Source organism: Pseudoalteromonas sp. BSi20429, assembly GCF_000238895.1.
Taxonomy (GTDB): Bacteria; Pseudomonadota; Gammaproteobacteria; order Enterobacterales; family Alteromonadaceae; genus Pseudoalteromonas; species Pseudoalteromonas arctica.
The window spans coordinates 1-45,583 of sequence record NZ_BADV01000047.1 but is presented as its reverse complement, the minus strand read 5'-3'; the positions used below and the strand labels follow the sequence as shown (position 1 = coordinate 45,583).

At 39.4% G+C, this 45,583-nt stretch carries 36 protein-coding genes and 2 pseudogenes; 16 read left to right on the top strand and 22 right to left on the bottom strand.

Annotated features, from left to right (window positions below):
• The first annotated feature begins 114 nt into the window (after positions 1 to 114).
• Positions 115 to 2,697, top strand: a complete 2,583-nt coding sequence (locus P20429_RS09765; protein WP_007583358.1) for a TonB-dependent siderophore receptor — start codon at positions 115 to 117, stop codon at positions 2,695 to 2,697.
• Between the two features lie 81 nt (positions 2,698 to 2,778).
• Here P20429_RS09765 and P20429_RS09770 read toward each other — a convergent pair whose 3' ends face one another.
• From P20429_RS09770 to P20429_RS09780, 3 genes are all read right to left on the bottom strand, one after another.
• On the bottom strand, positions 2,779 to 3,780 hold the full coding sequence (locus P20429_RS09770) for a branched-chain amino acid aminotransferase (RefSeq protein ID WP_258172047.1): 1,002 nt from the start codon (positions 3,778 to 3,780) through the stop codon (positions 2,779 to 2,781).
• A gap of 200 nt (positions 3,781 to 3,980) precedes the next feature.
• The gene (locus tag P20429_RS09775; RefSeq protein ID WP_007583355.1) at positions 3,981 to 5,033 is read right to left on the bottom strand and encodes an acyl-CoA desaturase; all 1,053 of its coding nucleotides are present in this window, start codon (positions 5,031 to 5,033) and stop codon (positions 3,981 to 3,983) included.
• Positions 5,030 to 6,073: a flavin reductase family protein gene (locus tag P20429_RS09780; RefSeq protein ID WP_007583353.1), complete on the bottom strand. Its 1,044-nt coding sequence runs from the start codon at positions 6,071 to 6,073 to the stop codon at positions 5,030 to 5,032. The genes P20429_RS09775 and P20429_RS09780 overlap by 4 nt, the downstream gene beginning before the upstream one ends.
• A 274-nt stretch (positions 6,074 to 6,347) precedes the next feature.
• On the opposite strand from P20429_RS09780, the gene P20429_RS09785 reads away from it, so the two are divergent.
• The 6 genes and pseudogenes from P20429_RS09785 to P20429_RS19500 all read left to right on the top strand — a co-directional run bounded on the left by P20429_RS09785 (position 6,348) and on the right by P20429_RS19500 (position 10,145).
• Positions 6,348 to 7,523, top strand: a complete 1,176-nt coding sequence (locus P20429_RS09785) for a PQQ-dependent sugar dehydrogenase (RefSeq protein ID WP_007583348.1) — start codon at positions 6,348 to 6,350, stop codon at positions 7,521 to 7,523.
• Positions 7,524 to 7,699: 176 nt separating this feature from the next.
• Complete coding sequence (locus P20429_RS09790; protein ID WP_007583346.1) at positions 7,700 to 7,879, top strand: DUF6435 family protein; 180 nt, start codon at positions 7,700 to 7,702, stop codon at positions 7,877 to 7,879.
• Between the two features lie 453 nt (positions 7,880 to 8,332).
• A complete protein-coding gene (locus P20429_RS09795) occupies positions 8,333 to 8,926 on the top strand; it encodes a hypothetical protein (protein WP_007583344.1) in 594 nt (197 codons plus the stop codon).
• 29 nt (positions 8,927 to 8,955) lie between these two features.
• A complete protein-coding gene (locus P20429_RS19510; protein WP_033026777.1) occupies positions 8,956 to 9,225 on the top strand; it encodes a hypothetical protein in 270 nt (89 codons plus the stop codon).
• A 148-nt stretch (positions 9,226 to 9,373) separates the two neighbouring features.
• Positions 9,374 to 9,762: pseudogene (locus P20429_RS19505) on the top strand (DUF3465 domain-containing protein).
• 44 nt (positions 9,763 to 9,806) lie between these two features.
• Positions 9,807 to 10,145 (top strand): hypothetical protein, encoded by a 339-nt coding sequence (locus tag P20429_RS19500; RefSeq protein ID WP_033021693.1) that lies wholly within the window; start codon positions 9,807 to 9,809, stop codon positions 10,143 to 10,145.
• Between the two features lie 106 nt (positions 10,146 to 10,251).
• Here P20429_RS19500 and P20429_RS09800 read toward each other — a convergent pair whose 3' ends face one another.
• From P20429_RS09800 to P20429_RS09835, 8 genes are all read right to left on the bottom strand, one after another.
• Positions 10,252 to 10,695, bottom strand: a complete 444-nt coding sequence (locus P20429_RS09800; protein WP_007583341.1) for a GNAT family N-acetyltransferase — start codon at positions 10,693 to 10,695, stop codon at positions 10,252 to 10,254.
• Positions 10,696 to 10,747: 52 nt separating this feature from the next.
• Positions 10,748 to 11,341, bottom strand: a complete 594-nt coding sequence (locus P20429_RS09805; RefSeq protein WP_007583339.1) for a DUF2238 domain-containing protein — start codon at positions 11,339 to 11,341, stop codon at positions 10,748 to 10,750.
• Positions 11,342 to 11,402: 61 nt separating this feature from the next.
• Positions 11,403 to 12,194 carry an SDR family oxidoreductase gene (locus P20429_RS09810; protein ID WP_007583337.1) on the bottom strand — a complete coding sequence of 264 codons (792 nt, stop codon included), beginning with the start codon at positions 12,192 to 12,194 and terminating at the stop codon, positions 11,403 to 11,405.
• A 60-nt stretch (positions 12,195 to 12,254) separates the two neighbouring features.
• The gene (locus P20429_RS09815) at positions 12,255 to 12,758 is read right to left on the bottom strand and encodes a DUF962 domain-containing protein (RefSeq protein ID WP_007583335.1); all 504 of its coding nucleotides are present in this window, start codon (positions 12,756 to 12,758) and stop codon (positions 12,255 to 12,257) included.
• A gap of 83 nt (positions 12,759 to 12,841) precedes the next feature.
• Positions 12,842 to 13,249, bottom strand: a complete 408-nt coding sequence (locus P20429_RS09820) for a hypothetical protein (protein ID WP_007583333.1) — start codon at positions 13,247 to 13,249, stop codon at positions 12,842 to 12,844.
• A gap of 71 nt (positions 13,250 to 13,320) precedes the next feature.
• Positions 13,321 to 13,995: a Crp/Fnr family transcriptional regulator gene (locus P20429_RS09825; RefSeq protein WP_007583331.1), complete on the bottom strand. Its 675-nt coding sequence runs from the start codon at positions 13,993 to 13,995 to the stop codon at positions 13,321 to 13,323.
• 3 nt (positions 13,996 to 13,998) lie between these two features.
• Positions 13,999 to 14,670, bottom strand: a complete 672-nt coding sequence (locus tag P20429_RS09830; RefSeq protein ID WP_007583329.1) for a hypothetical protein — start codon at positions 14,668 to 14,670, stop codon at positions 13,999 to 14,001.
• A gap of 64 nt (positions 14,671 to 14,734) precedes the next feature.
• Positions 14,735 to 15,643 (bottom strand): MBL fold metallo-hydrolase, encoded by a 909-nt coding sequence (locus tag P20429_RS09835; RefSeq protein ID WP_007583327.1) that lies wholly within the window; start codon positions 15,641 to 15,643, stop codon positions 14,735 to 14,737.
• Between the two features lie 483 nt (positions 15,644 to 16,126).
• Between P20429_RS09835 and P20429_RS09840 the strand changes: the two genes are divergently transcribed.
• The 3 genes from P20429_RS09840 to P20429_RS09850 all read left to right on the top strand — a co-directional run bounded on the left by P20429_RS09840 (position 16,127) and on the right by P20429_RS09850 (position 22,226).
• Entirely contained in the window at positions 16,127 to 19,093 is a 2,967-nt protein-coding gene (locus tag P20429_RS09840; protein ID WP_007583325.1) for a TonB-dependent receptor, read from the top strand.
• 102 nt (positions 19,094 to 19,195) lie between these two features.
• The gene (locus tag P20429_RS09845) at positions 19,196 to 20,746 is read left to right on the top strand and encodes a tryptophan halogenase family protein (protein WP_007583323.1); all 1,551 of its coding nucleotides are present in this window, start codon (positions 19,196 to 19,198) and stop codon (positions 20,744 to 20,746) included.
• Positions 20,739 to 22,226 carry a tryptophan halogenase family protein gene (locus P20429_RS09850; RefSeq protein WP_007583321.1) on the top strand — a complete coding sequence of 496 codons (1,488 nt, stop codon included), beginning with the start codon at positions 20,739 to 20,741 and terminating at the stop codon, positions 22,224 to 22,226. The genes P20429_RS09845 and P20429_RS09850 overlap by 8 nt, the downstream gene beginning before the upstream one ends.
• A gap of 327 nt (positions 22,227 to 22,553) precedes the next feature.
• On the opposite strand, the gene P20429_RS09855 is transcribed toward P20429_RS09850, so the two are convergent.
• Positions 22,554 to 25,130 (bottom strand): exo 1,3/1,4-beta-D-glucan glucohydrolase, encoded by a 2,577-nt coding sequence (locus P20429_RS09855; protein WP_007583318.1) that lies wholly within the window; start codon positions 25,128 to 25,130, stop codon positions 22,554 to 22,556.
• A gap of 238 nt (positions 25,131 to 25,368) precedes the next feature.
• Here P20429_RS09855 and P20429_RS09860 point away from each other — a divergent pair, with 238 nt between their 5' ends.
• From P20429_RS09860 to P20429_RS09870, 3 genes are all read left to right on the top strand, one after another.
• On the top strand, positions 25,369 to 26,697 hold the full coding sequence (locus P20429_RS09860; protein ID WP_007583316.1) for a GH1 family beta-glucosidase: 1,329 nt from the start codon (positions 25,369 to 25,371) through the stop codon (positions 26,695 to 26,697).
• 32 nt (positions 26,698 to 26,729) lie between these two features.
• Positions 26,730 to 28,256: an MFS transporter gene (locus P20429_RS09865; protein ID WP_007583314.1), complete on the top strand. Its 1,527-nt coding sequence runs from the start codon at positions 26,730 to 26,732 to the stop codon at positions 28,254 to 28,256.
• A gap of 75 nt (positions 28,257 to 28,331) precedes the next feature.
• Entirely contained in the window at positions 28,332 to 29,333 is a 1,002-nt protein-coding gene (locus P20429_RS09870; RefSeq protein ID WP_007583313.1) for a LacI family DNA-binding transcriptional regulator, read from the top strand.
• 8 nt (positions 29,334 to 29,341) lie between these two features.
• Here the strand turns inward: P20429_RS09870 and P20429_RS09875 are convergent, their stop codons facing one another.
• Entirely contained in the window at positions 29,342 to 30,286 is a 945-nt protein-coding gene (locus P20429_RS09875) for a LysR family transcriptional regulator (protein ID WP_007583310.1), read from the bottom strand.
• 151 nt (positions 30,287 to 30,437) lie between these two features.
• On the opposite strand from P20429_RS09875, the gene P20429_RS09880 reads away from it, so the two are divergent.
• A complete protein-coding gene (locus P20429_RS09880) occupies positions 30,438 to 31,385 on the top strand; it encodes a sodium-dependent bicarbonate transport family permease (protein ID WP_007583307.1) in 948 nt (315 codons plus the stop codon).
• Between the two features lie 565 nt (positions 31,386 to 31,950).
• The gene (locus P20429_RS09885) at positions 31,951 to 33,120 is read left to right on the top strand and encodes an MFS transporter (protein WP_007583306.1); all 1,170 of its coding nucleotides are present in this window, start codon (positions 31,951 to 31,953) and stop codon (positions 33,118 to 33,120) included.
• Positions 33,121 to 33,231: 111 nt separating this feature from the next.
• Here P20429_RS09885 and P20429_RS09890 read toward each other — a convergent pair whose 3' ends face one another.
• From P20429_RS09890 to P20429_RS09920, 8 genes and pseudogenes are all read right to left on the bottom strand, one after another.
• The gene (locus P20429_RS09890; RefSeq protein ID WP_007583305.1) at positions 33,232 to 33,747 is read right to left on the bottom strand and encodes a M23 family metallopeptidase; all 516 of its coding nucleotides are present in this window, start codon (positions 33,745 to 33,747) and stop codon (positions 33,232 to 33,234) included.
• An 88-nt stretch (positions 33,748 to 33,835) separates the two neighbouring features.
• Entirely contained in the window at positions 33,836 to 34,105 is a 270-nt protein-coding gene (locus P20429_RS09895; RefSeq protein ID WP_007583304.1) for a YrhK family protein, read from the bottom strand.
• Positions 34,106 to 34,293: 188 nt separating this feature from the next.
• On the bottom strand, positions 34,294 to 35,634 hold the full coding sequence (locus P20429_RS09900; protein WP_007583303.1) for an SPFH domain-containing protein: 1,341 nt from the start codon (positions 35,632 to 35,634) through the stop codon (positions 34,294 to 34,296).
• Positions 35,627 to 35,965 (bottom strand): hypothetical protein, encoded by a 339-nt coding sequence (locus P20429_RS09905; RefSeq protein WP_007583302.1) that lies wholly within the window; start codon positions 35,963 to 35,965, stop codon positions 35,627 to 35,629. The genes P20429_RS09900 and P20429_RS09905 overlap by 8 nt, the downstream gene beginning before the upstream one ends.
• 235 nt (positions 35,966 to 36,200) lie before the next feature.
• Entirely contained in the window at positions 36,201 to 37,694 is a 1,494-nt protein-coding gene (locus P20429_RS09910; RefSeq protein WP_007583300.1) for a hypothetical protein, read from the bottom strand.
• Positions 37,695 to 38,283: 589 nt separating this feature from the next.
• Positions 38,284 to 41,375: pseudogene (locus P20429_RS19495) on the bottom strand (pilus assembly protein).
• Positions 41,376 to 41,931: 556 nt separating this feature from the next.
• On the bottom strand, positions 41,932 to 42,342 hold the full coding sequence (locus P20429_RS09915; RefSeq protein ID WP_007583295.1) for a hypothetical protein: 411 nt from the start codon (positions 42,340 to 42,342) through the stop codon (positions 41,932 to 41,934).
• A gap of 351 nt (positions 42,343 to 42,693) precedes the next feature.
• Positions 42,694 to 43,101, bottom strand: coding sequence for a hypothetical protein (locus P20429_RS09920; protein WP_007583292.1), 408 nt, complete (start codon positions 43,099 to 43,101; stop codon positions 42,694 to 42,696).
• 378 nt (positions 43,102 to 43,479) lie between these two features.
• Here P20429_RS09920 and P20429_RS09925 point away from each other — a divergent pair, with 378 nt between their 5' ends.
• The gene (locus P20429_RS09925; RefSeq protein ID WP_033026775.1) at positions 43,480 to 44,028 is read left to right on the top strand and encodes a hypothetical protein; all 549 of its coding nucleotides are present in this window, start codon (positions 43,480 to 43,482) and stop codon (positions 44,026 to 44,028) included.
• A 102-nt stretch (positions 44,029 to 44,130) separates the two neighbouring features.
• Here the strand turns inward: P20429_RS09925 and P20429_RS09930 are convergent, their stop codons facing one another.
• On the bottom strand, positions 44,131 to 45,381 hold the full coding sequence (locus P20429_RS09930) for a sodium:proton antiporter (RefSeq protein ID WP_007583286.1): 1,251 nt from the start codon (positions 45,379 to 45,381) through the stop codon (positions 44,131 to 44,133).
• Between the last annotated feature and the right edge of the window lie 202 nt (positions 45,382 to 45,583).

The window sequence follows — 45,583 nt, the reverse complement described above, 5'->3', positions numbered from 1 at the left end:
TTAACGCAGGTAACGGCACGTTTAGCCCCTAAAAATGATTAAGTATTATTGCGGGTTGGTATTAATCTTTTTGTACAAAAATAAAATAATTCAATGGGTATGGGGAAATACAGCATGAATAGAAAACCGTTATTTAAATTACAGCAATCGGTACCACAAATATTACTCGCAATGAGCGCGTCTGCTGCACTACTTGGTTCGCTCTGCGTAAATGCTGCAGAGCAAGACACTAAAGCAGAAGAAAACATCGAACAAATAAGCGTAATTGGCTCTCGCCGATTAGGCCGTACAGTAGAAGACAGCGCAGTACCCATCGATATAATTGGTGCAGATGCACTTAAAAATTCAGGCTTTACTGAAACGAATGCCCTACTTAGCAGTTTATTACCCAGCTTTAACTTCCCACAAGCATCACTTACTGATGGCAGCGACCATGTACGCCCCGCTCAGCTTCGTGGCTTAGCACCCGATCACACCTTAGTGCTTGTTAATGGCAAACGCCGCCACAGCAACGCATTACTTAACTTAAATGGCTCAACGGGTCGTGGTTCATCATCGGTTGACTTAAATGCGATACCTGCAAATGCTATTGCCCGTATTGAAGTATTACGCGATGGTGCAGCAGCGCAATATGGCTCTGACGCTATAGCTGGTGTTATTAATATTGTACTTAAAAGTGCCAGCAGTGGTGGTTCAGTTGCGGCTATATATGGTGCTAACGTAACCGAAATGGACGGTGTACCACAGCTAAAATCAGTTTCTGAAGGCAGTGATGGTAATTTAGCCTTTACCGAAGGGGGCGATCGCTCTTTAACCGATGGTCAAACATTAACGCTGCAAGGTAATATAGGGTTTGAGCTTGGTGATAATGGCTTTTTAAACATTTCAACAGAATACCGCGACCGCCATTCAACTAACCGCTCAGACTACGATAACCGTGAAAACTACGCACGCATAGATGACGGTTCAGTAGATGGCGCGCTTGACCCACGTGAACTTACCGTAAATCGGTATAACCATAACTTTGGTAATGGCGATGTTGAAGATTTTTCAATGTTTTATAACGCAGGTTACCAGTTAACAAACGAAGTCGATTTATATTCGTTTGGCTCTTACAGCAAACGTGAAGGCGAAGGCGGCGGGTTTTATCGCCGTGCAAGCGATAACCGTAATATAGAAGAAGTGTACCCTGATGGCTTTTTACCTGTTATTACCTCAGACATAGATGACTTTTCACTGGCACTTGGCGCTAAAGGTTTTGTAAGTGAATGGAATTACGATGTATCGGCCGTATATGGTCAAGATGCATTTGAGTTTGGTGTTATAAATAGCTTAAATACCTCATATGGCCCTACTAGCCAAACAAGCTTTGATGCAGGAACACTTACCTACGATCAACTTACTTTAAACGTTGATTTTAGCCGCGAGGTAGACGTCAGCTTTTTAGAAAGCTCGGTAAGTGTAGCTGTAGGTGCTGAGTATCGCCGCGAAGGATACCAAATCGATGCAGGCGAAGAAGCTTCATATGCACAAGGTACATTTGGCCCAGGAGGCGCAGTAACCGACCCAATTGATGGCCCATTTGGCGCAGCGGGCGCACAAGTATTCCCAGGGTTTACACCCGAATCTGAGGGCGACAATAGCCGCCACAACGTGAGCTTGTATATAGACCTTGAAACCTACCTAACCGACGATTGGAATTTAGCGGTTGCCGCCCGTTATGAAGATTACTCAGACTTTGGCGATACACTTAACGGTAAAATTGCAACTCGTTATTCATTAACTGAAGACCTAGCACTACGCGCCTCTGTATCTACTGGTTTTAGAGCACCTTCTTTGCAGCAGCAATACTTTACCTCAGTAGCCACTGTATTTGTTGATGGCGAACCAACCGAAACAGGTACCTTTGCACCAAGCAGCGATGTAGCAAAAGCACTGGGCTCACCGGGTCTTGATGCTGAAGAAGCAACAAACTACGGCGTTGGTTTTACATGGTCTACCGACTTTAATTTCAGCTTATCGGTTGATTACTACCAAATATTAATTGATGACCGCATTGTGTTATCAAACAACTTATCGGGCGATGCTATTGCCGATTTACTTCAAGGCACAGGCGCTAACCAAGGTCGTTTCTTCTTAAATGCAATTGACAGTAAAACGCGCGGTGTTGATGTTGTAGCTTCTTATAATGTAGCAACCGATGGTTACGGCGATTTAGCCTTTAACCTAGGTTACAACTACGGCAAAAATGAAGTAACAAATATCATCGACCCACCAGCAGAACTACAAGGCGCTGGGTTTGATCAAGACAACTTATTCTCTGGTAATGAGCTGCGTCGCTTTGAAGTAAGCACACCGCGTAATAAGTACAACTTAAGTGCAACGTGGACTAACGACGACATACGTACAACGCTTAGAACAACACGTTACGGTGAAACTCAAGACCCTTCAGATATCCCAGAACGTAACGAAGTGCTTAAGCCTAAATGGATAACCGACTTAGATGTCGCCTACTCGCTTAGTGAAAACGTATCGCTTAGCTTAGGTGCTAATAACATTTTTGATGTTTACCCAGATGCAACCCGTGAAAATGTTGACGATGTAACCACCTTCTCACGTTTATTTGCTTACTCTAGCTTCTCGCCGTACGGATTTAACGGACGCTACGTGTACGGTAAAATAGAAATGAAGTTCTAATAAGCACAGCTTAAAGTAACCAAACACACAAAAGCCACCGATTAGGTGGCTTTTTAATGCGAGTTGCTATTAAATCTATAATTAGATTTTAGTTAACCAGCCGTGCTTGTCTTCACTTTTACCCCATTGAATATCGTTCAATGCTTGGCGAAGGCGCGCAGTAGTTGGGCCTGGCTCGCCAGTACCTACTTTGTATTCTTTATCGTTATGAATAAATGTACCCACAGCAGTTAGTACAGCTGCAGTGCCCGAAAGCGCCGCTTCAGTACCTGGTTTAGCAGCACGCTCTAGTAGCTCAGTAACGCTAAAGTTACGCTCGCTTACCGTCATACCTAAATCTTTGGCTATGGTTAAAATACTATTACGCGTTACACCGTGTAAAAACGTGCTATCAAGCGCTTTAGTAATAATTTCGTTGCCATCAATAAGTATAAAGTTAGCAGCACCGGTTTCTTGTACGTCGCCACCTGGGCAAAATAAAATTTGATCTGCTTGATACTTAGTTCGTGCAGCACTAATAGGTGCTAGAGCACTGGCGTAGTTACCACCACTTTTTACCATACCCATGTGCGGAGCGCAGCGCATGCCATCTTCTTCAAGCAGTACGCGCAGTGCAGTTGCGCCACCGGCAAAGTAATCACCTACTGGCGATAGTAACGTGTATAAAAGTGAGCTCATTGATGGCGCTGCCGCTTTACCAATTGCAGCCTCAGTACCAATGTGCGTTGGGCGAATATACATAGAGCCCGGCGGTAATGGCGTTTCATCTGCGTATTCGCGCATAATATCGATAATCATCGTTTTTAGCATATCGCTGTCAAAACTCGGTAAGCTTAATAGCGCTGAGCTTTGTTGCATGCGTGCAATGTTTGCATCCATTCTAAAAAGATAAACAGAACCATCTTCATGGCGAAAGGCTTTTAAGCCTTCAAAACATGTACTTGAATAATGAAGAACGTGCGCACCAGCATGAAGTTCAAGTTTATCGGAAGGGACAATTGAGCTTTCGCTCCATTTATTATCAGAAAAACGAGCTTGAATCATCTGCGGCATAAACACGGTACCAAATACGGCCATTTTAATCTCTCTTGTGTGGTCTATTTCCCTCCATTGTATGACAATCACACGCTATTTAACCATAGCTAAAGTAAGGCTTTTTTAATTAACTATGAGAATTTTTTGCAAGTGCTGTTTACTAATCAACCGTATTGAGTGCAATAAACAAAAAAATCGGTCAGTGTAGTTACACAGACCGATTTTTTCATTCGTTAATTAAAACATGTTTATTTAAACGAATATTTAATAATACGTTTTAACACCGACGTATACTGTCTAAAAAAACCACCTGTATGATAATCAATACCGTGTTTTTTCAAAACGGCCTGTACTTGAGGTGCAACTTCTTGATAGCGCGAAGACGGCATATCAGGAAATAAATGATGCTCTATTTGGCAGCTCAAATGCCCTGTTAAAACATGAAACCAATGCGGTCCTTTAATATTAGACGAACCCAGTACTTGGCGGTAATACCACTGCCCTTGGGTTTCGTTTACGCAGTCTTCTTGTTTAAAAGTTTGCGTTTCTTCAGTAAAGTGACCACAAAATATTATGGTCGATGTCCATAAATTACGGATTAAGTTGGCTACTAAATTACCGGCCAATACCCATAAAAATAAAGGCCCTGCAAGTAACGGAAATATCGCATAATCTTTAATTAATTGGCGAGCGCCTTTACTAAAAAAGCGCTGCTTTAATGTTGAGTGTGAAACAAGCCCTTCGCGGTTTTCTTTCTTTTTACCAATAAAAACACGCTCTGCAGCCAACTCGTGATACGACACGCCCCACTGAAATAACACACTTAAATTAATATACGTAAAAAACTGCCATACATTTTTAAAACGCCACTTAAAATCATCGCTCAGGCGCAACAAGCCATAACCAAAGTCTCTGTCTTTACCAATAATATTAGTATACGTATGGTGCTCAAAGTTATGAACGCGGTGCCAACTTTGCCCGTCGCACGCTATGTCCCATTCATAATGCTGTGAGTTAAGTTGCTTGTCGTTCATCCAATCGTATTGACCATGCATTACATTGTGGCCAATTTCCATATTGTCTAAAATTTTAGCAAGTGCTAATAGCAGCACGCCTGCAACCCACAATAGTGGCTGAATAAAACCAAGCATAAGTAAAATTCGCCCGCTCCATTCACACACTCGCTGTTTGCGCACAACAGAGCGAATGTAGTCAGCATCTTGTTGGCCTACTTTGCCAAGGGTGTCCATTTTAATGGCATCTAGCTCGCTTGCGAGCATGTCATAGTTAATGTTTTTCATAATTGTAACTCCAAATCACTAACAGGTTGGCTTACGCAAAGTTGTATTAACTGCTCGCCGTTGTCACTCAATTCACCTGTTTTTAAATTACGTACCACGCCTGACTTTTTAATACATTGGCATTGATGACAAATACCAATACCGCAACCGCGTTTAACGGGTAGCTTTTTTTCTTCAAACTGAGGTAGTAAAACATCGTTGCCCGATACAACATGGGCACTGGCGTTAATTTTTACATTAAATTGGCTATCGTCGTTTAAGCTAGGTAGCGCTAAACCAAATGCTTCTTGGTAATAATTTAGCTTATGCGTTTTAGCAAAATCACTCACTGTTTGCATAAATGCTGCAGGACCACAGCAGTAAATGTCTGGGTTTTCCCACGGCTTAATATTGCTGGTTATATCGCTTGATTGCTCACGCGTTAATAATAAAAACGAAAAATGCTCAAATTGCGCTGCCAACTCACTTAGCTCATCAACACATTGATGCTCAGTGGCTTTTGCGTAATACACTAACGACACTTTTTGCGTAGTTTGGCTTAAGTAATCATCAAGCATAGCCAGCATAGGTGTTATACCCGACCCACCGGCAATAAAAGTGGCTGGCGTGTGTGTGTTTTTAAATACAAAGTCGCCGTTTGGCGCAGAAATATTGCACCATAAACCCGCTTTTAATGCGCTGCTTAGTAAGCCAGTAAAGCGCCCTTGCACATTTGTTTTGATTAGTAAGCGCACCAAACCTGTATTTTTAAATTGCTGAGCGCTTGAAGCCACGGTAAAAACGCGTGTTAATAATCGCCCATTAATTTCAAGCGTTAAGCTAATGTGCTGCCCTGGCGTATGTGCTGGCCATTGTTTGCTTGGCTTAAGTTGTACACTTAAAAAGCCACCATTAAGCACCGTCGTATTAACAACTTGCGCTCTAAACTGCCCTGCACGCCACGCAGGTTTAAACACCTGCATTATTGGCTCTATATAGCCTGCAAAACTTTGATGGTGTAAAAACCATTTTGAAAATTGGTTTAATACTTTAATTATCATCACTATTAATCTCTTGGGTCGTAAAATACTTAATTTTTGAACTTACACGTGTACGCTCAAACTTCAGCGCACAAGTGTACGCTGAAATTTTAAGTTTTCAACCCCAATAGAGTAATTATTCAATTTTTTATTAGCGCAATTTGCTAAAACAATTTCCTGTGAAGAGATAATTTTAAAATATATAAGTGTGTATTTTTCATTCAACTCAACACTTAACAAATTTATTTATGCCATGATAAGGTTATGTAAGATTGAATTAATTTTGGAAGCCATAATGATAAATTTAATGTCACATAACACACTCCCTAAACTAATAAGTGCAGGCTTAGCCGTTGCTATATTTGCTATTAATGCACCCGCGAATGCAAAAAGCGATTACGTAAAAGACTACAAAAAGCTAGATACTTTATCGCTTAGCGTTAACGCAATAACAGCGGCAGAAGGTGTGGTTATACCTTGGGCTATTGAGCCTTTAGCTAATGGTGATTTGCTAATATCTGAGCGCAGCGGAACGTTATTTTTATTACCTAAAAATACCACTACGTTAACTAAGGTTTCAGGGCTGCCCGACATTGACGCTAATGGCCAAGGTGGATTGCTTGATTTATCACTACACACCGATAGTAAGCAAAACCAATGGCTGTACTTTAGTTACTCAAGTAGTGAGGGCAAAGAAAGCGGAAGTAGCACCGCCTTAATGCGCGCTAAGCTAAGTAGCGATCATACGCAGTTGTCAGATCAGCAATTGCTATACAAAGGCGAGCATAATAGTACCAAAGGCCAGCACTACGGCAGCCGTATTGTGTTTGATGATAAAGGTTATGTTTATTTTTCAATTGGCGATCGCGGCTCGCGCGACATAAACCCGCAAGACCTCACCCGTGATGGCGGTAAAATTTATCGCTTACACGAAGATGGTAGTATCCCAAGCGACAATCCGTTTGTTAAACAAAAAGATGCAAAACATGCGGCATGGTCTTATGGGCACCGTAATCCACAAGGCATGTGGTTTGATAATCAAAACAATATTTTATGGTCTCACGAACACGGGCCACGCGGCGGCGATGAACTTAACACAATAAAAAAAGGCGCTAACTACGGATGGCCTTTAGTCAGTTATGGCGTTAACTACAGCGGCACCAAGTTTACCGACCTTAAAGAAAAAGACGGCATGCAATCGCCCGAATTACATTGGACTCCTTCTATTGCGCCATCCGATATGTTGTATGTAACGAGTGATAAATACCCAAAGCTTAAAGGTAAGCTATTACTAGCATCAATGAAATTTGCATTCATTAGCGCACTGGAACTCTCAAAGGGCAGTGTTGTTAAGCAATATAAAATACTCAATGGCATTGGCAGAGTACGTAGCTTAGCCCAAGGCAGTGATGGTTTTATTTATTTAGGTATTGATGGCCAAGGTATTAAACGCCTAGAGCCAGAAACATAAACACCAGCACTAGAACTAGAACTAGAACCAAAACTAGCACACAGTACGTTAATAATTACACCGTGTTTACTCTGCGCTTTAAAAGCGCAAAGTAAACATTTTCACCAACAAAGAACTATTAAGCCCATTAATGCGTACACTAACTACATATAATTTAATAAATTAAGAGAATACTAATGTTTTCATTTTTAAAGCCTGACCCAATAAAAAAACTGCGTAAAGAATACGACGTAAAACTAGAGCAAGGCATGCAGGCACAAAGAAAAGGCGACATTAAAAGCTTCGCCATGTTAAGTGCAGAAGCCGAAAAGATCTGGAGTGAAATAGAAATTCTAGAAGCTAAAAAAGCCAAATAAATAATATTTAAACGCGTCTACCCTGTTTCAAAAAAAGGAAGACGCGTTTAGTAAATAGCTCATAACCTCGTTTTTACAACTTCCACCATCCCTAAACCACCTTTTATAATATGCTCACACAAACAAGTGTGCTTAAAGCGGTTACTTACGTTATCGCTGGCGTTTTTTAGTGACTATTAAATGATTTAAAATCGGATTTGGTTTTCATTTTAAATACTTAATTGCTGCATTTATGTACCGTGCTGGCGTTTTTCCTCATAAGTCAAAAAATGAGGACGTCTTCCTCTTTTTTGCATATTATTAAAAGAACAGCCCGACTTAAAGTTTAATACTCGCAATGTGTTACAGGATTTGTTATTAATATTAAAAATAATTAAGAGGACATACTTTGCTCATAAAAAGAGGAAAGTATCCTCGATAAAGCTGTTATGTGTTCTTAGGACTGGAGTTTCCATGGGTAGTTATGAATTGGTGAAGCATGCAACGTCGTTGGCTAAATCTAAAAAATACGATGAGGCGATTCATGTCCTAAATGAACTATACAAAACTGATGAAGTGTCAGATGCAGACATTATTAAAGTTATTCCCTATTATCAAAAAGCAGGGCGTTATTCAGAATTAGAAAGTTACTGTGAAAAAACTTTAATTCCTTTGGTAAGTGTTATCAGTGAGCGTACTTTCCACCATAAATGCAAAGAAATCCAACATGCATTTTTAAGTTTAAGTATTTACAAAATGTATAATAAATTAGAGTTGTGCGCTAAACGTGAAAAACTAGATTCGGATAAATCTAAATTTTCTAGTAAAGCAGTTTCATATTATCAACTTTACGAAACTAGTTTGGCTAAAGGTGAAGAAATCGAATTGGAAATAGAGTTCTTAGAAGCTAAGGATATCTGGGGCCTGATTTTAATAAATGGCCTAACACCTTTAAGTGTAGGTTTTCACACCATATATCAAACACATAACAAGTTACTCAAACGGACGCTAAAAAGTTGGCTAGCGCTCGTGCCTCGCAATCTTAGCCAACAATTTCGCGCCGCTTAGTTAGGCGTTAGTGCTCAAAGGAGAATTGATTGTCTATCTATGTGAAAGATGAATCTGGCAATGAGCGATTGGCCCACTTGGCCAAAGAAGACTGGGAGTTACCATCCCAAATTGTCGAATTGGAAAAATGGCTAACTGAAAATGAAAGTGTAATTAGTCCAGGGGCATATACCGCTGATATAGGATTTGCTATGCGTAAGAATGCTTGCGGTGGTGGTGCCATACTTTCAGTTGAGGCCATGAGAATTATGTCAAAACTAGGCATCAAACTATATTTGTCTGAGTATCCAGATGATTAATACCCATAGCACTAACGAGTTTGTCCAGCCGACGTTTTGGTCTTCGCTCCTTTTTGTGCATGGCCTACGGCCATCTTTGCACAATTAACAAATTAGGATGACACCCATCCTAATTACCTTGAATCTGGCGTAGATTGACTTTATTTATTTGGAGTGGCTGTCTGATTTAAAAGGGTTTACTTTTCTACAGTGGTCAAATTTTGTAAATGCTACATCCCTGAATGAAGCATACAAAAATCACCAAAGTAACGTTCAAGTACAAGATTCTGGAATCGTTATTCGTATATTAAATGATGATAATCAAGGCTCACGTCATCAAAAATTTATTCTTAAATTAAGTACAGGTATTACTATTTTAATTGCACATAATATTGACCTTGCCCCAAGAATTAATTTGATTTCAAAGGGTGATACTGTTCAATTTTACGGTGAGTATGAGTGGAATAAAAAGGGGGCGTAGTACACTGGACTCATAAAGATCCAAATGGACATCACGTTGATGGTTGGTTAAAGCACAAAGGTAAAACGTACCAATAGCTTCATAACGGTCTCTTCAAGTAAAAGCGCAAGGAAAACGAAAAATGACAATGCAATGGATAGCGATTCTCGCGGCTTTAGGCTGGTGTTTATTACAAGTAATTATCTTGCTTATATCTTCACAATGTATTTTTTTAATGATCGAGTTTCGCTCTGATAATGAGCATAAACTGTATCAAAAACTTCTATCAAACTTTATTATATATCTGTTTTACTCCCTATTTATTTTACCATTCATCTCTCTAAGTCTGTTCATATATGGTGTTATTAACATTACAGAATGGTGTGAGCTTAAGCCTGGATTGTGGGTATTTGCTGCTTGGTGGTTGGCTCTATTTGTACTTTCTTTTTCTCTATCAATGAAGAAAAAATATCGTATTTAAAGGAGTATTAATACCTGCTGTCAGAAAGTTGATAACTTAAAAAATAGCTTACTAATTAGCTATATAATGAATCATCAATAATAATCCCCACTTTAGAATGTATTCTCTACTTAATATTACCATACACATTCTCAGGATTTATTTGCATTAGTAGTGCGGGGTTATCTATCGGTTTAAACCCGTATTGCGCATAAAGGCCATGCGCATCAGAAGTAGCTAATAAAAAGCGCCTGAGCCCTTGCAGCTCAGGGTGCTCTACTATCGTTTTAATGAGTAACTTACTTAGCCCATTTCCTTGCGAGTGCGGGGTAATAAATACATCGGCTAAATAGGCAAAGGTTGCTTTATCGGTCACTACCCTGGCAAAGCCAACTTGTTCGTTATGAGCGCTGTAAACACCAAAGCACATTGAGTTATCAATAGCCGATTGCATCACGCTTTTAGGAATGCCTTTGGCCCAATAGCTATTAGCAATAAAGTTATAAATAACGTTAAAGTTAAGTTTGCTTTTGTCTGTGCTAATTGAGTAATCACTAGTGTTTACTGTCATAAGTTAATAGTCTTTTTTACCAATGTTTTTATAAGCGTTTATATAACTTTTTCTATAAATAATCTTTAACGTTTTTTAGCTGTTTGTCGTGTACTTTTGAAAGCACTAACAATGAGCAAATAGCCCCAAATAACGCCAGTCCCATATCTGATTGGGTATCCCACACGTAACCTTGCGTGCCTAAAAATGCTTCTGCGTTTTCGCCGCTTAACACTGCAACCCACCATTCTATTAATTCGTAAAACGCGCTAAATGCTAAACATACCGAAATAACAAAGGTGATTAACCAGCCTCTACCATTTACTACTTTTTTGCGCAGTAAAATTTCGCGAGCTAGTAGTGCAGGTACAAACCCTTGAAAAAAGTGCCCTACTTTGTCGTAGTTATTACGCTCACTACCAAATAGGTTGTCGAAAAAAGGGACTTCGGCGTAGGTGTAATGCCCGCCAATCATCAGCACAATGCAATGCGCTAAAATAAATGTATATAAAATAGGAGTAAGTTTAAAGTGGCTATAGGTACTTGCTAGCAGCACTAAACCAATAATTGCGGGGATAACTTCAAGCAGCCATGTAAATTGATCTTTTGGGTTAATACCAGACCAAATTAATACAATAAAAAACAGGCTCAGCCATAAATACTTCATTTAGAATCCTTTTCTAAATTGATCAAATTTACGGCATTTTACGCCTTTGAAATAAACGACGCTACCTATAGTTTGTTTTTGCAGTAATGCGATTAAACAAAGTAGGAAAAAAGCGCTTAATTGTAGGCGCCCAACCACTTAAACCTTTGCCAATAATCACTTCGTCTTTTTTATTACTAATGGCACGAATCATTTTTGAAGCTGCTACGCTTACATCCATGCCATTTTCTATCGACTCTTCTGGTTTATTTTGCGCTATGCCTTGCTCGTTTAGTGAGTTATGCGCAATTGCTGTTTTAATAGAACCTGGGCAAATTGTTAAACAATAAATGTTATGTTGTGCTACTTCTGCACGTAGGCAATCCATAAAACCAACAACCGCATATTTAGAACCCGAATAACCTGTTCTAAATTTTGAACCAACTTTACCCGCCACACTACTAATAGACACAATTGAGCCACTGCGCCTTGCCACCATAGTAGGCAATACAGCTTTAGTAAGTGCAATTAAGCCAAAGTAATTAACCTCCATTAATTGGCGGTACACGTTAAAGTCGTTTTCTAAAAATAAACTGCGCTGCGATACGCCGCCGTTATTAATTAAAATATCAATTGCAGGAAGCTCGCTCATTTTTGCTGTTATTGTACTCAGTACATGCTCTGGCTGTGCTAAGTCCAGCGGCACAACTAAGTGCCCTTCGCCTTTAAGCGTTGCTTTTAAATCGTTTAGTTTATCTACATTGCGCGCCGATAAAATAACGCGCGCTCCAAGCTCGGAAAATTGTATAGCAAGCTCTTTACCAATACCTGATGATGCGCCGGTGATCCACACGGTTTTATTATTATATTGCATGCGTTATCTGCCCTTTTATTGTTATTTATTAGGTTTTATAAAGGTACTTAGTAAAATATTTTACGCCTTTGTAGGACCTGCTATTGCGTTTACTTCATCTTCTAATGTTTTGTAAAAACCCATTAAAAATAGTAGTTCAACAGTTACGTATAAAGGGCCAATAATTAAGCCAATTAGGTCATCTACAAACGCTGGTTTTTTACCTTCGTAATAGTGCCCAATAAACTGTAATACCCAGCCAAATACAAACACACCTACGCCAATACTCAACCAAGACCAAAACGCCATTGCCGCAATAGGCTGAGCACCAACAAGGAGTAAAGTGAATATCACGGCCATAATAAAGCCAAGCGAAAAGCTCAGCATAAAATAATAAACAACCGACGCTAATACAAAAAGTTGTGCGCCATCAATTACAAAGCTACCAAGGGGTATTTGAATACGCGCTAGTAAACACAACGCTGCAAATACAATGAGCGGAATACCAATAAAGTGCGTTAGTACATTACGCTTAGAACGATGATATAAACCATATTTACCAAGTTGCTGTTGAAGTGTTTTCATTGTTTTGCCTTTATTTTATATATAAAACTTACTTTAGCAAAAGTAAGCACAGCAACAATGTCAGGTATCCGACACTTTGTAAATTAAACAAATGCAGATATCATTTTACCCAGCTCATGCTCACCTTTCATATCCGTTCGCTCGCGCCCTTTTTGATACTCTTGCTCAAGCATTTTTTGAAGTTCCTCTATTTTATCAGCAATTGCGCTAGGGTCTGCGCCCTCACTTTGCTGTTCTTTAATGAGCTCTTCTATTGTCGCTTTTAGCTCGTCTATTTTGTTTTTGTTTACACCTAAGCGCTGATAAACCAACGCTTCTTGAGCACTTTCTAAAAACGTTGGTTCTTTAGGTGCTGAGGTAATGCCTTTAGTATCACTTGTTTTTACGTTAGGGAGGGTATTAGTTGCCGCAACTTCGCTTGAACCTGCCGCTTTATTTACTGTAGGAGAGTTATAATTACTATATTGATTTTTAAAGGTTATTGTAGTCATTAGCTCAAATCCATTGTTGCGTTACATTATCTGTAGCAATTTTGGTTCCAACTAAATAAAACAGTCTCTATTTAAGCTTGTGTAGCACGCGCCTGTAACTTTTGTTTATCTAAAACAGTTATGCGTTGATACCCCAAACTAATGGCTTGTAGGCTAACAAGCTGTTGCAGTATTTGATTAATAGTTTGGCGCGTTAGGTAGGTCATATCAGCAAGTTGCTGCTGAGATAAAACAAGCGGTGATAAGTGCTCTGTATGCTCGCTGAGCATTAAAAGTCGATTGCATACTTTTTGCTCAGCACTTAGTAATGCGTGATCTTCCATTGAGGTAAACATTAGGCGTAACTTTTGTGCCAGCAATAAACCAAACTCTTGCCAATATTGTGGCTGTTCGTTTAATAGCTGTTCAAGCTCGCGTTGGGGCACGTAAAAAAGCACAACATCAGTTTGTGCATATACATCATGAGTACGCAGGCCACCATCAAACAAGGTAACTTCGCCAAACCACAGTGATGAATCAATAAAGCTCAATACGGCTTCTTTGCCTTCGTTACTTACGCCACTAATACGCACCACGCCGCTAAGTACGGCATAAATTCCATCGTGCTTATCACCTCGCAAAAATAATGATTGCTGAGCTTTTAGCGAGAGCGTTTTGCCCTGCGTTAATAAAAAGCTTTTTAAATAAGCGCTACGGTTTTTAAACCAATGCCCTTGCTCTATTACGTTTTGCTGCTGTGGAGTCATTATTTACTGCATTTGCTTATTAAATGGCTGTTTTTCGATAACCAATTTTTTAGGGAAATTTAAATCGGTTGCTATAACAAAATCATCGTAAGGATCATTACCCGAAAACAGCTCAGTTATTAATGTATCGTTTTTATAAACATTAACGGTTACACCGCTGCCCATACCGCCTGAGTTAATAATATAATAATGATATTCGCCGTTACTAAAAAATAAAATACTCTCGCCAATACGCCCTACTTGCCTGTAGTAACTACCAAATGGTGCATCTGGTGTTGCTTCTTTTTCAAGCCCTATGTCATTAACTCTACCAAATCGATAACTAAGCGATGAGTCATCTTTTGCAACACAAATAGAAAGCACTTTATCGGTAGGTTCTAACTTGTAGGCTGTACTTTCATCTGGGTTACGCACAACTTTATGCATTTTTGCGTTAATGTAGGCTGCTTCATTACTTTTACAATGTGTTGCTAGCATACCGACCACTAAAGCGGGTTCGTTTGTTTGAGCTGCTGGAGGTGTGTTTACTTTGAGATCAGAGGGTAAGTTACTTGCATTACTATTTAGCTGAGGGCTATCTTGCATTGCCATGCTTTGGTCGTCACAACCAAACAGTGCAAACAAGAAGAAAGAATAAAAGCTCGCTAAAAATTTAATGCGCATAATAAAATCCATCTATGAGAGAGCCTTTAAAATAGCGATAAAACTAGCGACCCGCAACACTCTTATGCGCAATACTTTATAAGTTTATTTTTAAACCATCTTCTGCAAAAACTACGTTACTTTTTAGTGATTTAATTAACGATTTTTTAAACAACTGCTGATTTTTTAATGACCGATTCATAAAATGAGATAGAACCGCCGTTTTAGGTGCAGCCTCAATTAATACCTTAGTGATTTGACTTGGGGTAATGTGTAAATTTTTAGCCCCGCCCGATGCGTTTTCATCAATTGCGTTGTGCATAACCACTACATCGGCATTTTTAGCAAAGTCAGTAAATGTGCCTAACTTGTTGGTCATGTCGCCTGCAAACACAAGTTCACATCCTGCTATATTCACTTTCCACGCTAAAGCCGGAATAGGTCCATGGTTAACTGTCATTGCATTAACAGCCAAATCACTTTGTAGTGATTGTTTAAATTCATTTTGTTTTGTTGATGCAACAGAACGAATATCTAATTTGTAGTTTTCATTACCTTCTACGTAATCACTTAAGTATCTAAATGCGCCCTGCTTACCTAGTAACGCTTGTGCATATTCGTTAGTAGAAGCCATTACACGGTTGCCCTGGGGGCCAAATATCGCAAGTGTTTTATCGCGTGATGTAAAGTAACTGCCTTTTATAAAACTAGGTAAATCGCCAGCATGATCAGTGTGTAAATGGCTTAATAATATGGCATCAACATCACTAAATTTTGCACCTGCTTTATCAAACCCAATACTGGCACCAGAGCCTACGTCAACTAACACTCTGGCTTTATTTTCGTGCCATATAAGGTAACTTGTTGCTGCGCGACCATCGTCAAGCTCAGGGCCGCCCGAGCCTAAAATTTGCAAACTTACATCACTACATTGCTGCGCGCCAATACTACTAAAAGACGCTATAATTAAAGCGGTTGCAGCTAGTCCTTGTTTTACATTGCTCATAATTATTAATACCTATAAATAGTGTTTTCAGTTGAGTCTATGGCTGAGTGTAATAACTAATTTAAGTTTTGTCCTAGTTGAGTGACCAACGGCATACTTATTAATTTTAGCCCTTACTGAAAGCTGATTTAAACACCTTATAAAAGTGTTCAAATAACTAAATGAATCAATAATCGGTTTTCTTATAATAAAATGTTGTTACACAACTATTTAAAACGGCTTTTTATAACCACTTGTAATTTATAATTTAAATAAAATTAAATCTAAAAAACACACATTTTAAAAACAATTTAGTCCCATTTTATTAAAACAATAGTTGACCCTTTTTAAAATTTAAACTAGCATTTCTGGAAGCGCTTCCACAAAGCTCAGTTAAATGAATTTTTCTGGAAGCGCTTCCATACATTTGACAATGTTTATAATTACACAATAACAGCCCCATACAGCTGTTAATAATAATGATAAAAGTGCGAGGGAAACCGAATGTCCAACCATATTGTAAGAAAAACAAAGATAGCGACCAGCCTATCTCTGATTTTAGGCGCATCAATCTCTTTACCTGTATATGCACAAGAAGCAAATACAGATGTTGAAGTAATTCAAGTTACTGGTTTTAAAAGCAGTATTAAAGAGTCAACTCGGTTAAAACGCGACGCCGCAGGTGTTGTAGATGCAATATCAGCTGAAGATATTGGTAAATTTCCTGATACCAACTTAGCCGAGTCGCTACAGCGTATTACAGGTGTGTCGATTGATCGCTCAAATGGTGAAGGCTCTAAAGTAACTGTTCGTGGTTTTGGCCCCGACTACAATATGGTAACCCTAAACGGTCGTACTATGCCGGCAGCTTCATTGCCTTCAGGCGGTGGTACACCCAGCTCTCGTGCTTTTGACTTTGCAAACTTAGCGTCTGATAGCGTTAAGTCGGTTGAAGTATATAAAACAGGTAAAGCAAGTATTGCATCTGGTGGTATTGGCGCAACAATTAATATTAATACGGCTCGCCCACTCGACAATCCAGGCTTTGTTTCAAGCATTGGCGTAAAAGCATTACATGACTCAACAAACCGTGTTGGTGATGACATAACACCTGAGCTTTCGGGCTTAATTAGCTGGACCGACAGTGAAGCTAAATTTGGTGCCTCGTTAACTGCAAGCATGCAACAGCGCGATAGCTCATCAACAGGTGCGTTTGTAAATCAATGGAATACATCTGCTTTTGACGGCACAATCCCACAAGCTGCAGACGATATTGTTTTAACTAATGCACCCGCTGTTGGTCAGCTTTATTCAATGCCATCAGATTTGCGCTACACCATTGCCGACAGAGAACGTACTCGTACAAACGCCCAATTAACGCTGCAGTACAGCCCTATTGACGATTTAACAGCCACGCTTGATTACACATATTCTAAACAAGATTTGTTCGAAGCCCGTGCTGAGCAATCAATATGGATGGATAACTACAAAAGCGCGCTAACATTTGACGATAACACGGTAAAAACCCCTATTTACTACCGAGAAGAACGTCGCGATCAGCAAACACGCGATTTAGGTTTAGCGTTTCAAGAGCTAAACCAAGTTAATCAAAACGACTCTATTGGTTTAAACGTTGAATACTATTTCAATTCAGAATTGAGCTTTATGTTTGATGCGCACAATTCAAAAGCCACTAGCAAACCAGATGCACCTTACGGCAGCTGGGTAAATGCAGGCTTGGGCGCAAACGTAGTTAACGCACAAGAAGTTGATTTTAGCCGTGAACTTCCATCAATGAGTATCGATTTTGATGATTGCCGCCGAGACAACTTAAATTGTAATAACACATTAGATGCCTCTGATGTGGGTACGTCTATTTTAGATTCTAACTTTGCTCGCCAAGAGTCTGAAATAACAGAATTTAGAATCCATGGTAAATACGAAATTGAAAACGGTGCAATTGACTTTGGTATAGAGTCTCGCTCTATGGAAAGCCATTCACTGCAATCACTTACACGTAATACAATGGGTAACTGGGGGATAGAAAACCCAGGCGAACTACCTGATGGCTACCTAAACCCAACAAACTTTTTAGCTGAGTTTGACGACTACGATACATCGGGCTCGTTCAACCAAGGTTATACCGGCAGCGCATCGCAAATTGGTTACTGGGCAGGTGAAGAGTACGGCTTTAACTTTGCAGCCGATGGCGCATTTGCAACTAACCGCACCATTGAAGAAGACATAACCGCAGCGTTTGTGCAATTTACTTACAACGGCTACATTGGCGATATGCCATACAACATTGTTATTGGCGCACGCCAAGAGTCTACTGACATTACCTCAACGGCTAATATCGATTTACCTAACGCAGTAGCATGGGAAGGTAATAACGACTTTAATGTTCGCTTTGGCTCAGATAAAGAAGATTTCACGCTTAAATCTAGCTACGATCACTTTTTACCAAGCTTTGACTTTGACATAGAAGTAATCGAAAACGTAAAAGCGCGTTTTTCTTATAGCACTACAATTGCTCGCCCAACTTACGACAACTTAAGTTCAGCAGCGACTGTTGGTGTACCGGGTGCCCCTACTCTTTTAGCGGGTTCTTCACCGGCTACAGCGTCAACAGGCAACCCTGGTTTAGTGCCGCTTGAATCAGATAATATTGATGTATCGGCTGAGTGGTACTTTGCAGAAACAAGTTATGTGTCGGTAGGTTATTACACTAAAGACATCGAAAACTTTATTGGTTTAACACCAATGACGCAAAACTACTACGGATTACGCGATGCAACAGCGGGCCCTCGCGCTCAAGCTGCCATTGCTGAGCTAGAATCTCGCGGACTTGCTCTAACCGATTCAAACTTATTTCAAATGGTTGCCGCAACAGAAAACAACGTTGATTTTGACTCTATGACCTACGAAGAGTTTGAAGCCGCTTACGATGTAATTGCTAACAGCGACGACCCATTACTAGAATTTACAGCGCAAGTACCTACCAACAATAAAAATGCCACTATTGATGGTTTTGAAGTTGCCTTTCAGCACTTTTTTGGTGAAAGCGGTTTTGGTGTGCAAGCAAACTACACCACTGTTAACGGCGACATAGACTTTGATGTAAACGCTGACCCTACTACTACACAATTTGCATTGGTAGGTTTAAGCGATACAGCTAACTTTATAGCAATGTACGAAAACGATGATTTTCAAGCACGTATTGCTTACAACTGGCGTGATAAGTTTTTAAATAGCGCAGCTCGATACGTAAACGAGCCAGGCTTTACTGAAGAATATTATCAAATCGACTTTAATGTTGCGTACAACTACAGCGAGCAACTATCGTTTTTTGTTGAAGGCCTTAATATTACTGAACAAAACAGCCGCGAACATGGCCGTACGTCAGTTCAATTGTGGAACCTACAACAGCTAGGTGCACGTTACAATATTGGTATGCGTTACAACTTCTAAAGGTAATACAAAGTAAAGCCGTTAGTTTTTACTAGCGGCTTTTTTGTATTTAAAACAGTATTAATGCTAGTTTAAATGTTATCAACTTTAGGGTGTTAACTCATGACCAAACCAATAACAAAAATAGTCGTTTTAGGTGGTGGTACTGCCGGCTGGCTAAGCGCAGGCTTATTAGCCGCCGAACACCCGCACCTTAATGTAACGTTAGTTGAGTCGGCAAATGTGCCTATATTGGGTGTGGGCGAAGGCACGTGGCCGTCAATGCGCAACACCCTACAGCGCATTGGCATTAAAGAAAGTGATTTTATAACCCAGTGCGACGCGTCATTTAAGCAAGGTTCTAAATTTATAAATTGGCGAAACCTCAGCGAGGGAGAAAACTACTACCACCCTTTTATGAATCCACAAGGCTACGAGCACACTAATTTACACGCCAGTTGGCAACGTATTGCACCTAACCAAAAATTTGCCGACGTTGTTAATATGCAAAGCTTTGTATGCCAAGCAGCACTTGCACCAAAGCAATTACAAACACCTGAATATGCAGCAGTTACCAACTATGGCTATCATTTAGATGCGGGTAAATTTGCTGAATTTTTAAAAAATCACTGTGTTAAAAACCTAAACGTTACGCATATTACTGACGATGTAACCGAGGTTATTAACGACGAACATGGCTATATTGCTTCATTAAAAACAAATAATAATGGCGATATAACAGGTGATTTTTTTATAGATTGCTCAGGCTCTCGTGCTCGTTTAATTGGTGAGCATTTTAATAGTGAGTTTATAGCGCAAGATCATATTTTATTTAATAACAGCGCTGTTGCGGCGCAAATACCTAATGCACACACAGATCAACCAATTGCCTCTGCAACGCTATCTACAGCGCAAAGTAACGGTTGGATTTGGGATATAGCCCTGCCAACGCGCCGTGGTACAGGTTATGTATTTAGTAGTAAATATCAAAGTGATGAAAGCGCAACAAATACACTAAAAAGCTACATAGCCAAAAGCACCAGTGAGCAACAAGCTGAGCAACTTAACTACCGCGTATTAAAATTCAGCCCTGGTTACAGGCAAAAATTTTGGATTAAAAACTGTGTTGCCGTGGGTATGTCTGCTGGATTTTTAGAGCCGCTTGAAGCGTCAGCACTTGCCATGGTTGAGCTTTCAATTAGCATGATAAGCGAGCAACTCCCGCAAAACCGCACCCACATGAGCCAGCTTGAAACGCGTTTCAATGAACGTTTTAGCACTCGTTGGCAGCGCGTTATTGAGTTTTTAAAACTTCATTATGTGCTAAGCGAGCGCGACGACACTCCTTATTGGCAAGATATTAGTAATTTAAATACCGCGCCCGAGCGCCTGCAAAACTTACTTAAACTTTGGCAATTTCAGCCCCCTAGCCGCTTTGATTTTATTGAAAACGAAGAAGTGTTTTCATCAAGCAGTTATCAATACGTTTTATATGGCATGGGCTTTAATACACAAACAGTATCTGCACAAAATACATTTAACGACCCACGTGCTGGGGATTACTATTATCAGCAAAATCGCGAAAAAATAGCGCAGTGTTTAAATGGACTGCCAAGTAATCGCGCGCTTTTAAATCATCTTTTATCAAATAATGGGCAGCCACATAATGACTAAAACAAACGCTGTTAAAAACGTAGTAATTGCTGGAGGCGGCACTGCAGGTTGGATGGCCGCAGCGGCACTTGCTAAACTAGTTGGTAACAATATAAACATAACCCTTGTTGAATCTGACGATATTGGCACTGTAGGTGTTGGCGAAGCAACAATTCCGCCTATTCGGACATTTCATAAATTGCTGGGTATAAACGAGCAAGCATTTATGAAAGCCACTCAAGCAAGCTTTAAATTAGGTATTAGCTTTGAAAACTGGGGCGATGAAAACACGCATTATATTCACTCATTTGGCGCAACGGGCAAAGAATGCTGGGCGGGTGAATTTCATCACTTTTGGCTACAAGGTAAAACTTTAGGAATAAACAACCCATTTGGCGATTACTGCTACGAGTTGCAAGCGGCTAAAAGCGGTAAATTTGCGTTCAATCAGCAAAACCCCATTAACTATGCTTACCATATGGATGCCACACGTTACGCGCAGTTTTTACGTGAATTTTCAGAGCCATTAGGTGTAAAACGCATTGAAGGTAAAATACAAAAGGTAGTAAAAAACACTAAAACGGGCCATATAGAATCACTTACTTTAAATAATGGCGAGCACATAAACGGCGACTTTTTTATTGATTGCACCGGCTTTAGAGGCTTATTAATAGAGCAAGCATTGCATACTGGCTACGAAGACTGGTCGCATTTACTACCGTGTAACAGCGCCATTGCGGTGCAAACAAAATCAACCAGCGATACCGTATTGCCACTTACCCGCTCTATTGCCCATAAAAGCGGCTGGCAATGGCGTATACCGCTGCAAAACCGTGTAGGCAACGGATTAGTTTATTGCAGCCAATATATGGATGACGCACAAGCCAAAGCGCTATTATTAAATAACATTGAGGGCGAGGCGCTTACAGAGCCACGTATTATTAAATTTAAAACAGGGCGTCGCTTAAAAGGCTGGAACAAAAACTGCCTAGCGCTTGGCCTTGCTAGCGGTTTTGTAGAGCCACTTGAGTCCACCAGCATTCACTTAATTATGTCGGGTATTATTCGCTTTATGCGTTTATTTCCGTTTAATGGCATTACCAATCACGCCATTGACGAATACAACAAACAGCTTAAAAGCGAAATTGAAAATATTCGCGACTTTATTGTGCTGCACTACAAAGTAACTAATCGCGATGACAGTGAGTTTTGGCAACACTGTAGTGCGATGGAGGTGCCAAAAACACTTCAACATAAAATTGATTTGTTTAAGCAAACCGGCCGTGTATTTTTAGACGATGGCGACATTTTTAGAGTCGATTCGTGGGTGCAAGTTATGCTTGGTCAAGGCATTGAGCCTAATCAACATCACTTAATAGCCAGCATGATGAGCGACGAAGAACTCACCCGTTTTTTACACGGTATTAAGCAACAAATAGAGCAACGCGTAAGCCAATTACCGCCGCATCATGAGTTTTTAAAACAGTATTGCCCAGCATAAAAAAAGCCCTTACTAGGGCGTGTTGTTCTTTGGTGGTTGAATTTGCAGCAGCATATTTGGTTTTTAGGCAAGGCAGAGCCTATGTAGTGTGGTTATTCCCCATAAATAGGCGATAACGTAGCATAAATGCCAAACATGCGCTGCCCGTAGGGTTCTGCCTAGGGGCAATTTACTCTTTGTTGCTCGGTTTTTACTTAGCCCACTAGGTTACAAACCTCGCGCCGCGATTAAATTGCCCCTAGATTGAACAAATTTCAATCCACAAAGATCAACACGCCCTTAGGGCTTTGAGACAACACACAATAAACTTAACTTATAAGCACTCTACTACTCACACTTTATTTTTGCTGTTTCAGCGCCTTGTGGTTCAAAGCTAATATCTGCAACTGAAACGTTAAGCTCTCCTGCCGTTTTAATAATAAAAGGGCTGGTTACTCTGGCAAAATCAACGCCCTTTTTAGCAAAACATGTTAAATCTATACTCATGGTTTGCCATGTATTTAAATCAGCATTTTTAAGAACATTGCTAATATTAAGCTCGCCACCACAGCCTTGTTCGCATTTCATTGCAAGGTATGTCTGTGAGCTAGGTATTTGGTTTACTTTATAGCTAAATCTAAGGGCCGAATTTGCTTCAATGTAGGCAACTTTGTCTTCGGTAAAGTTGCTATTAATTTCGATGTAGCTGGCTGCAGTGCCATCAAAATTAAATTGCATCGCATCTTCTTGAATCGCTTTGTCTTCAGTGCGATAAGTAATGCCGCCGAGCTTTACACTGTTACTTGCTACTTGGTGCTGCTCGCTGTTTGAGTTTAAAAACAAACGCCACGGTGTTTTAAAGCTGCCATTAAATATAGATAGCGGCGCAAGGTTACTAATATCAACACCTGAGTCTTCATTTAGATTATTGCCAAGCGTACTTTCGTCTTTATACGTTAAGCCAAAGCCGTAGGGTAATAGTGGTGAGTAATCAGCATCACCCTTATTTACTGCGGTTTGTAGTGGCGATTTAGGCCACGAGAAAGACAACTTACCTTTAAAGTCGTATTGTACCTGCCCACTTGCATCCGCTAATAAAACATCTGCAATGCCTTGTCCTTCAGTGCCAGGAAGCCATGCTGCTACAAATGCATCTGACGCGTTTAGTTCGCTGTTAACCCACATTGGTCTGCCCGATATAAACACCGATACCACCGCAATACCTTGCTGCTTTAATGTTTTTAATATTTTAAGAGAACGTTTATTGTTACGTTCAAACTCAAGGTTGTCTTTATCGCCATGCCCCTCTGCGTATGGTTCTTCACCAAATACAACAATGGCTACATCGGGTTTGGTATTAAATTCACCCGTTGGGCTTAAAATAGCGTTACCGCCAGCAGCCTCTATTTGCGTTTTTAGCCCCGCATAAATAGACGTTGCTCCAGGGAAATCTGCATTTTGATTATTAGTTCCCTGCCACGTAATACTCCAACCGCCCGATTGCTTGCCTATGTTATCGGCCGCATCGCCTGCAATCAGTATATTGCTTGATGGGTTAAGCGGTAATAAATGATTGTTGTTTTTAAGCAGTACTAACGACTCTTGTACGGCTTGGCGGGCAATATCGCGATGTGCTGGCGCACCTATTAGTTCTAATTTACCTGAATATTTTCGATTTGCGGGGCTTGGTTTATCAAATAAACCCGCACGTAATTTAACGCGTATAATACGTGCCACGGCGTCATCTATTCTCGCCATTGTTATTGTGCCCGCTTTTACTTGTTTAATTGTATTTTCATAAAGTGGTTTCCAAGCACCCGTTGGTACCATAAAAATATCAAGCCCTGCATTAACAGCTTGCGGGCAGCTTTCATTTGTACAGCCGGCAACTTGTCCGTGTCCGTTCCAATCGCCTACAACAAAGCCATCAAAACCCATTTTTGTTTTTAGTACATCGGTAAGTAAATATTTATTGCCGTGATTTTTTTTACCATTCCAGCTATTAAACGATGCCATAACCGACTGACTACCTGCGGTTAAGCCTCCTATATAACCTTGTGCATGAATGTTATATAACGTCTCTTCGCTATCAATGTTGTCCCCTTGATCGTCGCCATCTACCGTGCCGCCATCGCCTAAAAAGTGCTTAACAGTGCTAATTACGCGTTTGTCACTTAAAAAGTCCTCATCGGCTCTGCCTTGCAATCCGTTTACAATTGCGGCTGAATATTCACGCACTATGCTTGAGTCTTCTGAGTAGCCTTCGTACGTTCGGCCCCATCGGTCGTCGCGCACAACCGCAACAGTCGGTGCAAATACCCAATCTATCCCTGTTGCCATTACTTCTATTGCCGTAGCCGCTGCAATTCGCTCAATTAATGCGGGGTTATTAGCAGCACCTAAACCAATATTGTGAGGGAATAACGTCGCCCCAATCACATTATTATGGCCATGTACTGCATCAGTGCCCCACATGGTTGGAATTTTACTGCCATCAATTGAGTCATCAACCGATGCCTGATACATGCTCTCAGCAAGTGTTATCCAATCTGCAGGCGTTGCATGTTTATTAGCATTCGGGAACGAGCCACCGCCATTTAAATACGAACCAAAACCATATTTGCGCATGTCTGCAGCAGTTATATCGCGAATTTCAGGTTGGATCATCTGCGCTACTTTTTGCTCAAGCGTCATTGTTTTTAAATACTGTGCAATCGTATTTTCAATTTCAGGCGTTTTCACTACCTTACTTTTAAGCGTTGGCCAAAGTGATAAATCACCTTGCTCATGCTCAGCCTTTTTGGCTAAGGCGCCTTGGCTATTATTAGCGTTAACCTCTTGTTTATTACACGCACTTAAAACGCATAATCCTCCTATTAAGATAGGGAGCATGCGTAACCTGTTAGTGTTTAAGCTTTTTTTCATTTTTATAGCCCTGTGTTGTGTCAGTGTGTTTTTGTGAAACGCCTATTTGTTATTTAAATTTAACTATTGACCTGCTTAACAATAGCCACTAACCTAAATATGGAAGCGCTTCCTTAAAGTTATTAAATACCATCCTTAGTGATTAATCAAATTAAATATGGAAGCGCTTCCACCAATGCAATTTATAAACTATAAATAAAAGCAAAATTTACTACAAAGAAGCAGAGGTTTTCTCTTAATGAAACAATTATCTTTACCTAGTGGCTCACCACTTTTAGCCAAAAATTTTACTTATGGTGTAGCTACGGCCTCATTTCAAATTGAAGGCGGCGCAGCTGATCGCTTGCCATGTATTTGGGATACCTTTTGCAGTAAAGAAGGCAAAATAGTCGATAATTCAAATGGCGACGTAGCCTGCGAGCACTACACTCGCTGGAAAGACGATATAAACCTAATTGAGTCATTAGGTGTAGACGCTTACAGACTTTCGATTTCGTGGCCGCGCGTAATGACTAAAAGCGGTCACTTAAACCCGACAGGCGTTAAGTTTTATACCGACATTTTAGATGAATTAAAACGCCGTAACATTAAAGCTTTTGTAACGCTATACCACTGGGATTTACCACAACATATTGAAGACGAAGGTGGCTGGCTAAACCGTAACACCGCTTACGAATTTGCCCATTACGCAGATTTAATTACCAAAGCATTTGGGGAACGTGTGCACTCTTACGCCACCTTAAACGAACCGTTTTGTAGCTCTTACTTAGGTTACGAAATTGGCGTACATGCGCCTGGCATTGTAGGTCGTGAATTTGGTCGTAAAGCCGCGCACCACTTATTACTGGGTCACGGTTTAGCTATGCAAGTACTTGCTAAAAATAGCCCAAATACGCTAAACGGTATTGTACTTAACTTTACGCCTTGTTACTCCGTTACCCAAAGTGAAGAAGATTTAAAAGCCACTGCATTTGCTGATGACTATATAAACCAATGGTACATGCAGCCTGTAATGCAAGGTAAATACCCTGATATTATTAAGCAATTACCAAAAGCTCACCGCCCAGATATTTTAGATGGCGACATGGAAATAATTGCTCAACCGCTGGATTATTTAGGGGTTAACTTTTATACCCGCATGCATTATCAAGCAAGCGAAACCGACTTTTACCATGAGCTGCCACATAAAGCGCCAATGACCGATATAGGCTGGGAAATTTACCCTAAAGCGCTTACAGAATTACTTGTATCGTTAAACGAAAAATACACCCTACCGCCTATTTATATTACCGAAAACGGCGCAGCCATGGCTGACGAATTTAAAGACGGTGAAGTAAAAGATATCGACCGTATTGAATATTACCACGAGCATTTAAATGCTCTACATAACGCAACCGAGCAAGGCGTAAAAGTAGATGGTTACTTTGCGTGGAGCCTAATGGATAACTTTGAATGGGCTGAAGGATATTTAAAACGTTTTGGAATAGTACACGTAGACTACAACACACAAAAACGAACTGTTAAAGCCAGCGGTAAAGCGTACAGTAAACTAATAACAAGCCGATAATTTATCGGCTTATAACAATAAGAACACACACTGTGAACAAACTCCCTTTATACGAAAAAGTCGGTTACGCCATGGGCGATGCCGGCGCTAACTTAGTATGGCGCGGTGCGCTTGCTTATTTAGCGGTGTTTTACACCGATACATTTGGCATATCGGCAGCCGCCGCTGCCATGTTGTTTTTGGTGGTAAGGCTATCTGATGGCGTAACCGATATTATTATGGGTATGATTGCCGACAGAACGCAGTCGCGCTTTGGTAAATTTCGCCCATGGATACTCTACTCGGCACCATTTTTAGGCTTGTTTATGGTGTTGTGTTTTACTACACCCGACTTTAGCACCACCAACAAACTTATTTATGCCTACGTAACTTATATAGGTTTAACGCTTGCTTACACCGTAAGTAACGTGCCCTACTCGGCACTTATGGGCGTAATGACACCAGACGATACAGAACGCACAAAGCTCTCTGGTTTTAGGTTTGCAGGTGCGTTTACTGGTGGCTTATTGGTTATGGGTTTTTTACCTGAGCTAGTAGCTTTTTTTGGTGGCGGCGACGATGCCAAAGGCTATCAGCTTACTATGTACTTATTTGCCAGCTTACTTATTATTTTAATGATTATAACGTTTGCGACCACCAAAGAGCGTGTAACACCGCACGCCTCAAATGAAGGCAATTTAAAATCAGAGTTATTTGATTTAACCAAAAGCCTGCCATTTATAATCCTACCTTTGCTTGCTACCACCCTGTTTTTTTATTACCGCGATTTATACAGCGGCGTATTTTTTGCCCTTGTTATGGCAGCAATGACATTCGTTATTAAAAAATTGCTCAATAAAGATAAGCAAAGCCTAACAGGATCACAGCGCGATATGGTTGATCTTCTGACCAACAAACCTTGGTTGGTATTACTCGGCATTGGTTTTTTAACCATGATGTTTAATGGCATAAAATATGGTGTAATTGCGTACTACTTTAAGTACCACGTAGCTAATGAACTCATGGCTGGGCAATACTTTATCGCTTTGCTGGTTGTATCTATATTAGGCGCACTTGCCACAGGTAAACTGGCCGAAATTATGGGTAAACGAAACCTATTTATTGCATCATTAATGCTAAGCGGCATACTCACTACTGCATTTTACTGGGTACCTAGTGATAACCTTATTGCTGTATTTACCTTTGGTTGCGCTGCTGAATTTTTTGCCGCGATGATGCCAACATTATTTTTTAGTATGCTTGGTGATTCAGCCGATTATTCAGAGTGGAAAAACAAACGCCGCGCTACAGGCCTTATTTATTCTGCGGGTACATTTGTGCAAAAAACCGGTGGTGGTTTTGCCGGTGCATTAGTATTAGTGGTACTTGCAGGCTACGGCTATAACGGTATGGATGAGCTAACAATTACGCAAGCCCTACCTGGTATGCAGTTACTTATGAGCTGGATACCTGCCGCATTTGCTTTTTTAGGCGCCGCATTGATGCTTATTTATCCGCTTACTTCAGCGATGACGCAAAAAATAACAGAAGACTTAGCAATTAGACGCAGTAATGTGTAAATTAACTTTTAATGACCCTTCGCGCTATATATTTTTATAAAGCGCGAGTAAAAACACATATAAGCTAGGACATCAATGGCGACAATTTATCAAGTATCAGAAATGGCAGGTGTGTCTTTATCAACTGTTTCAAGGGTGCTTAACGACAACGACTACGTAAGCAAAAAAACTAAAAAAAAGGTATTAGAAGCAATGAAAGAGCTAGGCTATCAGCCAAGTTCTATTGCTCGCTCTTTGGCGTCTAGCACTACAAACAGCGTCGGTATTTTAGTTTCTGAGTTGGATGGTCCGTTTTTTGGTCAAATGATGTCAGCCATTGAAGAGCATCTTCGTATTGCGGGTAAACACGTTATTATTACGCCTGGGCACAGTGACGAGAAAAAAGAAAAAAGCGGCTTTGAGTTTTTAATAGGCCGTAATTGCGACGCTATTATTGCCCACGTAGAAGCGGTATCAAACGAGTACCTAATTGAGTTAAGTAAAGGTAAAACCCCTATTTACCTAATGAGCCGCTACGTTAAAGAAATTGAAGAAAACTGCATTAGCCTCGACAACGTAATGGGCGGCTACTTAGCCACTAAAGCCATGATCAACAAAGGTCATAAAAACATTGCGTACATAGCAGGCCCGCAGTTTAAAGAAGACGCGTCAAATCGTTTAAAAGGTCACAAACAAGCCCTAGCAGAGTACAACCTAACCTTTGACGAAAACCTATTTTACATAGGCGACTTTAAAGAAACCGGCGGAAGCGACGGCTTAAGGCATTTTATTCAAAATAAAGCGCAAATAACCGCCCTTGTATGTGCCAATGACGAAATGGCATCGGGTGCTATGAAATATGCCCGCGAACACGGTTTTAACCTACCAAAAGATTTAGCCATTATTGGGTTCGATAACGTAATTTTTACCAATTACCTCTACCCAACGCTTACTACAATAGATAACCCAGTACCCGAAATGGGCCGAGCTGCGGCTAACTTAGTGCTTAAAGACATTTACAAAAAAAGCGGCATAACAGTAAAGCACGTGTTTCAGCCAAAGCTTATTTTAAGAGACTCAACACCGGATATTAATTAACTTTAAATCTAGTTTAAATTTAAGTTATGTAATTCATTACGCACCCACTGCGTATCTAAATATTGCTCTACGTGCTGCTGCGCAAACTTTAAAAAGTTACGTGCAGCATGCGATATGTGCCTGTCTGTTCGCATTACAAAATACCAATGACTCGCTAAATGAGTATCGGTTACGTTTAAAATTTTAAAACTAGTATCGTCTGTTGCAAGTACATGGCGTGATAAAACCGCAATGCCCATCCCCGATGCAACCGCGACGCGTATTGCTTCATTACTCGCCATTTGCACGCTATCGCTCAGAACTAACCCTCGGCTTTGTAACTCGCTTTCAAATAACATACGTGTTGCTGAGCCATTTTCTCGAAGTAAAAAGCGATACTGCATTAAATCAGTTAATTTAACGGCTTTTACGTGAGCTAACGGATGATTTAACGGCACTATAAATTCAAGTGGATTATGCAAAAAGCGCGCAGCTTGTGCGTGTTCAAGCGACGGCGGGTGGCTAAATACATAAATATCGTCCTCTCCTCGCTCAAACCTATCAAGCACCTCTGCCCTGTTACCAATCTCAAGCGGAAGCTCAACATGGGGATGTAAATTACTATAAGGGCCAAGCAGTTTTGGTAAAATATATTGCGCCGTATTAACCATGGCAATTTTACAACGGCCGCGCGAACCACCATTAAGCTCGGTTAAAAAATCTTGGTAGTCTTCAAAATGCCCAAACACCTGTTGGCATGTTTTAAATAGCTCAAGCCCTGCATCGGTCACGTGTAACTTTTGCTGTTGTATAAGGAGTAATGGCTCGCCTACGGCTTCTTGTAATCGCTTTATTTGTAGCGATACCGTTGGCTGCGTTAGGTGTAAGCGCCTTGCGGTTTCGCTTATTGAACCCGTTTTAACCACGCTCATAAATACTTCTAGCAACCTAAACGATATATGTCGTAAATCCATACCAACCTCATAATCTTTATCTAATAATAGCTACATAGCAAACGACCCATAGATAAATACCTATATGTAACGCGTATTTATTTTATTATTTACTATACAAAGTTTTATCTACAATAGCGCCACTTAATTTACCACCTAGTAAGGAAAGCCAGTGCCAGATATTGTTGTTATGTTTTTTATTTTAGGATTAGTAGCGGGTGTTTTACGCTCGGACTTGGCCATTCCAAAAGCCACCTACGACACATTAAGCTTATTGCTCATGTTAACCATCGGCTTAAAAGGCGGTATGGTGCTGCACGGTAATTTAAGCTGGCAACTACTGCCCGAAATGGGATCGGTAATGCTACTTGGCGCACTTATACCACTGATGCTTTACCCTATTTTAAAATACGTGATTAAACTCTCTGTTGCTAATAGCGCCAGTATTGCCGCACATTACGGCTCAGTGAGTGCAGGTACATTTGCTGTTGCACTCGCCTATGCCGAGTCAGCTAAGTTGGTAGTAGGCGCAGAAGTCACCCTGTATTTAGTGATGCTAGAACTTCCTGCAATCATTGTTGGTTTATTGCTTTACCGAAAGCTTGATAAAGAAAACAGCCAAAACAATGAGCTGTCGTTAAAGGCGCTTTGGCATGAAACTCTCACGAACAAAAGTGTGATTTTACTCGTTGGCGGCGTGGTTATCGGTATGATGTACGGCACGGTGCAAGGTAGCCAAGTAACGAGTCTTTTAACAAGTAGCTTTAAGGTTGTGTTGGCATTATTTTTACTAGAAATGGGTTTAGTAGCCGCGCAAACTCTTCGTCCTATCCCTTGGAAACATTGGAAACTAGCGGTATTTGCTATTGTCACCCCGCTATTTCTAGGCACGATTGGCACAGCAGTAGGCACACTTTTAAATTTAGAATTAGGCTCGGTAGTTATATTGGGCAGTTTAGTAGCCAGCGCCTCTTACATAGCCGCGCCCGCTGCTATAAAAGCGGCAATTCCTAAAGCCGATATTGGTCTTGCTATGCTGAGCTCTCTCGGTGTAACTTTTCCGTTTAATGTGATTGTTGGTATTGGTTTATATCACCACCTTGCACTAGTAATGCAATAAACAAATAAGTGCTAATTTTATCACTTTAAAAAACGGTTAAACCCTATTTTACATAGGGTTTAACATTAGGGCGTGTTGACCTTTCGTGATTGATTTTGCAGCAGACTGTCTGGTATTTAAGCAAGGCAGAGCCTATGTAGTGTGGTTATTCCCCATAAATAGGCGATAACGCAGCATAAATGCCAAACATGCGCTGCCCTTTGGGTTCTTTCTAGGGACGATTAACTCTTTGTTGCTCGGTTTTTACTTAGCCCACTAGTTTACAAACCTCGCGCCGCGATTAAATCGCCCCTAGATTGAACAAATTTCAATCCACAAAGATCAACACGCCCTAATAAATGCTCACAAATATAAAACAATATCTACATGAAAACACTACAATAGAAAGCATAATAGATCCGATAATTTACCAAAACGATCGTTTTAAAGTTTATTTATATTGTTTAATAAAATATCACTTTACTTATTTTTAATTTGGCTCTAAATTCGCGCAAATTTTATTATTAAAGTAACCTCTCAAACTTTAAAACAGTGGTTATTTACCTTGATGAGTCGATAAACACAAATGGCCGAATCAGCCGCCACAAGCACCTCTAATAACCCTTTAGCACCCGTTATCGGGCTGTCATTTTTTGCTATCGCATCCGGCTTTTTAATGAGCCTTATTCCGCTGTCGTTACCTGCATTTAAACTTGATGAAAATCTAGCGCCTTGGCTTGCGAGCATTTTTTACTTTGGCTTACTTATTGGCGCCACCACAATAGAGCGCATTGTGGTAAAAATAGGTCATCGCTTCGCCTTTATATTATTTTTAAGCTTATTAATAGCAAGCGTGCTTGCACAACTTGCACTGCCAAATACCGTTAACTGGTTAATTGCACGATTTGTAGCAGGTTTTGCTGTTGCCGGTGTGTTTGTCGTTGTTGAGTCTTGGTTATTAATGACCAACACAGCAAAGTCGCGTGCTAAACGTTTGGGCTTATACATGACCTCACTTTATGGGGGCAGCGCCGTAGGCCAGCTTGCTATAGGGCCGCTTGGCACCGAAGGTTCAACGCCTTATTTATTTGTAGCCTCGTTATTATTTTTAGCTATTTTAGCGCCTTTATTAATAACCAAAGGTCAGCCCGAAAAACAGCATCTTGAAAAACTACCACTAAAAGAAATAAAAACACTAAGCCACCCTGCAATGCTCGGATGCTTAGCATCGGGCTTATTACTCGGCCCTATTTACGGCTTAATGCCGGTTTATATTTCAGCGCAGACTGATCAAGCTCAGTACACAGGGACACTTATGGCGGTTATTATTTTAGGCGGCATGGTCGTGCAGCCGCTCGTAAGTTACTTATCTACTCGGCTTGAAAAAAGCTTATTGATGGGTATGTTTTGTTTAGTAGGCGCAGCCGGTGCTGTGGGTATATTACAAGCAAACACTTTAGCAGGATTAATAGTGAGCTACTTAATACTAGGCGCGTGCAGCTTTGCACTTTACCCGATTGCTATAACACTTGCGTGCGACTCACTGCCAATGGCTAAAATAGTCTCAGCAACTGAGGTTATGCTACTGAGTTACAGTATTGGTTCGGTATTTGGCCCTATGCTTGCTGCAAATTTATCTGATGCACCAAACGGTATTGTGTTTTATTTAGCAGGCTGTTTAATCACTACCTGTATTTATATGTTTATTAAAAGCATTAAAAATATTCGCGCGGGTAAAACCCCAGTTGCAGGCTAATTTTTAGCTTAAATACACTCTTACTTATTAACTAATTCTAGCTGTTAAACATCTTGATTTAACAGCTAAAACTATTATTTACACAAAGGTCATTTATAAATAATGAAGTAATTATTTAGCAGTGAATTTTTTATGTGGGCTCAAAAAAAACATCTTTTTCCACCCTTGGTTTTGCGTTGTAAAAAGCCACGGCATAGGCACTAACGATAAAATAGAATAATGCACATGAGGCTGTTTTCCTGCGGCATTTCCGGTATCGCCCAGTAAGCCAATTTGACTGTTTATGCTTACCACATCACCTGTACTTACCGAGTAGTCATTTAAATGTGCAAAATAATGCACGCGCCATTTAGGCCCAAGCACCGCAACCACTTTACCACCGCGAGTTAACTCACCTGCAAATATAACAACACCGCTTGTTGAGGCAACTACGGGAGTATTTTTTTTGCCAAAAATATCAATCCCTTTGTGCACACCCGACCTACCCCAAGGTTCATACCAAAATGTATTATGGTTCCAATCTTTACTTGTAGCACCTTGTACCGGAATCATTATTTTTTCGGGAATTAGTAAGCCTATAATTAATAAAGTAGCTATTCCAATTGCAATCCATTTAAGTGCTTTCAATTCTCTATCCTTGATATTTAAATAACTTATACTGAAAATTATTAGCCATAATAACTGAACTCATCATGAGTCGTATTTATGGTTTTATTTATGGAGTTTTATTTGAATGAAATACCCGACTAACATGCACTAAGCTGATCAACTTCAAAACAGGTTTTATAAGCAATTGAGCACTGCCCGCTATAAACAACCATGTGCCACTTTGCACTAATGCATCATTTAAAAAGAAGAAACTGCCAATTAAAAACCACACAGCAATCAAAAAATCGTTAAACGCTCCCAGCGCTTCATATCGTCGCTGAATGGTAATATGCTCTTGCCCTAAATCTAAAATAAACTGATTACTGTTCGAATCCATAACTGCTCACTATTTACCTTTTATTACCTAAATACATGTTTAATAAGCCACAAAGCTTACCTAAACAGTACAATAGCAAAATACGCACAATAAAAAAACGCTGACCAATGCTTATTGGCCAGCGTTTTTATTGTTTATATAATATTTAAAGGCTAAGCCTCAATATTGTTTATATATTTAGTAATTATTTATTTTTTATCTTTTTCTAAACGTTTCTTAAGGCTTAATGCAGCGTCAGCGGCTAATAAACGCATAAATTCAGAGCCATTACTTTGCTCGCCTTGGCCTGCGCCTATTACAATTTCAGGCACTAAACGACTATTACCTAAGCTTGTAAATAAAGCAGTTTGAATTTTAACTTCTGCTTTTAGCGTTTCATCAAATACATACTTAGGATCAAGTGCAGCAGACTTAGCTCTTAAACGAGCCTCAGCTAAAACGTCCATACCTAATGCTTCTAAGCGTTGTTGCTTTAAAATCTCTTCTTGCTCTTTTGCAAGCTCCGCTTTTACAGCCACTCGTTGCTGCGCAGAAATAATAGCATTTGCCTTAATTCGTTCAGCATCAATTTGCTCTTTAATTTTAAGCTTTTCAGATTCAGCACGTTGCTTAGCAATTGCTTGTTCACCTAAAGCCACTTCAGTACGTGCTTGTTGCTCAGCTTTTTTAAGGTTTTGACGCGCTAGCGCTTCATCAGCAGCAGCTTGCTTTTGGGCTTCAAGACGAGCATTTACTTTGCTTTCGTAGTCAATATCAATAATGCTGGCATCAACTACTGTAATACCGTAAGCGCCTAAAATAGGTGCGTTACGCAGTGTATTACCCTCATCATCCATTTTAATATTAATAGTGACGCGCTGCTGTTTACTTAAATTACCTAAATCGTCAGATTTATCGCGATCACCCGTACTAATAATTTGTTCAGTAACAAAAATACCGTTTGTTAATTGATCAGCAAAATCTTGGCTTAATTGACCATTACCACCAGAGTAATGCTGCTCTACCGACATCATACGCGCCGACGCTTTTACATTTTCAGTGGTTGCACGCATTAATAAATTAGATATTAATGTTTCTTGTGAACCAAACTCTTCGTGTATTTTAAGTAAACCACGTAAAGCACCCGATTCAGCTGCTGGTACATTGCCTGGTAATCTAAAACGAGAAACACCTCGTGCGCCACCCGTTGTAGTATCTAAAAATCGAATTGGTATTAGCGGTACAATTGCGCTTGCTGTTGCACCGGCATCGCCCGTAAAGTTAATCGAAATTACTTTTTTATAAGCCGATGTAGTACCAAACGCTTTTAAGTAAGGGCCGGCTTGATTTATTACGGTTAAGTTACCTGTAAAAGCTGATTGATGTACTAAACGCTCATCTGCTTCATTCCACGAAACAACTTGCGATGTAAGGGTTGCAATTACGGCTAATACAACAACAATTGATGAAACAACAATTACATTACGACGACCAAATCGACTCATAAATGAGTCACTTTTTACTGCTGGGACTGCTTTTTCGCTATCCATTTTTACTACTCTCCATGTTTAATTTCTTTTTAACAAAGTAAATAATTTCCTGTTCACTCAAGTGTGCACAAAAGCTACCAGAGCGATGTAACTCAACAAATATTGCAAGGATTTCTTCTTTACCTTTAGCTGTTTTATCTTGGTTTTCTTGTGTTTGATTTTTTTCTGTTAGTTGAGTGATTAAATCATCCACTATCGTGTCTTTATCAAACAGTACGTTGTATTCTTTGGATTTTCTTACCCGACTTTTATGTACGTTGCTGTAAATTACATAAAGCGCAACGCATAAAATAATAACAAGTAAACTTAACCCTATAATATAAAAAATCATAAGCTCTACTTAAATTAGTTTAAATACTTAATGAGCAATAACAATTGTAAGTATTACTTAACAAATGTTAACCCAGTAATTTTACAGTAAACCCAAGTAAAAAACAGATTAAAAATAGTGTTCATCAGGTATACAGTAAAAACCGCACGTAAAAGTAAGCTTTTCAAACAAAAAAATGCCAGTCAGTTATTTACTGACTGGCATTAAACTAATATTTATTAAAGTGCTTTTTACATTATTCGCATTGCACCCAATCAATACCATTTTCACCGCACTCATGCAGCATTGTTCCATCTTCTTGGCGAGTATCTCTAAACCATTTCCCTTCAATCGTTTTAATAATACGTACGTTGTCTGTGGTTTTATATTTACGCCAAAAGCTAGCATCAATAGATGTTTCGTCATCAAACTTATAAGGCATAGCAGCGAGTACAGTAACTAAATCTTGAGTTTCTAAATCAGCAGCTTTGTCTTTAACATTTACCCAATTAGATAATGTTTGAAAGTCAGCATTTTCCTCTCTAAAGGCAAAGTCAGTTTGGTAAAACGATCCTGACTCAGTATAGCTAATGCTAAAACCTCGCTCGAACGGTGTATCTAAATTAGCACTAACGCATTCATCTGCTGTTGGGAAGTTAACCGATGGGCTTGTATTATCAACGCCATAAAGCACATTGCTTTGCTCAAAACTAACGTTCTCAATGCTAGAGCATCGGTAAGTACGATCGGCGTTAATGTAAACATCGTCTCTAACTGTTAATTTTCCATTTAACGATTCTTCACCCCAAGGCGTATCTGTTGAATCCAATCGAGACAAAATAACGTCAATTTTGTCGAGTTCGTCTGTATTTTGAAGCTTTACTTGCTCATAAATAAGTTCAGCGCCTGCAAAAATAACTTTATCGCGGTACCATGCATTTTCAAATCCATACTCTGCATCTTTTGCTGTGTCCTGGTAAATCACTGCTCTTACTTCTTCTGCATCAGGATACTGAGCATCTAGCTCTTGCTTGAATTTATAGGCCGCTTTTAGTCCCTTAACAATTGCTTGTGCTCTGTCGTAAGCGTCGCTGTCGTTAGTAGCGATAAAATCTGAGTAAATTTGCTCTGTCGACAAATTATAATGCGCAACCAAGTTTTGCATTACATTTGTTATTTCGCTTTGAAGGTTTGCAAGTAGCTCAGTATTTTCTTTAAGTACATCACAACTTAAATTATTGTTACCACTTTTTTGTAATTGAAGGCTCAACTGCTCCCAAATAACGGTTGTCAAAGGTGATATATTTCGAATATCTTCATCAGTCAAAGCCTCAATTGAAGGTGGAAATGACATTCGATACGCTTGTGTTACCTCTCCTAAATCCTCGTCAATTGCGCCAACAGGTACATCAACATACATAGTTGAATACGGCACACACAGCGCCTGCTCTTCTGTAAAATTAAAACTATAATTACCCGATTCTTCAGAGACTACAGAAGGTTCTGTTTGCTCGTCAAAAGTACCATCGCCATCAATATCTAGCCATACTATTGCACCAGATACATAGCCATCAATAACCTTTCCAGTAAGAGAGATAGTGTTAACTTCTACGGGGTCTACTTTTATAGGGTCAGGCTTGGCTACAACTGGCTCTACAACGACCACTTTATCATCGCCACCGCCGCCACATCCAACAAGGCCTAGCGTAAACGCTAATGAAATAGCTAACTGACTTTTTTTAAAAAACATACAAAGACTTCCTTTTTTGCACTTTAATTATTATTAAAATCATATTGTTATAAATTAAATAAGTTACTTTAATACAAATAAGTAACACCAATCTGCTTATATATGGGCTCTATTTAACGTTAAGAAAATTACGCTAGAACGAGGCAAAAAATTTTGTATCTAGTGTTCTAAATAAAAATTTTAACGACGTTATAGTGCAATTTAATTTGTTAAATTACTCAAAGATTTATGCAGCTTGGTATAAATTTAAACAACAGAAATTTATTGAATTTTTATGGGGGGATGGCAACAAGTTAACATGCCCTGTACCTATATAGTGACACGCCATGTTAAATTTAGCTCTTACATTTGTTAATTAAATATAAATAAGACCAGCTATTGTTGACTAATATGGACTACAGGTACCTAAAATAAAGGGCTTGAGTGATAGGCAGCATTTTGTAAACGAATGTGTATCATACATGGGTTGGTTTAGAGCGCTTCGAAAACTTTAAACCAATTATATAAGCAAACCATCAGCATTTTTGATTCGTTCTTAAAATTAAAAAGCCACCTAATTAAGGTGGCTTATGTTTATAACATCGTGTTTTTAATGTGCCTGACTATCGTTTTCTTCACGTTTATAAATATACGTTTGTTGAGTTTTAAAGCCAAAACCAATTGGTTGAGCGCCATTTACTAGCTTAACTTTTCCACCTTCAACATTTAAATTTGGTCCAAGTATTTCAATAGCTTTTATCGGCTTATCAGAACCTTTAACCCCAGGGCCTATTAAATAAAACTGACTAACTTGCGTTACATCCGTTGCATCATCCCAATCGCACTTACCATCCGCATCATTATCTGCACACGACGGGCCTTCCCCAAAAAATAGTTTCGGTGTATCTGGTACATCATTACTTGTTGCAAATTTCACATCGTCATAAACCTTCGTTCCGTAATGCAAATGAAAGGCATAAAGCGAACCACCGCCACCCGTTAACGAACATTGGTTTTGAGTTGATGATGAAGATGCAGGCGTAAAGGAAGTAAAGTAAGCAACCCCACCAACGACTGTTGCTGCAGCAAGGGATTTTTCGCCCGTCCCTAATTCGTATCGCCACCCTTTAAATTCGGCTAACTTAACTTCAAGATTAACAAATTTATCAACGTCATCAAGTGCGTTACCAAATGGGTCTTCATTCATTTTCATTAAATCATCTGGCACTATTGGGGCTGGGAATTCAGTAAATATTTTTGTTAAGGTGTTTTCATCACGGATCATATACAGCTGATCTTGCTCATTAGTAGCAAGTGGGTTTGAGCGATTTCCGCTGCCTATCACAATTGCGTCGTACGGGGTGTCTAAACGAGTCGTGATCATTTCACCATCATAATTGGTCTTAGTAACTTTACTAAACAGCGTTCTAGCAACTAATGGTTTGTAAAAGAAACGTCTGTCTTGTGACGCTAATGTACTGCCAAGCTCCGCAAGCTTAAAATGAGTAATATCACTTTCATCGTCACTAGGAATATCTACACGCCAAATATTACCGCCAGTATCGGTTGCATAAATTCGGTCAATATACCCGTCGTAATCTGAATCAAGCGTAGTTACATCCGCTGCAATACTGTGCTCTCCGGTAAAACCATGTTCATCTGGAGTCAGCGCCCATAGCTTTTCGCCAGTTTTAGCATTAACAATGTAAATACCTAGCCCGGTTTCATCTGTTGTTCTAATCGCATTATCTTTGTTTGTATCGTAGCCTGCGCCAAATATCAGCAATGGATCCTCACCAAAGGCTTTAATGTAAGCAATTTGAGGTTTAGACCATGTTTGCGCTAAATATTTAAACTCTTCAGAACCACCAACAATTGGCTTATTCCATAATTTTTAGGTTTTTTTGGGTCACTTATATCCAGGCCGTAGTAATTTTTACCGCCTCTGCGCATGCCTGCAAATGCCCATACTTCATCATTATCACTTGCTCTAATAACACCATCGTTTAAACCTTCGCTGTTTGAGCCCTTATTATTAAAGAACACACTTATAGGCCCATCCATGCCATACACTTTAGTATTTGCTAGATTACTACGCAAAGCCGGAATGTTTTTTAATAAGGCAGCAGGTGTAAAAGCCCACTTTTCTTCAACAGTATCGCCTTTGTCTTCGAACATATGTAAAAAGCCGGCATTGGTACCAACAAGTATATGAATACTTCCATCGCCGTAATCTATAGATACCGGTTTTGAATGCAAAGGGTCGCCAAAAATATTGATTCGCTGATCTACTGATGAGTCATCACCATCTTCATTATCAACATCAACCCCTCGTGCCCAGTTAATATCATCTTCCTCTAAAGTTAACCCGATATTAGGAATCAAATCAGGGGCAAGATCGGTAACTGTACTTGTCGCTAAATTTAAAATGGTTTGTACTTTATCAAAAGTAAAATCAATAATACTGCCCGTTTTATCTATGTAGATTTTACGGCTATCAGGGTCTAAAGTTGATAAAAGTAAATTTACGCCACCCTGAGCTACTAAATTCCCATCTGCAGGCTTATTAGTTGGCAGCCAAAATGTTCGTGCTTTTTCATCAATTAACCCATTTTCATCAAGAGCTATTTTATCAGTTGAATCGACTATATTTGCACCAGACACTTTAAGCTTTTTTAAATTTCCGCTCCAACGTGCGCCTGTTTCAGGGTAAAACATCGCAAAGTAAATTGACTCTCGGCTACGTGTTTGGTCAACATTATTACTTGCTACCGTAGGAGATGAAAAACTATCGTTAACTTCGCGTATTTTCGATATTGTATTATTAAGCGCTTCAGAAAGTTCAGTCGATGTATCTGCATGTAAGTACTCGCCTCCTCCCAATAAAGCGGTTTTTTCTAATAACTTTTTACCATTTGTACTCATGCCACTACCAAAACCGATAGTAAAAACGCGTCCGGTATCAGCAACCTCTGGCGTGGTCTCGTACAAGTCAACTTCAACATCTCTTGTGCCATGTATTATCTGAGCTAAAGCGGCTAAATAACTATTACTTGTAGTACTAGGATATGAACCAAAAGTAGATTTGTATAAAGCTCTTATATCATCATTTCGGGTAATATCTTGTGTCGGATCACCATCAGTCATTAATATTAAGCTAATTGAGTTATCACAACGCTCATCTGCACCAACAGCCTGTTGAAAAGGAGAAACATAACGAGGTATATCACTACCACTTTGCTCTCTCTCAATCGTAGTATCGCGTTTGTCCGTATTTTGCCCATACCAAACCGTCTGCCCCGTCATATATAGGTAAGCTTCCCATAAGGTCTCAGTGATAGGTGTATTCCCGCTAGCTGGCAGCTTTTTTATTTGACCCAATATTTTATCATGTGAGGAGCCTAGGCCAGCCATCACATAACCACCATCATTGCCATTAAAACGCATTAAACCAAAATCAATCGAGCTGTTATCATTTACTAATTGGGTCATAGCGCTTATACCAGCATCGATTTTTCTGGGTCCCCCATTAGGCAACTTAGTCTTCATACTTCCTGAAGTATCAAACACAATAAGTACACGAGGGTTTTCATCGGTTTTAACATTATGGTTTACGTATAGCTCTATATCTTCGGCAAATACAGAAAGGCTAATACCCACCCCGAATAACAAGGCAGCTATTTTTTTTAGTTTGAATTGCATTTTTAAATCCCTTTATTTGCGCTTTTTATTTTTATTGCGCAAGTTAATAACTACTCTATTCCGTGTTTAATTATTAGTAATATGGAGGTGGGACTAAAAATTAAAACAAAGGTAATATCTAGCTATTTATCACAAAACAGTGATTAGCATCCACGTGTCGTCAATACTATAAAATATATATCATTTCGATTTTTAAATAAAAACAGACTAAAGTCAAAGACATTAGGTTTTATTGTCAATTAAAAACAACAACTTAAATAAAACAATCCCGTTTTACTGCACAGTTTAGTCACGTAAAAAATAATATTTTTACCTATGTTTCTATATTTATAGATCTATGTTTTAGGTAACAAGTACTTACCAATATAAATTAGTAACGTAAGGCTATAAAAATCACTCTTAAGAGTACTATTATTCAGTAAAGCTGTTTTATTAAAAGGAGTGTATTTAATAGGTAACTACGGTTATGCAAACATACAAAAAAGCCCATATTAGGTGCTACCTAATATGGGCTTTTATACTCTCGCTAAATTATAAGCGCTTTATGCAAGCATTCTTATAAAGATAACTCTTTTTTAGCGCGAGTTAAGTTATGCGTTACAAGTGAGTTTTTAGAAATTTGAACCGCTTCATATAAATCAGAAATACCCGCAGTGTCTTTTTGAGCCTTAATACGCGCTACACCACGGTTACTTAATGCAAACGATGTAAGCTCACGTACTTTTAAACGCGGACCATGGCTTTGCTTAAGCAATGCAATTGCTTGTGTACAAATAGCTTCTGCTTCTTCGTAGTTTTTTGATTCAACAGTTAAAGCACAGCTATTAAACGATTTTTCAAATGCTGGGGCTGCTGTTACTGAGTCTTCAATAACCATTAATTTATAATCACCTTGATTAGCCATTGCAACAGCTGAGCAAGTTAATAATGAGCCAAGAGCGATGGTTTTTAAAAGTGTAAATTTCATGATTATATTCCTAATTAATTAAGTCGTACTTGTTGCCGACAACTAAACTTTAGAGTGTTAGCTCAATTACCACAAACGATAAAAACAAACCTAATAAGTGAATAAATCTAACCTATAGACTTTAGTCTAACATCTATAGAAATACTTAATAATTACAATTAGTTAAAAACCATGAAAATCACTAAACAATAAATAGCAGAATACAGTTTTTTTATTTTTTAATAACACAATACAAAGTTAATAAACACGAAAAAGCCGATGTTGGGGTTTAACCCAACATCGGCTTTTTTACTCTCGCTATTTTATATCATGCTTTAGTAAGTACTTTATAAAACGCGTTATAAAGGTTTTTTATAACGATAACTCTTCTTTAGCGCGAGTTAAGTTGTGCGATACCATTGAGCTGTTAGACAATTTTGATGCCTCGTATAAATCAGCAAGTGCAGCTGTATCGTTATGCGCTTTTAAACGTGCAACACCACGGTTGCTTAATGCGAATGACGTAAGTTGGCGTACTTTAAATTTAGGGCCATCTGCGTCTTTTAAAAGTGCGATTGCTTTAGTACAAATTGCTTCCGCTTGCGCATAATTTTTTGACTTAACATTCAGTGCGCAGCTATTAAATGATTGCTCAAGTGGCTGTGGCGCTGTTGCAGTTTCAATAACCATTAATTTGTAATCACTTTGATCAGCCATTGCAGCAGCTGAACATGTTAATAGTGAGCTAAGAGCGATAGTTTTGATAAGTGTAAGTTTCATGGTCATATTCCTGATTAGTTAAGCCGTGCTTGTTGCCGACAACTGAACTTTAGAGAATTACCACAACCCCGACAAACGATTAAAACAAACCTAATAAGTGAGAAAAATTAACCTATAGACCTTAGTCTAATACGTTTAAACTTTTTCTATATATTTAAACAACTTACGCACCACTTTACGTGCCTAAAATCGCTACTTTGCATTTTAAAATACATATAATTATTTATGCCTTTTTTTAGTTGGTTTTATTTTAAACACCTTGTTTTGGCTAACAAGGTAACAATCAAACAAATTTATACATTTAATTACATGCAATACTAAGTCATGTATTTATAATTACGGCTCTGGTAACTTTTCATCATTAATGGGTTAACTTTTTTGAAACACATACTTCCTCTTTTTGTTTTATTAAGCACGCTTTTATCATTTAGCCAAAATGTTAACGCAAGGCTTTTGCTCGGTAATGACATGCCTAACACCGGTATGTTTATAAAATCAGAATTTAATGGCGATAGCAGCATTACATCTGCGGGTGTAGAAATGATGGTTAAGCAAAATTACAGTAACTTTGGTGTTGTTTTTACAAGCGCAATTGGCGCGGCAGTAATCAATAATAAACAAGGCGAGCAAGAAGAATTTATAACGTGGGACAACGGAATGAAGCTTGGTTATTTTAATGACTTTTTTATATACGCCGAGTTTGGCTTAGATCTGTTCGAACTCGCCTTTAAAAACGATAGAGGCGATAACACCTACCAAATAGAAAAATCGAACAACGACATAGACGGTTACGCAGGTATAGGTGCGGGTTATCACTTTAAGCCATTTAAAATAGAAGTATTTACTCGAGCACGCCAAATAGATGGCGACTACTGGGAAGCACAAGAACATATTTACAGCGGTGTGCAGCTCAGCTTTACGTTTTAATTACCCTTTTTTTATAAGAAAAATAAAAAGCGTGTGAAATACAGCTATTTCACACGCTTTTTAAAAATTACATTTAACAGGTTTGATCTAACCAATTTATATTTAACGGATAGTTTTGGCTACTTTACCAATACTCAAACCCTGAATTAAAATAGAAAACACCACAACCGCATAAGTGAGAGCCAATAAAATATCGCGCTCGTTCCCATCAGGTAGTTGCAATACCAGTGCAACCGAAATACCACCACGCAAGCCACCCCAGGTTAAAACTTTCCATGCGCCAGATGGCAACTCTAATTGCTTATTAAATGTAGTGGTTGTTATACCCACAACAATTAAACGTGCCATTAACGCTATAAAAATTGTTAAGCCACCAGCAATAAACAAATTACTCGAAAATGCAATCATGACGACTTCAAGCCCTATGAGTACAAATAAAATGGCATTTAAAATTTCGTCAATCAGCTCCCAAAACAAATCAACGTAATGACGCGTTTTGTCGCTCATAGCCATACTGCGACCATGATTACCCACCATTAACCCCATCATTACCATTGCAAGTGGGCCCGACAAATGCCAATGGCTTGCAAGTGCATAACCACCAATAACGCCCGCTAAAGTAAGGAGTACTTCTTCTTGGTAACTATCAATACTTTTAAGTAAGTAATATAAAATACCACCTAATACCAAACCAAAAACAATACCGCCACCGGCTTCTACCGCCAGCGTGTGCGCTACATAATAAGTTGTAGGAATATCACCACTTGATAAAACACCCAATAAAAGCACAAAAATAACCACGCCTATACCATCGTTAAACAACGATTCACCCGCAATCACGGTTTCAATACTTTTAGGCGCACCCGCAGATTGTAAAATTCCCATTACCGCAATCGGATCGGTTGGCGAAATTAATGCGCCAAACAGTAAACACCAAATAAACGCTAAATCAAAACCAAGCAATGGAAGTACTAAATAAAGCGCGCCAGCAATAATAACCGTAGATAGCAACGTACCAACACAGGCCAAAATACCGATTGGCAATTTATAGCGCCTTAAATCGCTAACATTTACGTGCAGCGCCCCAGCAAACAGCAGCATAGAGAGCATGCCATCAAGCAAAACTTCAGTAAAATCTAACTGATCGAGCAAGCTCACTTCGTAATCTATAAGATCATCAAACCCTAAAAAGCCCAAAAATATAGCGCCGATAGATAAAAGCATCGAAATAACCATAACGCCAATGGTTGTTGGCAAGCCAATAAAGCGATGGTTTACATAGGTGAGTAACGCGGTAATTGATAAAAATATCGCACTTATTTCAAGTACGCTTAGGCTGGTTCCTGGTGCCATGGTTTAAATCTCAATATTTATTTAATGATACCTTGCTCAAAACAAGCAAAGCAGAAGGGTTATTATTTTTTATACGGTTATCTCGCATTATATTCGCGTAGCCTAAACAAGCATACCCAAAATATTAATTATAAATACACACCCTACTCTATTAACATATTTAAGGTATTAACTTACGCATTAAATAAAACAAAAAAGCCAC

What these genes read in the sequence shown, in the direction of transcription:
- P20429_RS09765 (WP_007583358.1), top strand. Translation starts at nt 115, where the DNA reads ATGAATAGAAAACCGTTATTTAAATTACAGCAATCGGTACCACAAATA.
- P20429_RS09775 (WP_007583355.1), bottom strand. Translation starts at nt 5,033, where the DNA reads ATGAAAAACATTAACTATGACATGCTCGCAAGCGAGCTAGATGCCATT.
- P20429_RS09780 (WP_007583353.1), bottom strand. Translation starts at nt 6,073, where the DNA reads ATGATAATTAAAGTATTAAACCAATTTTCAAAATGGTTTTTACACCAT.
- P20429_RS09785 (WP_007583348.1), top strand. Translation starts at nt 6,348, where the DNA reads ATGATAAATTTAATGTCACATAACACACTCCCTAAACTAATAAGTGCA.
- P20429_RS09790 (WP_007583346.1), top strand. Translation starts at nt 7,700, where the DNA reads ATGTTTTCATTTTTAAAGCCTGACCCAATAAAAAAACTGCGTAAAGAA.
- P20429_RS09795 (WP_007583344.1), top strand. Translation starts at nt 8,333, where the DNA reads ATGGGTAGTTATGAATTGGTGAAGCATGCAACGTCGTTGGCTAAATCT.
- P20429_RS19500 (WP_033021693.1), top strand. Translation starts at nt 9,807, where the DNA reads ATGACAATGCAATGGATAGCGATTCTCGCGGCTTTAGGCTGGTGTTTA.
- P20429_RS09800 (WP_007583341.1), bottom strand. Translation starts at nt 10,695, where the DNA reads ATGACAGTAAACACTAGTGATTACTCAATTAGCACAGACAAAAGCAAA.
- P20429_RS09805 (WP_007583339.1), bottom strand. Translation starts at nt 11,341, where the DNA reads ATGAAGTATTTATGGCTGAGCCTGTTTTTTATTGTATTAATTTGGTCT.
- P20429_RS09810 (WP_007583337.1), bottom strand. Translation starts at nt 12,194, where the DNA reads ATGCAATATAATAATAAAACCGTGTGGATCACCGGCGCATCATCAGGT.
- P20429_RS09815 (WP_007583335.1), bottom strand. Translation starts at nt 12,758, where the DNA reads ATGAAAACACTTCAACAGCAACTTGGTAAATATGGTTTATATCATCGT.
- P20429_RS09820 (WP_007583333.1), bottom strand. Translation starts at nt 13,249, where the DNA reads ATGACTACAATAACCTTTAAAAATCAATATAGTAATTATAACTCTCCT.
- P20429_RS09825 (WP_007583331.1), bottom strand. Translation starts at nt 13,995, where the DNA reads ATGACTCCACAGCAGCAAAACGTAATAGAGCAAGGGCATTGGTTTAAA.
- P20429_RS09830 (WP_007583329.1), bottom strand. Translation starts at nt 14,670, where the DNA reads ATGGATTTTATTATGCGCATTAAATTTTTAGCGAGCTTTTATTCTTTC.
- P20429_RS09835 (WP_007583327.1), bottom strand. Translation starts at nt 15,643, where the DNA reads ATGAGCAATGTAAAACAAGGACTAGCTGCAACCGCTTTAATTATAGCG.
- P20429_RS09840 (WP_007583325.1), top strand. Translation starts at nt 16,127, where the DNA reads ATGTCCAACCATATTGTAAGAAAAACAAAGATAGCGACCAGCCTATCT.
- P20429_RS09845 (WP_007583323.1), top strand. Translation starts at nt 19,196, where the DNA reads ATGACCAAACCAATAACAAAAATAGTCGTTTTAGGTGGTGGTACTGCC.
- P20429_RS09850 (WP_007583321.1), top strand. Translation starts at nt 20,739, where the DNA reads ATGACTAAAACAAACGCTGTTAAAAACGTAGTAATTGCTGGAGGCGGC.
- P20429_RS09855 (WP_007583318.1), bottom strand. Translation starts at nt 25,130, where the DNA reads ATGAAAAAAAGCTTAAACACTAACAGGTTACGCATGCTCCCTATCTTA.
- P20429_RS09860 (WP_007583316.1), top strand. Translation starts at nt 25,369, where the DNA reads ATGAAACAATTATCTTTACCTAGTGGCTCACCACTTTTAGCCAAAAAT.
- P20429_RS09870 (WP_007583313.1), top strand. Translation starts at nt 28,332, where the DNA reads ATGGCGACAATTTATCAAGTATCAGAAATGGCAGGTGTGTCTTTATCA.
- P20429_RS09875 (WP_007583310.1), bottom strand. Translation starts at nt 30,286, where the DNA reads ATGGATTTACGACATATATCGTTTAGGTTGCTAGAAGTATTTATGAGC.
- P20429_RS09885 (WP_007583306.1), top strand. Translation starts at nt 31,951, where the DNA reads ATGGCCGAATCAGCCGCCACAAGCACCTCTAATAACCCTTTAGCACCC.
- P20429_RS09895 (WP_007583304.1), bottom strand. Translation starts at nt 34,105, where the DNA reads ATGGATTCGAACAGTAATCAGTTTATTTTAGATTTAGGGCAAGAGCAT.
- P20429_RS09900 (WP_007583303.1), bottom strand. Translation starts at nt 35,634, where the DNA reads ATGGATAGCGAAAAAGCAGTCCCAGCAGTAAAAAGTGACTCATTTATG.
- P20429_RS09905 (WP_007583302.1), bottom strand. Translation starts at nt 35,965, where the DNA reads ATGATTTTTTATATTATAGGGTTAAGTTTACTTGTTATTATTTTATGC.
- P20429_RS09910 (WP_007583300.1), bottom strand. Translation starts at nt 37,694, where the DNA reads ATGTTTTTTAAAAAAAGTCAGTTAGCTATTTCATTAGCGTTTACGCTA.
- P20429_RS09915 (WP_007583295.1), bottom strand. Translation starts at nt 42,342, where the DNA reads ATGAAATTTACACTTTTAAAAACCATCGCTCTTGGCTCATTATTAACT.
- P20429_RS09920 (WP_007583292.1), bottom strand. Translation starts at nt 43,101, where the DNA reads ATGAAACTTACACTTATCAAAACTATCGCTCTTAGCTCACTATTAACA.
- P20429_RS09930 (WP_007583286.1), bottom strand. Translation starts at nt 45,381, where the DNA reads ATGGCACCAGGAACCAGCCTAAGCGTACTTGAAATAAGTGCGATATTT.